50 protein-coding genes (1 of these 50 running past the window's edge) are annotated in these 57,671 nt (G+C 37.6%); 28 read left to right on the forward strand and 22 right to left on the reverse strand.

Going from position 1 to position 57,671, the window contains the following annotated elements; translation table 11 throughout:
- The first annotated feature begins 235 nt into the window (after positions 1–235).
- From D0T60_RS09215 to D0T60_RS09250, 8 genes are all read left to right on the forward strand, one after another.
- The gene (locus D0T60_RS09215) at positions 236–469 is read left to right on the forward strand and encodes an XRE family transcriptional regulator (RefSeq protein ID WP_163217889.1); all 234 of its coding nucleotides are present in this window, start codon (positions 236–238) and stop codon (positions 467–469) included.
- A 211-nt stretch (positions 470–680) separates the two neighbouring features.
- The gene (locus D0T60_RS09220; RefSeq protein WP_239059531.1) at positions 681–968 is read left to right on the forward strand and encodes a hypothetical protein; all 288 of its coding nucleotides are present in this window, start codon (positions 681–683) and stop codon (positions 966–968) included.
- Positions 969–1,094: 126 nt separating this feature from the next.
- Positions 1,095–2,294 (forward strand): hypothetical protein, encoded by a 1,200-nt coding sequence (locus tag D0T60_RS09225; protein ID WP_163217890.1) that lies wholly within the window; start codon positions 1,095–1,097, stop codon positions 2,292–2,294.
- Between the two features lie 12 nt (positions 2,295–2,306).
- Positions 2,307–3,695: a lipopolysaccharide assembly protein LapB gene (locus tag D0T60_RS09230; protein WP_163217891.1), complete on the forward strand. Its 1,389-nt coding sequence runs from the start codon at positions 2,307–2,309 to the stop codon at positions 3,693–3,695.
- 113 nt (positions 3,696–3,808) lie between these two features.
- On the forward strand, positions 3,809–4,618 hold the full coding sequence (locus D0T60_RS09235) for a hypothetical protein (protein ID WP_163217892.1): 810 nt from the start codon (positions 3,809–3,811) through the stop codon (positions 4,616–4,618).
- Positions 4,599–5,807: an Mbeg1-like protein gene (locus D0T60_RS09240; RefSeq protein ID WP_163217893.1), complete on the forward strand. Its 1,209-nt coding sequence runs from the start codon at positions 4,599–4,601 to the stop codon at positions 5,805–5,807. Before D0T60_RS09235 ends, D0T60_RS09240 begins: the two co-directional genes overlap by 20 nt.
- Entirely contained in the window at positions 5,807–6,937 is a 1,131-nt protein-coding gene (locus tag D0T60_RS09245; protein ID WP_163217894.1) for a C39 family peptidase, read from the forward strand. The genes D0T60_RS09240 and D0T60_RS09245 overlap by 1 nt, the downstream gene beginning before the upstream one ends.
- Positions 6,938–6,943: 6 nt before the next feature.
- Complete coding sequence (locus D0T60_RS09250; RefSeq protein ID WP_163217895.1) at positions 6,944–7,549, forward strand: hypothetical protein; 606 nt, start codon at positions 6,944–6,946, stop codon at positions 7,547–7,549.
- 481 nt (positions 7,550–8,030) lie between these two features.
- On the opposite strand, the gene tnpA is transcribed toward D0T60_RS09250, so the two are convergent.
- Positions 8,031–8,483: an IS200/IS605 family transposase gene (tnpA, locus tag D0T60_RS09255; RefSeq protein WP_163217896.1), complete on the reverse strand. Its 453-nt coding sequence runs from the start codon at positions 8,481–8,483 to the stop codon at positions 8,031–8,033.
- A gap of 62 nt (positions 8,484–8,545) precedes the next feature.
- Here tnpA and D0T60_RS09260 point away from each other — a divergent pair, with 62 nt between their 5' ends.
- The 3 genes from D0T60_RS09260 to D0T60_RS09270 all read left to right on the forward strand — a co-directional run bounded on the left by D0T60_RS09260 (position 8,546) and on the right by D0T60_RS09270 (position 10,495).
- Entirely contained in the window at positions 8,546–9,127 is a 582-nt protein-coding gene (locus D0T60_RS09260; protein WP_163217897.1) for a glucosaminidase domain-containing protein, read from the forward strand.
- A 167-nt stretch (positions 9,128–9,294) separates the two neighbouring features.
- Positions 9,295–10,206 (forward strand): IS982 family transposase, encoded by a 912-nt coding sequence (locus tag D0T60_RS09265; RefSeq protein ID WP_163217898.1) that lies wholly within the window; start codon positions 9,295–9,297, stop codon positions 10,204–10,206.
- Between the two features lie 124 nt (positions 10,207–10,330).
- Positions 10,331–10,495, forward strand: a complete 165-nt coding sequence (locus D0T60_RS09270; protein WP_163217899.1) for a hypothetical protein — start codon at positions 10,331–10,333, stop codon at positions 10,493–10,495.
- Positions 10,496–10,523: 28 nt separating this feature from the next.
- Here the strand turns inward: D0T60_RS09270 and D0T60_RS09275 are convergent, their stop codons facing one another.
- Positions 10,524–12,545 (reverse strand): helix-hairpin-helix domain-containing protein, encoded by a 2,022-nt coding sequence (locus D0T60_RS09275; protein ID WP_163217900.1) that lies wholly within the window; start codon positions 12,543–12,545, stop codon positions 10,524–10,526.
- Between the two features lie 126 nt (positions 12,546–12,671).
- On the opposite strand from D0T60_RS09275, the gene D0T60_RS09280 reads away from it, so the two are divergent.
- On the forward strand, positions 12,672–13,274 hold the full coding sequence (locus tag D0T60_RS09280; protein WP_163217901.1) for a DUF4294 domain-containing protein: 603 nt from the start codon (positions 12,672–12,674) through the stop codon (positions 13,272–13,274).
- A gap of 6 nt (positions 13,275–13,280) precedes the next feature.
- Here the strand turns inward: D0T60_RS09280 and D0T60_RS09285 are convergent, their stop codons facing one another.
- Positions 13,281–13,817, reverse strand: a complete 537-nt coding sequence (locus D0T60_RS09285; RefSeq protein ID WP_163217902.1) for an RNA methyltransferase — start codon at positions 13,815–13,817, stop codon at positions 13,281–13,283.
- Between the two features lie 464 nt (positions 13,818–14,281).
- Between D0T60_RS09285 and nadA the strand changes: the two genes are divergently transcribed.
- Complete coding sequence (gene nadA / locus D0T60_RS09290; RefSeq protein ID WP_163217903.1) at positions 14,282–15,274, forward strand: quinolinate synthase NadA; 993 nt, start codon at positions 14,282–14,284, stop codon at positions 15,272–15,274.
- Between the two features lie 109 nt (positions 15,275–15,383).
- Positions 15,384–15,812: a hypothetical protein gene (locus tag D0T60_RS09295; protein ID WP_163217904.1), complete on the forward strand. Its 429-nt coding sequence runs from the start codon at positions 15,384–15,386 to the stop codon at positions 15,810–15,812.
- A gap of 74 nt (positions 15,813–15,886) precedes the next feature.
- On the opposite strand, the gene D0T60_RS09300 is transcribed toward D0T60_RS09295, so the two are convergent.
- The 5 genes from D0T60_RS09300 to D0T60_RS09320 form a co-directional block, all read right to left on the reverse strand.
- A complete protein-coding gene (locus tag D0T60_RS09300; RefSeq protein WP_163217905.1) occupies positions 15,887–16,222 on the reverse strand; it encodes a TM2 domain-containing protein in 336 nt (111 codons plus the stop codon).
- Positions 16,223–16,230: 8 nt separating this feature from the next.
- Entirely contained in the window at positions 16,231–16,806 is a 576-nt protein-coding gene (locus tag D0T60_RS09305) for a non-canonical purine NTP diphosphatase (RefSeq protein ID WP_163217906.1), read from the reverse strand.
- A gap of 141 nt (positions 16,807–16,947) precedes the next feature.
- Positions 16,948–17,838, reverse strand: coding sequence for a YitT family protein (locus D0T60_RS09310; protein WP_163217907.1), 891 nt, complete (start codon positions 17,836–17,838; stop codon positions 16,948–16,950).
- Between the two features lie 8 nt (positions 17,839–17,846).
- Positions 17,847–20,681, reverse strand: a complete 2,835-nt coding sequence (leuS, locus tag D0T60_RS09315) for a leucine--tRNA ligase (RefSeq protein WP_163217966.1) — start codon at positions 20,679–20,681, stop codon at positions 17,847–17,849.
- A gap of 533 nt (positions 20,682–21,214) precedes the next feature.
- Positions 21,215–22,270, reverse strand: coding sequence for an ATP/GTP-binding protein (locus tag D0T60_RS09320; RefSeq protein ID WP_163217908.1), 1,056 nt, complete (start codon positions 22,268–22,270; stop codon positions 21,215–21,217).
- Between the two features lie 382 nt (positions 22,271–22,652).
- On the opposite strand from D0T60_RS09320, the gene mutS reads away from it, so the two are divergent.
- On the forward strand, positions 22,653–25,274 hold the full coding sequence (mutS, locus tag D0T60_RS09325; RefSeq protein ID WP_203558311.1) for a DNA mismatch repair protein MutS: 2,622 nt from the start codon (positions 22,653–22,655) through the stop codon (positions 25,272–25,274).
- A 138-nt stretch (positions 25,275–25,412) separates the two neighbouring features.
- Positions 25,413–25,787 (forward strand): endonuclease domain-containing protein, encoded by a 375-nt coding sequence (locus tag D0T60_RS09330; protein ID WP_163217909.1) that lies wholly within the window; start codon positions 25,413–25,415, stop codon positions 25,785–25,787.
- A 165-nt stretch (positions 25,788–25,952) separates the two neighbouring features.
- On the opposite strand, the gene lgt is transcribed toward D0T60_RS09330, so the two are convergent.
- Together lgt and ychF are read right to left on the reverse strand one after the other, a co-directional pair.
- Positions 25,953–26,798, reverse strand: a complete 846-nt coding sequence (lgt, locus tag D0T60_RS09335) for a prolipoprotein diacylglyceryl transferase (RefSeq protein WP_163217910.1) — start codon at positions 26,796–26,798, stop codon at positions 25,953–25,955.
- Positions 26,799–26,932: 134 nt separating this feature from the next.
- A complete protein-coding gene (gene ychF / locus D0T60_RS09340) occupies positions 26,933–28,036 on the reverse strand; it encodes a redox-regulated ATPase YchF (RefSeq protein WP_163217911.1) in 1,104 nt (367 codons plus the stop codon).
- Positions 28,037–28,399: 363 nt separating this feature from the next.
- On the opposite strand from ychF, the gene D0T60_RS09345 reads away from it, so the two are divergent.
- Complete coding sequence (locus D0T60_RS09345; protein ID WP_163217912.1) at positions 28,400–28,906, forward strand: RNA polymerase sigma factor; 507 nt, start codon at positions 28,400–28,402, stop codon at positions 28,904–28,906.
- Between the two features lie 177 nt (positions 28,907–29,083).
- Here the strand turns inward: D0T60_RS09345 and polA are convergent, their stop codons facing one another.
- Positions 29,084–31,882 carry a DNA polymerase I gene (gene polA, locus D0T60_RS09350; protein ID WP_163217913.1) on the reverse strand — a complete coding sequence of 933 codons (2,799 nt, stop codon included), beginning with the start codon at positions 31,880–31,882 and terminating at the stop codon, positions 29,084–29,086.
- An 84-nt stretch (positions 31,883–31,966) separates the two neighbouring features.
- Between polA and D0T60_RS09355 the strand changes: the two genes are divergently transcribed.
- Positions 31,967–32,941, forward strand: a complete 975-nt coding sequence (locus D0T60_RS09355) for a polyprenyl synthetase family protein (RefSeq protein WP_163217914.1) — start codon at positions 31,967–31,969, stop codon at positions 32,939–32,941.
- 149 nt (positions 32,942–33,090) lie between these two features.
- Here D0T60_RS09355 and deoC read toward each other — a convergent pair whose 3' ends face one another.
- From deoC to mnmG, 6 genes are all read right to left on the reverse strand, one after another.
- Complete coding sequence (deoC, locus tag D0T60_RS09360) at positions 33,091–33,993, reverse strand: deoxyribose-phosphate aldolase (protein ID WP_163217915.1); 903 nt, start codon at positions 33,991–33,993, stop codon at positions 33,091–33,093.
- The gene (locus tag D0T60_RS09365; RefSeq protein ID WP_163217916.1) at positions 33,980–34,318 is read right to left on the reverse strand and encodes a nucleotide pyrophosphohydrolase; all 339 of its coding nucleotides are present in this window, start codon (positions 34,316–34,318) and stop codon (positions 33,980–33,982) included. The genes deoC and D0T60_RS09365 overlap by 14 nt, the downstream gene beginning before the upstream one ends.
- Positions 34,319–34,320: 2 nt before the next feature.
- Positions 34,321–34,773, reverse strand: coding sequence for a D-aminoacyl-tRNA deacylase (gene dtd / locus D0T60_RS09370; RefSeq protein ID WP_163217917.1), 453 nt, complete (start codon positions 34,771–34,773; stop codon positions 34,321–34,323).
- A gap of 91 nt (positions 34,774–34,864) precedes the next feature.
- A complete protein-coding gene (uvrC, locus tag D0T60_RS09375) occupies positions 34,865–36,676 on the reverse strand; it encodes an excinuclease ABC subunit UvrC (RefSeq protein WP_163217918.1) in 1,812 nt (603 codons plus the stop codon).
- Between the two features lie 86 nt (positions 36,677–36,762).
- Positions 36,763–37,293 (reverse strand): adenine phosphoribosyltransferase, encoded by a 531-nt coding sequence (locus D0T60_RS09380; protein ID WP_163217919.1) that lies wholly within the window; start codon positions 37,291–37,293, stop codon positions 36,763–36,765.
- 50 nt (positions 37,294–37,343) lie between these two features.
- Entirely contained in the window at positions 37,344–39,218 is a 1,875-nt protein-coding gene (gene mnmG, locus D0T60_RS09385) for a tRNA uridine-5-carboxymethylaminomethyl(34) synthesis enzyme MnmG (RefSeq protein WP_163217920.1), read from the reverse strand.
- Positions 39,219–39,411: 193 nt separating this feature from the next.
- On the opposite strand from mnmG, the gene D0T60_RS09390 reads away from it, so the two are divergent.
- Positions 39,412–41,085 (forward strand): tetratricopeptide repeat protein, encoded by a 1,674-nt coding sequence (locus D0T60_RS09390; protein WP_163217921.1) that lies wholly within the window; start codon positions 39,412–39,414, stop codon positions 41,083–41,085.
- 133 nt (positions 41,086–41,218) lie between these two features.
- The gene (locus D0T60_RS09395) at positions 41,219–41,581 is read left to right on the forward strand and encodes a DUF3244 domain-containing protein (protein WP_163217922.1); all 363 of its coding nucleotides are present in this window, start codon (positions 41,219–41,221) and stop codon (positions 41,579–41,581) included.
- A 1,112-nt stretch (positions 41,582–42,693) separates the two neighbouring features.
- Here the strand turns inward: D0T60_RS09395 and ybeY are convergent.
- Together ybeY and D0T60_RS09405 are read right to left on the reverse strand one after the other, a co-directional pair.
- Positions 42,694–43,122 (reverse strand): rRNA maturation RNase YbeY, encoded by a 429-nt coding sequence (gene ybeY, locus D0T60_RS09400; RefSeq protein ID WP_163217923.1) that lies wholly within the window; start codon positions 43,120–43,122, stop codon positions 42,694–42,696.
- A gap of 5 nt (positions 43,123–43,127) precedes the next feature.
- The gene (locus tag D0T60_RS09405; RefSeq protein WP_163217924.1) at positions 43,128–44,360 is read right to left on the reverse strand and encodes a nucleoside recognition domain-containing protein; all 1,233 of its coding nucleotides are present in this window, start codon (positions 44,358–44,360) and stop codon (positions 43,128–43,130) included.
- A 121-nt stretch (positions 44,361–44,481) separates the two neighbouring features.
- Here D0T60_RS09405 and ruvB point away from each other — a divergent pair, with 121 nt between their 5' ends.
- The 3 genes from ruvB to D0T60_RS09420 are packed head-to-tail and all read left to right on the forward strand — an operon-like array spanning position 44,482 to position 49,189.
- Entirely contained in the window at positions 44,482–45,510 is a 1,029-nt protein-coding gene (ruvB, locus tag D0T60_RS09410; RefSeq protein WP_163217925.1) for a Holliday junction branch migration DNA helicase RuvB, read from the forward strand.
- A gap of 14 nt (positions 45,511–45,524) precedes the next feature.
- Positions 45,525–47,024: a lipopolysaccharide biosynthesis protein gene (locus D0T60_RS09415; RefSeq protein ID WP_163217926.1), complete on the forward strand. Its 1,500-nt coding sequence runs from the start codon at positions 45,525–45,527 to the stop codon at positions 47,022–47,024.
- 29 nt (positions 47,025–47,053) lie between these two features.
- The gene (locus tag D0T60_RS09420; protein ID WP_163217927.1) at positions 47,054–49,189 is read left to right on the forward strand and encodes a S46 family peptidase; all 2,136 of its coding nucleotides are present in this window, start codon (positions 47,054–47,056) and stop codon (positions 49,187–49,189) included.
- A gap of 139 nt (positions 49,190–49,328) precedes the next feature.
- Here D0T60_RS09420 and D0T60_RS09425 read toward each other — a convergent pair whose 3' ends face one another.
- The gene (locus tag D0T60_RS09425) at positions 49,329–49,856 is read right to left on the reverse strand and encodes a hypothetical protein (RefSeq protein ID WP_163217928.1); all 528 of its coding nucleotides are present in this window, start codon (positions 49,854–49,856) and stop codon (positions 49,329–49,331) included.
- Positions 49,857–50,030: 174 nt separating this feature from the next.
- Positions 50,031–51,302: a DUF2851 family protein gene (locus D0T60_RS09430; RefSeq protein WP_163217929.1), complete on the reverse strand. Its 1,272-nt coding sequence runs from the start codon at positions 51,300–51,302 to the stop codon at positions 50,031–50,033.
- 152 nt (positions 51,303–51,454) lie between these two features.
- Between D0T60_RS09430 and dapB the strand changes: the two genes are divergently transcribed.
- The 4 genes from dapB to D0T60_RS09450 are packed head-to-tail and all read left to right on the forward strand — an operon-like array spanning position 51,455 to position 55,223.
- A complete protein-coding gene (gene dapB, locus D0T60_RS09435; RefSeq protein WP_163217930.1) occupies positions 51,455–52,180 on the forward strand; it encodes a 4-hydroxy-tetrahydrodipicolinate reductase in 726 nt (241 codons plus the stop codon).
- A 23-nt stretch (positions 52,181–52,203) separates the two neighbouring features.
- A complete protein-coding gene (locus D0T60_RS09440) occupies positions 52,204–53,616 on the forward strand; it encodes a S26 family signal peptidase (protein ID WP_163217968.1) in 1,413 nt (470 codons plus the stop codon).
- A gap of 32 nt (positions 53,617–53,648) precedes the next feature.
- On the forward strand, positions 53,649–54,581 hold the full coding sequence (gene lepB / locus D0T60_RS09445) for a signal peptidase I (protein WP_163217931.1): 933 nt from the start codon (positions 53,649–53,651) through the stop codon (positions 54,579–54,581).
- Between the two features lie 3 nt (positions 54,582–54,584).
- Complete coding sequence (locus D0T60_RS09450) at positions 54,585–55,223, forward strand: WbqC family protein (RefSeq protein ID WP_163217932.1); 639 nt, start codon at positions 54,585–54,587, stop codon at positions 55,221–55,223.
- A gap of 97 nt (positions 55,224–55,320) precedes the next feature.
- On the opposite strand, the gene D0T60_RS09455 is transcribed toward D0T60_RS09450, so the two are convergent.
- The gene (locus D0T60_RS09455) at positions 55,321–56,829 is read right to left on the reverse strand and encodes a GH3 auxin-responsive promoter family protein (protein ID WP_163217933.1); all 1,509 of its coding nucleotides are present in this window, start codon (positions 56,827–56,829) and stop codon (positions 55,321–55,323) included.
- A 120-nt stretch (positions 56,830–56,949) separates the two neighbouring features.
- Between D0T60_RS09455 and D0T60_RS09460 the strand changes: the two genes are divergently transcribed.
- Positions 56,950–57,671, forward strand: the 5' portion of a protein-coding gene (locus D0T60_RS09460) for an ATP-dependent 6-phosphofructokinase (protein ID WP_163217934.1). 289 nt of this gene lie beyond the right edge of the window; only the first 722 of its 1,011 coding nucleotides appear in the window; the start codon lies at positions 56,950–56,952; its stop codon lies beyond the right edge, outside the window.

Raw genomic sequence — 57,671 nt, forward strand, 5'->3', positions numbered from 1 at the left:
GGAATTGGACCAACAGTATTTAAAATGGCTAAGTATTGGTCGGTCTCTCCTACGTATGGTAAGGAATTGATGGATTTGATTGTTGAGTTGGAGGAATGGGGGTATTGATGAAGTTGGGTTAATTTGTGGATATTTTAGCGACAAAGTGTAGATAAAACGGAAACAATTAAATTCTATAATAAATAACTAAAAAGGTATGTTTGTAAAGTGAAAAACACATTATCCAACCAGAAAAATGGATAAAGAAATACATATAGGAGAATTGATTAAAATTAAAATGAAAGAAGAAGGACGAAGTGTTTCATGGTTAGCTTCAAAAATGCATTGCGACCGGACAAACGTTTATAAAATCTTCCAGAAAGCAAGTATCGACTCTGCTCAACTTTTAAGAATATCTTGTCTGTTAGGTTGTGATTTCTTTTCTAATTATTCTAATATTTTAAATAGAAATAAAGGAAATGGGGGGTAGATGTTTTTTAAATATGCTTGCAATCATTTAATTAATGCGAATCAGTAGTTGAAATCACTTTCTGATTCAGTTAGTTAAAATATTGTTATTCAGTTAATTATCTTATTAAAAAAGTCATATTTCCTTGAAAATCAGCATATTAGAAGAATAAAATTGCTCATTTTTCTAATTATGATTCCCAAGGAGAAAGAATTAAAACTTATAAATATATATGTATATCTGCGATGTTTATGAGTCTTCACTGAAGTTCTATTGCCAGAGATTCAGTAATAATGCAAATCCGACCTTTACGGACCAAGAGTTGCTTACTGCCTATCTGTTTTGCAGAACCTATCAGCGATATTTCACTATTAAAGAGATACATACATTCACTAAGGAATATTTGCTTTCATGGTTTCCTAAATTACCTTCTTATCAGACCTTCAATTATCAATTGAACCTGATGAGTGAAGCTATTTCAACTGGATTAATGAGAAAACAAATATTCAAAGAACGATGAAAGTCAGATCAACATCTGGATTGTTAATACATACAATGGGGAAAATAATCATCGCATTTATCTAATTTTTTAAAACAACAGAATCAGAATTCAACTATTGATTCACATTATTAATAAATTAAAATTATGAAGAAAGCATTTTTCTTTTTTATTACATGCTTTCATTGTATTTTAGGGATGACTCAAAATACAATGAAAATTAACAATTTGGATGAGATTAAAGGAATTTGGAAGTCTGATTTGACTGAAATGAATTCAGAAAAACCTTATTGGGTTTTCAAATTAACATCGGATGCGGCTGTAAACAAATACAATTTAATAATTGATAAGAATAGCTTCTATTATGATAAAAATTTCTATGAAAAAATCACCAAAGTATTTATAAAGAATGATTCTATCGAATTCTCATTTATAGAAGTCGACCAATCTTCCGGTAACGATATAGTGAATTATCTTAATTCTATAGTTGAAGAGTATCATTTAATCAATCCGAATGTTAAATTAGGCAATTTTATATTACAACGCCTCAATGAGAAACATTCATCTCTCCGTAATTTAAAAGTTCATCACTTTATCTTATCCCCTGATAAAAAACAATTTGAAGGTAGATATATATTTTCCGACATATCTTTTGATAGAGATAAATATATTCTTAACAAAGAAGAAAATTATTCGAGTTTATTTGAAAAAGGAGGAATATATATGGGGGATATTCTATCAACGTTTGGTATAATGTTCGGTGCGAGAACAGGCGATTTTTCTCCTATTGAAGACCATGTTATTATTGATAATCCATCAATTGGATTCAGCGTATTCGGAGAATATACAAGAGCGATAAAAGATATTGAGAATGATGTATGCAATATTCGTTTAAGATTTATTGGTCAACCAAGTTTAAGGTATTATCATTATACTTCTGACAATATTTATAGTCAGTACTCAGATGTAGAATCAAAAAGTGGACATTATTTTGGATTGGGATTACAAGCTGGGGCAGGCATTGTATTTTATAAAAATAGGATCGCTTTATCGATGGATGTTCTTCCGGTAGGTTTTTCATTACATAATATGAAAATAAATGAAAAATATGAAGGAGAATCCGCCGGATTTAAAAGTAAGTTACCACTGGGTTATTTAGGAAGTGCAAGTGCTGGACTTTATTTTAGAACGGGTTCCAGTTGGCTCGGTTTTTCTGTAGACTATGAGATTAATACTTTTAGTATTGAGCCATATGGGATTTTCAAAGAGGTCGAAGATATAAAGAAGAGCTATGGGGCTAAATATTCAGGATTAGCATTTAGTCTTTCATGGAGAAAACATTTTTAATATAATAAAAATATGAAACAAATTGCCATAATCATTTTGAGTCTAATTTACTCTACAATTGTTTTTTCTCAAGATGTTACGATTCCTTTTCAAAATAGACAACAAGAAATCGATAGATATTGGGCTGAAGCTAATATTGCTTATAGGGAGGGTAAAAAAGAAGAGGCTACAAAATTATTAGAAAAAATAGTAGATATTTCTCCATTTTTCAATGCTTATCAGGCATTAGGAGAAATATATAAAGAATTGGAAGATATAGATAAGATTTCAGATATAATAAGCAGGCACAAAACAACTATCCAGAATAATCCGAATAGTGTAGACATCATAAAAATACGTCAAGAATTAATCCAATTAGAGAAGTATTACAATCAATTAAAAAAGAAAAAAGATTTTATTGATTTATTGCAGGGGATATGGGTCTCAGAATCTAAAACGAAAGCTTATTCTTCTCCAAACTGGATTTTTGAAATATCAAAGAAATACAATGAAAGTGAGATTGTTCCCTATAAATTTCAAATAGATAAACGAAGTCCTGGCATTCAAGAGCTCCTATCATTTTCTAGTGGAGATAGCATTTGCTTTGTTCGAAATATTCAAATGTATGAAGATGGCTTAATAAAAATGGTTTTTACCAGTCGAAGGTTACAAGTTCCCCCGATAATGTTAGTCGAGTTGGGTATGAAAGTTACAGAAGAAGCTCACGACCAAATGACTCGGTACATATACTTAAATGAGTTTAGCCCACTTAAAGAAACATCATATTTGGTTGCGAATACCATTATTCGAAATCTGATTCTTGGAGAATTACAACAGCAGCAAGCAAAAAATAAAGTTTCTGTAATTGAATTAGAGTTGAGACCTCAAGAAAAAGGGAAATTAACAGGAACTATAAAAGAAATGAAAATGATAGGACAGTATACAGGACAAGTAGATACCATATTGAATACAACACAGCTCATTGAGTTGCTTCGTTTGCCAGAAGATGGTGCATCGGCTATATTTTGTGAAAGTTCATCCGGATTAGTAACAATATCTTCCGGAATGTTAAGTCGAAAAGCATTAAATGAAAATGGCTATTTGAAAGCATTAAATGGCTATAAAAATAAGAAATTTGCTAAAAATTGGGGCGGTGCATTATTGACAATTGGAGGAGCTTCTTTAGGAACTATTTTCCTTATAGATGATAATAAAGTTCCAGCATATACATGCTATGGAGTTGCGGTGGGTGGTATTATCTTGTGGAGTTCTAATATTCATAGAAAACCAATCAAGCAGTACAATGAAAGCCTATATAGTAGTATAAATGACTACTATTCAAACAAAAAGACTACAAATCTACAATGGTCTATAAAATCAGAAAGAGATTTTGTTGGAACAGGGTTAAGTGTAAATTTTTAATCATGAAATTCTTTTTTGTTTGCATATTCTTACTGTGTTATTTAACTATAAATGCTCAAGATTTTCAGTTAGATGAAAACGGTTGTGTAAGAGTCTATAACGCAGGTGTTAGCATGGCAAAACAAGCATACGACTTTGATATGTCTGTTGCAAGAAGTACAGAACAGGAAGTGCAAGCCTATAGAGATTATCAGAGGAGGGTTAAAGAGTTGGATCAAACTTACCAAAGTTGTGTAAATAAAGCCCGTCTTGCTCGCAAAAAACAGATTGAAGAAGAAAGGGTAAAAATACGAGCCGAAAGAGCAAGAATAAACCAAGCTAATAATGACCGAATAAAAAAAGAAAATGAATTAAAAAGACTCGAAGCGGCAAGGCAAAGACGTGAAGCAGCAAGACAAAGAGCAGAAGAAGCAAGGCGAAGATATGAAGAAGAACTCCGTCGACGTAGAGAAATTGCTGAACAAAATGCAAAAGACTATAATACTCGAAACAGAACAAATATTTCAAACACCTATGTTTCTTCTGTAAAACAAGGTACAGAGATAGCAAGAAATACAGTTGACGAAGTATCTGATATAACAAGTGATTTTTATCAAGGAAAAACAGGATATACGAGTGATAAAATCAATGGTATTTTTAATCAAGACATTGGTAATGAATCAAAACAAAAACAAGATGAATTTGAAAAATTAGATGAACTTTCTGATGAAGATTTAAGTACTTTAATGGCAGAAATAAAACAATTGCAAGCAGAACTTGATTCGCTCAATAAAACAAACGAAAAAATAGAGCAAGAGGCTAAGAATGAATTAGTAAAAATGAAGCAAGAAGAAGAAACATTTCAGCTTGCCTTGAAAGAAATGGATGAAAGAGATAGAGAATTAGAACAACAACTCAAAGAATTTGAAGAAAATAATAAATAAAATGAATCTGAAATTTATAATTTTAATTCTATTATGTTTTAAAATCTGTGTTGTGCATGCTCAAACAAAAGAAGAATTACTTAAAGAACGAGATCGTTTAAAGAGGGAAATTGAATTAGCAAAACAAAGTAAAATCAACTCGATAGATATTCAAAAAGACAAAACCATGATGCGTGATATGTCTATCCGGAATGATTTAATAGAAAAAATGAAAAAACTCAATGAACAATGTTCTGTTTCTATACAAGGAGGATTGGACTGTCCACCTGATATATCTCGTCAATTAGGAAAAGTCATACAAGAAATACATGTCTTAACTGAACGAATGCAAGGAAGAGAAAAATGGTTAGAGCAACTATCCGAAATGTCCCCTGAAACACTGATAGCACAAGAACAAAATCTAAAGAAAGTTTCTGAGATGGCAGGATTAGCAGAATGTGCCTATAGTAATGCTACAACAATATCTGGATATACAAATTTGAGTTTTTCAGACCCTAAATTTGCTTCAATAATATTAGATGCTAATACAAGATTGTTACAAGACAAAAAAGGGCAAGGTTTTCATTGTGAATTATTTAGTCAAGATGGAAGTGAAAAGTATGTTTTATCTTTTAGGGGCACTGAACCATCATTGGATATGAGAGATGTCATAGAAGATGTACATGGAAATTTCTCAAACACATCTCCTCAAACAAAGTTGGCTATCGAAGTAACACAAAAACTACTGGATAAAGGTATAAAGCCTGAAAATATTCAACTAACAGGGCATTCTTTAGGAGGGCGCCTTGCTGCAGAAGCTTCTATTAAGCATGGATTAGTCGCATATACCTTTAATGCAGCAGATATTTCGCGAGAAACAAGGAGTGAAATAGGAATAAATAGCAAAGGAAATATTCTTAATACTATTTCCGCAAATGACCCACTAAGTGCTTCTACTTTTGGACTTTCGAATAATGCTAGCGGCGGAACAAATAAAGGCTCTGTAAGAAGTTTAACTTCTGAGCAAGATGGGCTTAAAGACCATGTCAGAATAAGCAAAAGTAATTATTATAGTGGATATACCAATATTATAGAAGAAGCTTTTGGAAATGGGAGTTCAGAAGGACATAGTATATCCTTTTTGAAAAGCACCCTTGAACAGAGACATAATGATATTAAAGATAAAATCGAAGAAAAAAAGACTGACTAATGAAATACCTTATTATAATTATGTTCTTTTTCAGTTCTTTTAGTTTAAATGCTCAAACAAAAAAAGAACTACTGAAAGAAAAAGATAGATTGTTAGTTGAGATTAGTAAAGCAAAATGGAGAAACCTAAAATTAGAGGGTTCTATTGGCGTTTCCCCAAAAGGAATAGAAGAAATAAGAAATGTCATAAACCAAATATCTGACGAATCAATAAAAGCAGAATTCTATAGAGATTTGCAAAGAGATGTTGAATATAAAAATCAATTAGCTAATAATGCAGATAAAGAAAGTTCTTGTAATGTTACTTCTTTGTCTGAAGTCTTTGCATTCATGGGCATAGATAAAAGCCCTGACGATTTAAATAATACAATTAAAGCTCGAAATGCATTAATAGCATATAAAAATGCAAAAACAGAAACACAAAAACAAACTGTCTTAAAAGAGTTGAATAAATATCAGATATGTAACAATGAAAGTGTAGAAGATTGCTTAAAAGAACAACAACAAAATATACAAAAAGGAAAATTAAATAAATTACGTCCTAATACACGAAAAATATTAGCAGAGGAAAATGGGATTAAACAAGAATCTGTTTTTTATCCAATACAACTAGATAAAAATAACAATAAAAAGCAAATAGAGGATGAATTTCAATCAGCTAAAAAAATAGATAAACAATTAGATAAAGGAAATGCCGTAATAATATCAGTTGGAGGACATCTTGTTAGAGTTGTTGATGTAAAAAAAGATAAAAATGGAAATCCTACTGAATTTATTGTCAATGACCCTTTTGGAGAACAAATGGATTTTGTGACACGAAAAAATTATATAGAAAGAGGATATACAAAAACGTTGACTGAAGTTAATAAAATTGATTCAAAAATAAAAACTTTAGAGAAAAAGAATATAACAAAAGCAGAACAAGGTGTATTGGAAAACTTAAAAATTGAACGAAATAAATTAGCAGACAATGGTTATGGCTGTCTTGTTGGACAATCATGTGAAAGAAAAAATGATATGAATAATAAATCTCAAAAGGGAAGACTTGATAATTGGTCAATACAGGAATTAAAAGACTCAGGAATAGGAATTAGTTATTATGAAACATATTCGTCAGCACCTAAAAAATAATTAAATATGAGAACTGTTGCCATTATTACAATATTTATATTAAATCCGATAATTATATTTGCTCAATTTGATACTTATATAAAAAGCAAAATATATTCTTATCCTGTTGAATTTAAAACGTTATCTCCATTAGAATCAATCCCAATATCTACATATAATAAGATTTTTGTAAATTATCAATTTGGAGAGCAATATTATTATAATATAAAAGGAAACTATGATGATGATGATGTTGCAAGACATATTTCAGAAAAATCAGAATACACGATATTAGATAAAAATTTTAATGAAATTACGTCTGTTTATAATAATAAAATTTATCTCTTAGGAAAATTAGGTCTCTCAACAGAATATGAAACTCTTATTTTTAGAGTTGAACAATATAGAGACGAATATATATTACTAAATAATTACACAAAAACAGGCCAGCTATTATCTGCTATTTGTTTATTTTTCACAGAAAAAAATGAACAAAATATTATTTACTCATCGTTTACCGAAAAAAATGAAATAATACAAAAAACAGTATCTGAAAATGTTGATATGGAAATTATACAAAAAACATTTATTCTTGATAAAGATGGACATTTTAGAGTAACTCATTTAGAGTAAAGTTCCCAACTAATATTTTGTCTTATCCACAGGGAAAAGGGTCGAACGGTGGCTCTCCGATTGTTTCTAACAGAAACACAGGTTGCTAGGAATAAAATTTTCAGGGTGGTAAATTTCAGTTCCTTAATTACCCCCTCGTAAACATCGTATAAGTCGGACTTTCCCTTGCCATCGACCAAATTCCATAACAGGCACATGGTTTTGATATAATCCATACTAGCAAGAGCGAGGACTAAATCACGATTGTTCATCGTGTCGGACAGGTCAAAAAATACAAAGTCATATGACTCAAATTTATCACGTTGTTCCATGCAAAAAAAGTAGCAGTTCTATTAATTTTACAGAGACCTAAACGATAATACCCAAGGCAAACGCATGAAAATTCATTAATCAGGTTCTAACACTACTGTCCACTAAAAAAATGGACGATTAAAAAATGAATAACCCCGGGGCAGAGCCCCGAGGTATCAAGTTGACACATTCAATCGAACAATGATAGTTGACCATCATGAATTTTCTTGTACTCTTTTTCTTTACCCTGATTCGATACATATTGCTGTATAACATCCCTACTACTATAAAGACCAACAGTATTGGCATAATAACCACTTGTCCATAAATTACCACCCCATAATTGTTTCTTTATGGAAGGGTATTGACGAAATAATTCCTTTGCGGTTAGACTTTTTAGTTTCATTGTTATTTCGGAAACAGAATAAGAGGGAATACTTTGAACCAGAAAATGAACATGATCACTTTCATACCCTATTTCTAAAAAGTTTATTTCATAGCGATCTGAGAGATCTAGGCAAATCGCTTTCAAAGATGAACCGATAGCCTCAGTTATCAACGGACGACGATATTTGATAGGTAAAACAATGTGATACAACAACAAGGTCTTACTGTGTCTTTTATAGATATGTTCATCTGCCATATCTACAAACTTAAGAATTTTATTTTAGAAACCTAAGGTTTCTGTAGGACACAGGAATTCTATTGATTAAAACAACTTCTTTGCTGATTGTTGCTTGTTTCATTTGTATTCTGGCATCTTCTGCCAATTATTACGACCGCCCCATAGTAGGAAATCCTACTGCTTCTGCTACAAAAGTTAAATACTGGGCACGCCAAAAAGGAGCAGCGAAAATTGCTATCTACTTAGTTGATATCTACTGGGATAAGTCCATACAACTGGGTATTAACCCTGTGATTGCCTATTGTCAATTCATAAAAGAAACCGGATACGGAAAATTCAACGGCATTGTTGACAAGGCAAGCAATAATCCCTGTGGTATTAAAAAAAAGAACAGAACCGGAGATCATCCTGATGATCATGCAAGATTTGATTCGTGGGAAGATGGAATAAGTGCTCATTTAGATCATTTAGCCTTATATATAGGATTGGAAGGATATCCGAAAAAATACACATTAGACCCAAGACATGATACATGGCTACTGGGAATTGGACCAACAGTATTTAAAATGGCTAAGTATTGGTCGGTCTCTCCTACGTATGGTAAGGAATTGATGGATTTGATTGTTGAGTTGGAGGAATGGNAGAACCGGAGATCATCCTGATGATCATGCAAGATTTGATTCGTGGGAAGATGGAATAAGTGCTCATTTAGATCATTTAGCCTTATAACCTGAGTTCGGGATAAGAAAAGTTTAAAAAGAATGGGTAATCTCCGTTTTATTTATTATCTTTATGGTTGACAATCAATCAGTTAACAAATAAACACGATATGATTACCCAGGACAAATTTATAGAAATTTATTGTATTGCCGACGATTTTTGCAAAGAATTTGATCAAGAGATTCAAAAACACCAATTGCCTTCTACTTCCGAGCATAGAAAGCGCAATCGCCCCTCTCGGCTTTCCGATAGTGAGATGATAACCATTTTAATCGGTTTTCACTTTGGTACCTTTCGTAATTTTAAACATTACTATCTATTCTATGTCCGTTCGCATCTAAAGGCTGATTTTCCCGATTTGCTTTCTTATAACCGATTTATCGAATTGGAAAGTCGGTTATTTGTTCCATTTGCCCTCTTCCTTAAGTTGGTCTGCTTTGGTGAATGTACAGGTATTACTTATGTGGACTCTACCAAAGTTTCCGTCTGCCATAACAAACGCATAAAGAACAACAAAGTATTCAAAGGACTTGCAGAAGTAGGCAAGAGTACAATGGGGTGGTATTTCGGATTCAAACTTCATTTAATTTGCAATGAGAAAGGGGAATTATTGAATTTTTGTTTGACCAAAGCAAATATAGATGACCGCAATCAAGGCGTTTGGGAATCCTTGAGTAAGGATTTGTTTGGGAAATTATATGGTGACAAGGGATATATATCAGCTACTCTTTTTGAATCACTGTTTTGTGATGGGGTACATTTGGTGACAGGCATTCGTAGCAACATGAAAAATAAATTAATGTCCTTTAGGGATAAGGTATTGCTTAGAAAACGCTCGGTAATTGAAACGATTAATGATGAATTGAAGAATATCTGTCATTTGGAGCATTCAAGACATAGAGGTACAGCCAATTTTTTGATCAATATACTTGCTACATTGGCCGCTTACAGCTTCTTTCCAAAGAAGCCATCTATAAACTTTGAAAGGGAGCAAACAAAACAACTAACCTTATTTGGATAGTACTTCTTTTTTTACAAAAACAAAAATACTCAATTGAAAAATCCAATGTGAGCACGATAACTATGCCTTGTGATGTATTGAAGAGGAAGAGAAAATTATCCCGAATTCAGGTTTATATATAGGATTGGAAGGATATCCGAAAAAATACACATTAGACCCAAGACATGATACATGGCTACTGGGAATTGGACCAACAGTATTTAAAATGGCTAAGTATTGGTCGGTCTCTCCTACGTATGGTAAGGAATTGATGGATTTGATTGTTGAGTTGGAGGAATGGTGGTATTGATGAGGTTATGCAAGTGCAGGCTCCCCCTTTAAAACTTCACCTTCACCTGCACTTGCAAATCTTGCTTTCTATTGCTATAAATCAAATCATTGCCCGAACCTATTTCCTCTCTATCATAATAAGTAGTTTGTCCATACTTTGCCATGACCATCCAGTTTTTATGAATATCCCAGCGAACGTGCATTGCCAAGCGATTTCCTATACCATAAAAGGAAGGAGAATAGAAAGAATTAAGCATTCCTTTCTCGTAGGAATAAACGCGCGAAGCATAGTCGTCCGTATGAAAATAACTTCCCTGAAGTTCTAACTTTAAAGGTACTTTCTTAAAAGCATAGCCCACTGATTGCACAAACTGAAAACCATCACTCACCTTAGCCGGCTTGGGGTAAATGGCATTATAGTCGAATGTAAAGCGAAGAGTTAATTGATCGACAGGCACATAATTCAATCTATAGCGCCACTTATGATGATATATGGGTTGTACACTTTTTGTTTTATCAGTATTGGTATAGTTTTTCTCTTTTTGCTTATACTGATAACGAAGAAACATATTCAGGTTCTTACAAGGAGAATAGGTGCTTTGTACAATTCCATCAAAACCCGAAGAAGGTTTATCTATCAGGTATTTAAGCCACGGAAAACGGAAATAGTCAGCAGATAGAAAAAACTTCCAATGCCGGATAGGCGAAGCTTCAACAGCCAGATAATAACCACTTTCATTCTGCACATAACCGCCCTCGGAAAAAGAGCGAGCGAAGAATGCCCAATAATCTCGCGAATAATAACGCTGTACAAACATAAACTGATAAGAAGAAACAGGACTGTATGAAACGGTATTCAACGTAGCCATTCCCCCACCCTTGCCAATGGCAGTTTCGCCAATAAAAGTAAATCTATTCCAACGATATTTATAATCTATACCCAGATTATGAAAGTTATTACCACGAAGATTATACTTAGAATATTCGCGTACCTGCGGATAATAAGGTTTATCGAAGAAATAGTAAATGCCTGTTGCACCCACCTTTAAGCCATTCTTATGATAAGAAACATTTCCACCTGTTGCTTGCAAAGTAAGTACTCCTCTCCTATCTGCTTCTTTCTGTGTGCGATGCTGCCCGGTTTTATTTATAGAAGTAATGCTCTCATCTTTAGTAATACCATCTAACGAGCGATGAGAATAAAAGCCGGAAAAAGTAAACTCATTCCACTGAACAGTAGTAGCCAACCCACGAAAGTAATTATATTCATCGGTTGAAGAATGTTTCTTCACCTGGCTATTTCTTGAAGTAATGGTAGATAAGGCAGAGGTTTTTCCCATTATAAAATCATTACTCAACACTAATCCTTGTCCGAAACTAAGACGGTAATTGCCGACAGCCAATGCTTTAAGCTTTCCTATATTCCGAAGAAAGAAATAAAAAGAATAAAAGTCATATCCTTTTGTGTTGTGCAATGCACCGAAAGGTTCGCCGGCATCTTTCTCGGCTGTAAATCCGGTATATAGATGATCTTTGTATCGAAAGCTATAACGCAATGAGTTGTATATAGCTGGTCCTAAATATTCTTTTCTATACCCTTTGCGCTCATAAAAAGGAATATCAAACCGGGTAAGTACTTCATTCTTTCCATACCTGAGTATTTGTTTTAACGAAGGAATGGCTTCTTTCGTTTTTACCGGCTCTGCATATACAAAGGGAGTTAAATACTGAATCGTTTGCCTATCCATATCTTCCACCATTTGTAGCTCATAGATAGTCTGCATCTGCCCATGAATATACAAATAGGCTAATATATTCTCTATCTGAATATCGGTAAGAAAAGAAAATTGTTCTAATTGTTCTTTGGTTACTGTGTTTATATTCAAGGGTTCTTGTATGCGTTCGGTAAGTTCTTCGATAATGTTATTTATATTAATATCTTGATCTTCGCTTGCTACGGATAGTTGTTCAATAACCTCTTCCCACTGGCAGGAAAGTGTATTTTGAGCAAACAGTTCAGATAAAGAAAGAGTAAATATAAAGAGTATAAAAAGCACGAATGCTTTCATTATATGCATACTTGTTTGTGTTTTTAAATTAAAAAATAGAATCGAAGGTAACTTAAATTCATTAACACAACAAGGAAAAAAGTAGAGAAAGAAATATAGTTTAAATTAAACTCTTATTTTTGTATTATGAATTGGCGCCTTAACTTATTAATTATTAGCGTGTTTGTATTTACAGGAATATCTTTCTGTAAAGCACAAGAAGTTAAACAAGAAAAGGTTTTCCTTACTCGCCATTGCATATACGAAGGCGATACTATTCCGTGGGTTCAACTACCCACTGTTTATATATTCAAGCCATTGGTATTTAAAAACAGCCGACAAGAAAAAGAATACAATCGCTTAGTACGTAATGTTAAGAAAACACTTCCATTATCCAAAGAAATCTATAAGGCAGTGATAGAAACCTACGAATATATGCAAACCTTACCCAACGAAAAGGCAAAGAATAAGCATATCAAAAATGTAGAGAAAGGATTGAAAGAACAATATACTCCGATAATGAAGAAACTCACTTTCTCGCAAGGAAAACTTCTTATCAAATTAATAGACAGACAATGCAACCAATCTTCTTACGAGTTAGTGAAAGCCTTTATGGGTCCATTCAAAGCCGGTTTCTATCAAACTTTTGCAGGACTATTTGGAGCCAGCCTTAAAAAAGAATACGACCCTACGGGAGAAGATAAAATGGTAGAAAGAATCATATTAATGGTAGAGAGTGGACAAATTTAATAACTCTCAACTCTCCATTTTCAACTTATTAAAGAGATCCCAGATTACAACGCCTGCCGTTACCGAAACATTTAAAGAGTGCTTAGTGCCATATTGAGGAATTTCAATGCAACCATCGGAATGGTTAATAACCTCTTGCTTTACTCCTTTTACTTCATTGCCTAATACAACGGCGTACTTTTTTGATTTATCAAGTGTCAATTCATTGAGCATAGTACTCCCTTCGGCCTGCTCGACGGAATAGACAATATATCCCTCCTTTTTCAAGTTATCAACAGTTTCAACAGTATCTTCTACATACTTCCAATCTACCGAATATTCGGCTCCCAAAGCCGTTTTGTGCATCTCAGGGTGAGGGGGAGTGGCAGTTATTCCACACAAATACACACATTCAATACGGAAAGCATCTGAGGTACGAAACACAGAACCGATGTTGTGTAGGCTTCGAATATCATCTAACACCACTACCAATGGTAATTTCTTCACTTCTTTAAACTCTTCGGTACTGATTCTATTCAGTTCTGTGATCTTCAGTTTACGCATATTCATATTCTTTTCTGCAAAAGTATAAGTTTAAATACAGACTGTGAAAAAAACTGTTGAAAACCTCTCGTAACCTGTGTATAAAAGCTAATAAGTTTTTGCCGTTATAGTATTGCAATATTAGTAACTTATTATAAAGCGATAAGAATACGAACAATCAAAATAAGTTAGCAGTAATTTTCAGATGCTGTTTAAACAGATATTTCAGCCTAATAATACCATCATTCTTACATAAAGTTTTTAACTTTGCGGTTTATCAACAGGGTGTTAATAGTGTAATGTAAATTGCTTATTATCAGTAAATACATACTAAATAGGCTTGTTAATATCATCCTAATAGGCATTTGTTTAGAGTTAATAACTTCATAAGCAAGAAAAAGAAGAAGAAATAACTAACAGTATTAACAGGCTATTATAATCATCATATATTTTTTAAAATTGAACTAAAGAATAATATATTAATAATGAAAAAGGAGAAGTGGTTAATAAGTGGTTTTGCCGATGAGCCCATCGATGCAAATATCGACTTAAAGAAGGCTATTAATGATCTGAAGAAAGAGAAGAATGCAGTGATTATGGCTCACTACTACCAAGTAGGAGAAATACAGGATATTGCCGATTACGTAGGCGATAGTCTGGCATTAGCTCAATGGGCAGCCAAAACAGAAGCAGACATCATTGTATTATGTGGTGTTCACTTCATGGGAGAAACTGCCAAGATTCTCTCTCCGAACAAGAAAGTGTTGGTTCCCGACTTAAACGCAGGCTGTTCATTGGCCGATAGTTGCCCGGCTGATAAGTTTGCTCAATATGTCAAAGAACACCCCGGACACACGGTTATTTCGTACGTAAACACCACAGCTGCGGTGAAAGCAGTAACGGATGTAGTGGTTACCTCTACCAATGCCAAGCAAATAGTGGATAGCTTCCCCAAAGATGAGAAAATAATATTTGGTCCCGATAGAAATTTAGGGAATTATATTAACTCAATTACCAACCGGAATATGTTGCTTTGGGATGGTGCCTGCCATGTGCATGAACAGTTCTCTGTGGAAAAGATTGTGGAGCTGAAAGCTAAATATCCGAATGCAGCCGTATTGGCACACCCTGAATGTAAAAGCACTATCTTGGTTTTGGCAGATTATGTAGGTTCTACAGCTGCATTGCTGAAGTATTCGGCCAATAGTGATAAGGATACGTTTATTGTAGCTACCGAATCGGGTATTCTTCATGAGATGCAAAAGAAATCGCCACAGAAGACGTTTATTCCTGCTCCTCCCAATGATAGTACGTGTGCTTGCAATGAGTGTAACTTTATGCGCTTAAATACAATGGAGAAGCTTTATAATTGCTTGAAATATGAATTCCCCGAGATAGAGGTAGATCCGGAGATTGCGAAAGAGGCAGTAAAGCCTATTAAGAAGATGCTGGAGATATCGGAGGAGTTGGGGTTATAGGGTTTAAAATAAAAGTTAATAAATTATTAAATTAAGCTTTATTTTAATAATATGTATATATATTAGCAGCGACAAATAATTATTTAACTAAAAACAAAAGACAACTGCTATGGCTAGATTGAAAGAATTTACCTTGATGGAAGGTGAAACGATTCTTGCGGAGATTGAAGGTGACGCGTATAATGATTCACCAAATCCTATAGTACAATTAATTACTGCTTTTTTAAAGGTTTTCTGGTTGATACTTGGTATTAAGTTGCGTACTTATATTATTGCAACTAATCTTCGTATTGTTCAAGTTGATAAGAAAACTATTTTCTGGGGAATGTTGCCAGGAGATACTTGTGTTATAACATTAAATAAAGCTTCTATTCAGTCTGTTGGATATGCAATGGCTACCAGCTTCTTTATATTTAGAAAGTTTTATTTTTTGATGGCCAATATGAGCGGATTGATTCGTATCACTTACAAAGGCAATGAAAAACAACTTATTGAAGCATGCAATCAGATAGATAAAATTGTATGTGAAGTTAAATAATAACATTAGCTTAAAAATAAAAAGCCAACTTTAATAGTTGGCTTTTTTATTTTTATAAATGAAACTTAAGCATATTACGCATACAATATGAAATGCATGAACTTATTGAAATTATAAGTTCTGGCACGTTCTTCAGCCGAAAAAATATCAAGAAACCACCAAACAAAGAAGCCATTTAATGTAATCACTTTCAGAACTGCCAAAGCATAGTCTTCCAATAGAAATCTCTCCAATCCAAGGAAGATTGCTATTAAAAAAACACCAAAGGGTTTCTGAAATTCAATACCTTCTATGAGATACCATTTACTATCATCAAGCTTTTCTAATTCTTCTCTGATAACTTTCATATCCTGATGATTGAAGTTTTTTACATTCAATTTAATGAACGTGTCTATTTTGCTTTTTTCCATACTAAGTATTATAAAGAATTAAAGAATTTATTTAATTTCTTCACCGCCAATGCCCGATGACTAATATCATTCTTTATATCATTTCCCAGTTCTGCAAAGGTTTTATCATATCCGTCGGGCATAAAGATGGGGTCGTAACCGAAACCGGCCTCTCCCCTCTTCTCTTCAATGATCTTTCCGCGAATAATACCTTCGAACAGATATTCCTTTCCATCTAAAATAAGCGAGATGGCTGTGCGAAATTGAGCTTTACGGTTTTCTTTTCCTTGTAGTTTATCCAATACTTTCAGCATATTGGCCTGTGCGCTTTTATCTTCGCCTGCATAGCGAGCCGAGTAAACTCCCGGCTCATTATTCAGTGCTTCTATTTCAAGACCGGTATCGTCGGCAAAAGCATCTAATCCGTAGTTATTATAGATGTATTGAGCTTTAAGTAAAGCGTTGCCTTCCAACGTATCGGCTGTTTCGGGGATATCTACATCGCAGTTTATGTCTTTTAAACTTAAGAGTTCGATGCTATCGCCTAAAATAGCAGCAACTTCTTCTAACTTATGCTGATTGTTAGTAGCGAAAACCAGTTTCATATTAGTTACGAGTTACGGGTTACAAAGTTACGAGTTACGGGTTATACAAAGTTACGAGTTACGGGTTACAAAGTTACGAGTGGTATAGATATTCTTGTGACTCGTAACTTGTAACTCGTAACTCGTAACTAATTACCAAATTTATTTCACTTTTATTCGGTCGAACCCTTCGCCATACACTCCAATTACGGAGCTTTGGGAAACAAAGGCATTCGGATCTATATCTTTCACCAAGCGGAAGATACCTACCGACTGGCTTTTCTTGGCCATTACAACCAATACTTTTGTATCGTTTTTGCTATACCATCCCTGTCCGTTGAGTACGGTTACTCCACGATGGGTTTCGGACAATATACGATCGGCTATTTTATCATAATCTTTAGAGAAGATGAAAAACTGAACAGACTGCCGGGCACTGTTAATTACAGTATCGAGCACAAAGCTGATTACAAATAGAGTTACAAAACCGAATACAACTCGTTTCCAGTCTTCGAAGATGAAGTAACAGGAAGATATAATCACGATGTCGCAATAAAGAATCATTCTTCCAAAGGTTACATCGCGGTATTTGTTGACTACAGCAGCAATGATATCGGTTCCTCCGGTGCTTCCGTTGTTGATGAAAACGATACCAAGCCCCAATCCACATAAGGCAGCTCCCAGTACACAAGCCATGAATTCTTGCCCCTCTCCTATTATTTTAGCATCTCCTACCAATTCCTGGAATAATCCGAGAAGGAAGGTCAACATAAAAATGGCGAAGAGAGTTTTAATGGTAAACTTCATTCCCAATATCTTGAAAGAGAAAAGAAGCAATACAGTATTAATAGTAAAGTAACTGTATTGAATAGGTATTCCTGTGGCATAGAAGATGATAGCCGCAATACCCGTTACGCCTCCTGTAGTAATTTGATAGGGAAGCAGAAACGCAGCCCAAGCCATTGAATAACAGCAAAGACCAAACGTAATAAAGACCATATCCTTGGCTTCACGAAGGATGTTAGTCTTGTTAAGTGTGTTAAGTTTGTTCATTTAGAAATTTAGATTACGATATTTACTATTTTTTTAGGGACAATAATAATCTTCTTAGCCTCTTTTCCTTCCATCCATTTGGTAGAACGTTCGTCTTTCAGTACTTCGGCTTGAATGGCATCGTTGGCAGCATCGGCAGCAAACTCCATGGTGAAACGTGCTTTACCATTAAATGAAATGGTGTAGTTAATGACATCTTCTTTCAGATAGTCTTCGTTGTATGCAGGCCATGCAGCGTCGAATACGGTACCATTGTTGTTCAATGTTTGCCAAAGTTCTTCGCAAATATGGGGTGCGAATGGAGAAAGAATGATGATCAGTTGGTTTAATATTTCTTTTTTACTGCACTTTAAAGAAGATAATTCGTTTACACAAATCATGAAAGCACTAACCGAAGTGTTGAATGAGAATGTTTCAATATCTCCGGTTACCTTCTTGATAAGTTTATGCAGCGATTTCAATTCTTCTTTGGTGGCCGGTTCGTTGGTTACGGCATATTCTCCGTTGCGGTTGTAGAACAACGACCAGAATTTACGGATGAAACGATATACACCGTCTATACCATTCGTATCCCAAGGTTTTGACTGTTCCAAAGGACCTAAGAACATTTCGTACATACGCAGTGTATCGGCTCCGTATTTATCTACAATAACATCGGGATTTACTACGTTGAACATAGATTTACTCATCTTCTCTACCGCCCATCCGCAGATGTATTTGCCATCATCTTCTAAAATGAACTCTGCATTGGCATTGTCGGGACGCCAGGCTTTGAAGGCTTCCAAATCTAATGCATCATTCGATACAATGTTTACATCTACGTGTAAGGGAGTAACATCGTATTGATCTTTCTTATTCAGCGATACATACGTATTGGTATTTTTAATGCGATACACGAAATTACTGCGTCCTTGAATCATCCCCTGGTTAATAAGCTTTTGGAAAGGTTCTTGTTTAACGCATACACCCATATCAAATAAGAATTTGTTCCAGAAGCGAGAGTAAATCAAGTGTCCGGTGGCATGCTCGGTTCCACCTACATATAAATCAACGTTCTGCCAATAATTGATAACATCCGGAGCCACCAGATAGTCATTATCTTTGGGGTCCATATAGCGCAGGTAATAGGCTGATGAACCGGCAAACCCGGGCATCGTATTCAATTCCAATGGGAATATGGTGATATTATCTATAAGAGTGTTTGATACTACTTTCTTGTTTACACTATCCCACGCCCAGTTGGTGGCATTGCCCAATGGTGGTTCTCCTGTTTCGGTGGGCAGATATTTATCTACTTCGGGAAGTTCCAACGGCAGGCAATCTTCGTCAATCATGTACGGCATATTGTTTTTGTAATATACCGGGAATGGTTCTCCCCAATAACGTTGACGCGAGAATATAGCATCGCGCAAGCGATAGTTTACTTTTACTTTACCCAATCCGCTTTCGGCAATGTATTCTTTTGTTTTCAGGATGGCTTCTTTTACGGTCAGTCCATTCAATACCAATCCGTCTTCGGAAGTTCCCGGGCGTGGAGAGTTCATCATGATCCCCTCTTTGGCATCGAAACTTTCTTCGGATACGTCGCATCCTTCAATCAACGGACGGATTTCCAGATTGAAGTGTTTGGCAAAAGCATAGTCGCGGCTGTCATGAGCCGGTACAGCCATGATGGCTCCCGTGCCGTATCCTGCCAATACATAATCGCTGATCCAAACGGGAATTGCCTCGTTGGTAAGCGGATTGATGGCATAACTTCCCGAGAATACTCCGCTTACGCTGCGGTCGGCAATACGTTCGCGTTCGGTGCGTTTCTTGGTGCGTTCCAGATAAGCATTTACTTCTTCTTTTTGCTCGGCAGTAGTGAGTTGGCATACCAATTCGCTTTCGGGAGCTAACACCATAAAGGTTACCCCGAATACAGTATCGGCACGAGTAGTAAATATAGTAAATTCAATATCCGAATCCTTTACTTTGAATTGCATTTCGGCACCTTCGCTCCTACCGATCCAGTTGCGCTGTGTTTCTTTCAGCGAATCGGTCCAATCAACAGAATTTAGTCCGTCCAACAAGCGTTGCGAGTAAGCAGAAACGCGCAAACACCATTGGCGCATTACTTTTTGGATAACGGGAAATCCGCCACGTTCAGACAAACCGTCTATTACTTCATCGTTTGCCAATACGGTTCCTAAACCTTCGCACCAGTTTACCATCGTATTTCCTAAGTAAGCCATACGGTAGTTCATCAGCACTTCTTGTTTTCGTTGCTCATCGAATGCCTTCCATTCTTCGGCAGTAAAGCTTATATCTTCGCTGCAAGCAATGTTCATGCCTTCGGTTCCTACTTGGGCAAATGCTTCTATCAGCTCGTCGATAGGGCGTGCCTGTTGTTCATCTTTGCAATAATAGCTATTAAACATTTTTACAAATGCCCATTGTGTCCATTTATAATAAACGGGGTCGCAGGTTCGTATCTCTCTGTCCCAATCGAACGAGAAGCCTATTTTATCTAATTGTTCGCGGTATCTTTTGATGTTTTCTTCGGTAGTAACCGCCGGATGTTGTCCGGTTTGTATGGCATATTGTTCGGCCGGCAAACCGTAGGCATCATATCCCATAGGATTCAATACATTAAATCCTTGAAGTCGTTTGAAGCGTGCATAGATGTCCGAAGCAATGTATCCCAGTGGGTGTCCTACGTGTAGTCCTGCTCCCGATGGGTAAGGAAACATATTTAGTACATAGTATTTCTGCTTCGAAGTGTCTTCCGTTACTTGGTAGGTTTTATCTTCCTTCCATTTCTGTTGCCACTTTTTTTCGATTTCTTTGAAATTGTATTCCATAGTTGGTATCTTATTTTTTATATTATTATTAACGAAATGAGGGAATATTTCTTTAGCTGTTTCATGAGATATTACATTATAATGTTTAATATCAAACAAATCGGCATAAGCTTTAAATTTATTTTTATAAGCGTCGTTAAGTACCGATAAATAGCTTTTTTGTGAATCTGCAATATGAATAACTGATATAAAAATAAGCTTATTTTCCTTATTTATACAGTTTTTTGTTGCTTCATCAATAAGCTTTCCTTTGGGTGTTTTTAATATTACCGCATTTACTCTTTGTAAGCTATCTATTGATTTTTTTACTAAATTATCTATTCTTTCTTCTACAGTCTTTTTATTGAATTCATTTTCTTTGGTATAATCTTTTAGTTCTATCAAGTAGAAAATATTCTTTTCTTTGTCTAACCAACAAGCATCCATTTCCTTGAAGAAATCTCCTGAGAGATTACAAAAAGAATCGCAATCCTGAAATCTAAACCAGTCTTTGGTAGGGAAATTCAGCGTTATTTCACTTTCTGTAAACCCGTTCATTGCAATCCTAAGTTCAATTTTATTTCCTCATCGTACATTTTAAGTGTTTCTTCTACAATGGAGTTTTGAGGGAATATTTCTTTAAGATTATAGAAACTGCTTTTAATATCTTCTTCTTCTTTTTCGAGCGAACAGCAGAGTATATCTTGTTTTTCTCTTTGTGCAATGATATAGAGTTGTTTTAATACAAAATAATTATGAGTGGTTAGAAATAGTTGTATACCTGATTTTGTGAGAACAGATAATAAGTTGATCATTTCTCTGATGGCTCCCGGATGTAAGCAGGTTTCGGGTTCATCCATAAATAATACGGTGTTTTCTGTTAATTGCTTATTTTTTAACAAAGTAGTGAGTATACCAATTCGTTTGATACCCTCTGCTGTTAATTGCATAGAAAACTCTGTATTGCTTTTTTTGAAAATAAACCGATCGGTAGAATCAACTTGCATTAATTCTCCATCAAATAATTTAATAAGTATTTGTTTGGCATCTTCCAGATTTTCAGCTAATTGATCTTTAGAAGTAGGAACATCCAAAGAGTTTATTAAATCCATATATGTTTCATCAAAACCCGGGTAATGATGAATATTGCTGATTGCTTTTATAGCATTGAATGCAGTTAATACTTCTTTGGCAGGAATAAACAAATAGTTTTTATTATTACTTAGTGGTATGTTATATTGAATATTCTGTATTTCGGTTTTAGTAGTTTCTCCAAATGAAAAATCTACGCTGACGTTGTTTTCAAAAAATATGCTGGTTGTTAATTTATCGTTACTTTCTTTTTTTACCAAATCTCCCAATCCCGACTTTCGCGGTTGGAAAACATTATAAAACTTTTCGGATAGAATTCTTTTATAGTTAATGTTTTTGTTATGTTGCTCTTTGCTTATAAATAACTCGTTTGCTTTTCCGGTGGCATATAATAATTTCAATAGTCCTGTTTTGCAAGTATCATTTTTACCTACAATAACTGTTATTTTAGGAAAAGGAATAGGATTTTCAAAAGATGAAAATCCCATAAAGTTATGTATCATAGCTTTTTGTATCATAGCCGCTTTTTCTATCAAAGAAATAATTTGAGTACAAAGATAATCAAAGAATGATTCACTAACATCGAAAATCAATTGATTCCGAAAGAAAAAAGAATATTTGCGAAAGTATAGAAACAAAGGGTATTATCAAATTATCATTTTGATAATTAAAGAGCGGTAGTTTTCGTGATTTCGGAGGTAGGAGAGGGGGAGGTAAAATGCTACCGGCACTTGATTAAAATGCCGGTAGCATTTGAAGCAAATGCCGGTAGCATTTAGGTTGAATGGTGGTAGCATTTTATAGATATAAAAATGATATTTTATCTTTCCCAATCTTAGCCATAACCAAAATGCTTTCAAATTTATTATCTTTGCACCCCTAATCAAACTAAAAAATCCGATGTCAGTAGATAACGATATTGTTCTTACCCCAATGATGAAACAGTTTCTCGACTTAAAAGCCGAACACCCCGATGCTGTTATGCTGTTTCGTTGTGGAGACTTTTACGAAACTTATTCTACTGACGCCATTATAGCTTCCGAAATACTTGGTATAACGTTAACAAAGCGTGCCAATGGGAAGGAGAAAACTATAGAGATGGCAGGATTCCCTCATCATGCACTCGATACTTACTTGCCTAAACTGGTTCGTGCCGGAAAGCGAGTGGCTATTTGCGATCAGTTGGAAGATCCGAAGGCTACCAAGAAGCTGGTAAAACGTGGTATCACGGAGTTGGTTACGCCGGGTGTATCTATCAATGATAACATACTTAATTATAAAGAGAATAATTTCGTAGCTGCTGTTCACTTCGGAAAGGGTAGCTGTGGTGTTGCCTTTTTGGATATTTCGACCGGAGAGTTTCTTACTGCCGAAGGACCTTTTGATTATATAGATAAATTACTGAATAACTTTGGTCCGAAAGAAGTGCTTTTCGAGCGCGGTAAACGTGGTATGTTCGAGGGTAACTTCGGGAGCAAATTCTTTACATTCGAACTGGAAGACTGGGTGTTTACCGATAGCAGTGCTCGCGAGAAGTTGCTCAAGCATTTCGAAACCAAGAACCTGAAAGGCTTTGGAGTAGAACACCTGAAGAACGGAATCATAGCTTCCGGAGCTATCTTGCAATACCTAACCATCACTCAGCATACACAAATAGGTCATATCACTGCTTTATCTCGTATCGAAGAAGATAAGTATGTGCGTCTCGATAAGTTTACCGTGCGTAGCTTAGAACTGATTTCTACGATGAACGATGGCGGTACAAGTCTGCTCAATGTAATCGACCGAACTATCAGCCCAATGGGAGCCCGTATGCTAAAGCGTTGGCTGGTTTTTCCTTTGAAAGATGAAAAACCCATCAACGATCGGTTGAATGTGGTAGAATACTTCTTCCGCAAACCGGAGTTTAAAGAACTGATCGAAGAGCAACTTCATTTGATAGGCGATCTGGAACGTATTATTTCCAAAGTAGCCGTAGGACGTGTATCGCCGCGAGAAGTAGTGCAACTTAAAGTAGCCTTGCAGGCCATTGAACCAATAAAGAATGCTTGTTTGACTGCCGACAATGCCAGTTTGAATAGGATAGGAGAGCAGCTTAACCTTTGCTTGTCTATTCGCGAAAAGATAGCGAAAGAAGTCAATAACGATCCTCCTTTGTTAATCAATAAAGGAGGGGTGATTCGCGAAGGGGTTAACCAGGAATTGGACGAGCTTCGTCAGATTGCTTATTCCGGAAAAGATTACCTCTTGAAAATACAGCAACGCGAGAGTGAGGCTACCGGTATTCCAAGCTTGAAGATTGGCTTTAATAACGTCTTCGGTTATTATATTGAGGTGCGCAACATTCACAAAGACAAAGTGCCCCAAGAGTGGATACGCAAACAGACATTGGTAAATGCCGAACGCTACATCACACAGGAGCTAAAGGAATACGAAGAGAAGATTCTGGGTGCGGAAGATAAGATCCTTTCGCTTGAAAGCAAATTGTACAACGATCTGGTGCTTTCTTTAGTAGAGTACATACCTGCCATTCAGATAAATGCCACTCAGATAGCCCGTTTAGACTGTCTGCACGCATTGGCCAATGTGGCTCGTGAGAATAATTACATTCGTCCCGTTATATCCGAAGATGATGTGCTCGACATCCGTCAGGGCAGACATCCGGTGATTGAAAAACAGTTGCCGGTAGGAGAGAAGTATATCGCCAACGATGTGATGCTTGACACTAATTCTCAGCAAATTATCATTATTACCGGACCCAATATGGCTGGTAAGTCGGCTCTTTTGCGCCAGACGGCTTTAATAACCCTGCTTGCACAAATCGGTTCGTTTGTGCCTGCCGAGAGTGCTCATATAGGCATGGTCGATAAGATATTTACCCGTGTAGGTGCCAGCGATAATATATCGGTAGGAGAGTCTACCTTCATGGTGGAGATGAATGAGGCATCGGATATCCTTAACAATGTATCTTCTCGTAGCTTAATATTGTTTGATGAGTTAGGGCGAGGTACTTCTACATACGACGGTATTTCCATTGCCTGGGCCATTGTGGAGTATATACATGAGCATCCTAAAGCAAAAGCCCGTACCTTATTCGCTACCCATTATCATGAGTTAAATGAAATGGAGAAATCTTTTAAACGGATTAAGAACTATAACGTAACCGTTAAGGAAGTAGATAATAAAGTGATTTTCCTGCGCAAATTAGAACGGGGTGGGAGTGAGCACTCCTTTGGTATTCATGTAGCTAAGATGGCAGGTATGCCCAAAAGTATCGTAAAAAGGGCGAATGATATACTTGGTCAGTTAGAGTCCGATAACCGCAAACAAGGAATAGCAGGTAAGCCACTGGCTGCCGTAAGCGAGCATAGAGAGGGTATGCAACTGAACTTCTTTCAATTAGATGATCCTATATTAAGCCAGATACGCGATGAGATACTTACGCTGGATGTCAATAACTTAACTCCTATCGAAGCTTTAAATAAGCTGAATGATATAAAGAAGATAGTGAAAGGGAAGTAATTTTCTTAGTGGAGAGTGGGGGAGTTGAGAGTGGAAAATTACGATGTCGCATAAAATTCTAATGCTGCACAGACTCCTCCCCTGCAAGGGGGAGGTGCCCAAAGGGCGGAGGGGGTGATAGCATAATATAAACTTTATATGGGTGAACTAATAAACAAACCAGACCAAAAACAATTTCGTCAAAAGCTACGTCGCCAAGCCACTCCTGCAGAAAATATGCTTTGGAAGTTATTAAAGAATAAACAAGTAGGTGGTTTGAAATTTCGTCGCCAACATGGAGTTGGCCCCTTTATTCTTGATTTTTATTGCCCGGAAATTCGTTTAGCTATTGAATTGGATGGTGAACCTCACAATAAACAAGAAGAATATGATGATATACGGAGTGAGTATTTATATAGAGAAGCTAAAATAACAGTTCTTAGATTTGAGAATCGAATGGCTTTTATTAATCCTTCGAGTATTATTGATGGTATTTTAGAGTTTAAGGAGAAGAATAGGGGAAGTGTTGATTGATTCTACCCCCTCCGCCCTTTGGGCACCTCCCCCTTGCAGGGGAGGAGTCCATGCGGTATTAGAACCTATATAGCATTAGATCCATATAATGTTGAAGAATTAGCTTTTGGATGCCGCAGGAATCCCTCCCCTATAAAGGGGAGGTGCCCAACAGGCAGAGAGGCCTTACCTCTTAATCGGCGGATTCATCTTATCCAACTTCTTTCCCAGCAATATACTTGCTACACCTATAATAATAAATGGTATGCTTAACCATTGTCCCATGTTCAAGGTCATCCCTTCTTCAAAAGAAACTTGGTTTTCTTTGATAATTTCTATAAAGAAACGGAAGGTGAATATAAGCGTCAGGCAGAGTCCGAAGAAGAACCCACGATGTAGCTTCTTATTATAGTTCTTATATAGATATATCATTACCAGGAAGAAGATGAAGTAAGCTATGGCTTCATATAGCTGTGCCGGATGCCGTGGAAGCATATCTTCTTTCTCGAAGATAAATGCCCAGGGAACATCGGTAACATTACCAATAATTTCGGAATTCATCAGGTTGGCCAAGCGGATGAAGCAAGCGGTGAGAGGAGTGGCTACGGCTATCATATCCACCACATCCATATAATTCATCTTTACTTTGCGTGTATAAAGCCAAAGGGCAATAATCAATCCTAATGTACCCCCATGACTGGCTAAGCCGGCATATCCTGTGAATCTCCAGGCTCCGTTTACCTTTTGTATGGGGAGAATCATCTCTACCAAATGATTTAAGTAGTATTCCGGTTGATAAAATAAGCAATGCCCCAAGCGTGCACCGATTAATATACCAAAGAAACAATAAAAGAAAAGCGGATCGAATTTCTTTTCATCAATCTTTTTATCCCGATACTGGTATCGTACAATGAAATAAGCAAGCGCTATTCCTACACACCATAACAGACCATAATACCTGATTGCAATTCCAAATATAGAGAAAAGCGTTTCGTCAGGGTTCCAGTTTACATACATGAGAAAGTGGTTCATATCTATTTCTTCTTTGGTTTATATTCGGTTTTATTTCTTATAATATATATAGCAACCATTTAATACTGTTACACGTGGAACTTATTGTTAGGAGTTAAACCTAAATACTGACTCCCGGTTACTAACATACAGTTTTATACATTAAAGCGGAAATGCATAATATCTCCGTCTTCTACAATGTATTCTTTACCTTCTACACTTAGTTTACCGGCTTCTTTTACTGCGGCTTCCGAACCGTATTGAATAAAATCATTGTATTTAATTACTTCTGCGCGGATAAATCCTTTTTCGAAGTCGGTATGTATTACTCCGGCACATTGAGGGGCTTTGCTACCTTTAAGATAAGTCCAGGCACGAACTTCCTGTACGCCTGCGGTGAAGTAAGTTTCCAGATTAAGAAGTTTATAAGCAGATTTGATAAGACGTGATACGCCCGATTCTTCCAAACCAACCTCCTGAAGAAACATCTGACGGTCTTCGTAAGTTTCCAACTCGGCAATGTCTGCTTCTGTTTTGGCGGCTACAATAAGTATTTCGGCATTTTCTTCTTTTACTGCCTCGCGTACCATTTCTACGTATTTATTTCCGTTTACGGCACTTGCTTCATCTACGTTGCATACATAAAGCACCGGTTTGCTGGTTAAGAGGAATAGCTCGCGTGCTGCTTTCTGTTCGTCTTTGCTATCAAACTGAACGGTACGGGCTGCTTTTCCCATATCTAATGCCTCTTTGTACTTCACGAGTACGTCGTAAATAAGCTTAGCATTCTTGTCGCCACCTGTTTGTGCCTGCTTTTGCACCTTCTGGATACGGGTTTCGATGGTTTCCAAGTCTTTTAGCTGTAGTTCGTAGTCGATGATTTCTTTATCACGTATCGGGTTTACGCTACCATCTACATGTGTAATGTTATCATCGTCGAAACACCGCAAAACGTGTAAGATGGCATCCGTTTCGCGAATATTGGCAAGAAATTTATTACCCAGTCCTTCGCCTTTGCTTGCTCCTTTTACTAACCCGGCGATGTCTACAATCTCTACAGTAGTAGGCAGAATGCGTTGAGGTTTAACAAATTCGGCTAATTTATTTAAACGTTCATCGGGAACGGTTATTACACCCACATTAGGTTCGATAGTACAGAAGGGGAAGTTTGCCGATTGTGCTTTTGCATTAGACAAACAGTTGAAAAGAGTCGATTTTCCTACATTAGGCAATCCGACAATACCACATTGTAAAGCCATTATTTATAGTTTTCTTAAAATTTTCTGGCTGCAAAGATAGATATTATTATAAGAATGATGAAATAAACCTTCTTGCTATCAGATAATTCATTTCTTTTTATGAAGAATTTCGGTTTTTGTCTTTGCTTATTCTTTTCGATTTGTACTGTTTAAAAGAATAGTGTACCTTTTCTAAAAAATAGAAGCCATGAAATATTTTAGTAGGGTGTAAAATACCACCCAATATCTATCAGAAACCACCCGAAAACTATCACTTGTTAGTTTTCACCCTATAAAGTGACGGAAACTGTCCTATTCATCGTTGAGATATGCCCTATGTTTGTAGTATCGAAACAACGAAAAACAATTTAAAAATATAAAGTTATGAAGAGCAGTTTAGATTTTCAAAAAGACTTGGTAAGCGTACAAAATGATTTATTCCGTTTTGCAATTAAATTGACTGCTAACCGCGAAGAAGCTAACGACCTGTTGCAAGAAACTTCTTTAAAAGCATTAGATAATGAAGATAAGTATACGCCCGATACCAACTTTAAGGGTTGGATGTATACCATCATGCGCAATATATTTATCAACAACTACCGTAAAGTAGTTCGCGAACAGACTTATGTAGACCAAACCGACAATCTTTACCACCTTAATCTTCCTCAGAACTCCGGTTTCGAAAGTACAGAGGGTGCTTATGATTTGAAGGAAATGCGTCGTATTGTTAACTCTTTGCCTCGCGAATACCGTCAGCCTTTCTCCATGCACGTGGCCGGATTCAAATATCGCGAGATTGCCGAGAAACTCGATCTGCCTTTGGGAACTGTAAAGAGCCGTATTTTCTTTACTCGCCAGAAGTTGCAGGAGGATTTGAAAGATTTCAGATAATTAGATGGATTAGTAATAAATAGGATGTTTTTTAACCTAAACTTTAATTTAAAACTGACTGTGATAGTTTGTTAATGTAGAAAAGTTTGTTTGTTGATAGAGAGCGAGTAGGGGAGCCTGCTCGCTCTTTTTCAATATACTCTCATAAAGTAGAATCTGGTAACTACTAAATAACCATTAATGTGCTTCCAGCCAGTTATTTCCCCATCCGCAATCTGCTTTCAGAGGTACATGCATGGCGTAAGCTCTTTCCATTTCTTCAATAACGATTTGTTCGATGTATCCTTTTTCTTCTGCAGGTACACTAAAGTTTAGTTCGTCATGTACCTGAAGAATCATTTTGGCTTTTACCTGTTCTTTTTGGAAACGTTCATAGATACGAATCATGGCTACTTTAATAATATCGGCAGCGCTTCCCTGAATGGGAGCATTGATAGCATTTCGCTCGGCGTATCCTCTTACAACGGCGTTTCTGGAATTAATATCGGGTAAGAAGCGTTTGCGGTGGAATACGGTTTCAACATATCCTTTTTCTTGGGCTACTTTGATGCTGTGATCCATATACGCTTTTACTTGAGGGTAGGTTTCGAAGTAACCATCAATTAACTCTTTGGCTTCTTTTCTTTCTACATTCATTCGGTCGGCCAGTCCAAAAACAGAGATACCATAAATAATACCGAAATTAGCTGTTTTGGCTTTTCGGCGCATATCTGATGTCACCTCTTTAATGTCTATTTTGTATATTTTGGCAGCGGTTGCCGCGTGAATATCGTATCCACTCAAGAAAGCATCGATCATGTTTTTATCTTCGCTTAAGTGGGCCATAATACGAAGCTCTATTTGAGAATAGTCTGCCGAAAAGAATAAACATCCGTCGTCCGGAATAAAGGCCTTGCGAATCTCTTTTCCATCCTCATCCCGAATAGGTATGTTTTGTAAGTTTGGATTACTGGAACTTAACCTCCCGGTAGCTGTAACTGTTTGGTTGAAAGATGTATGAACTTTTCCTGTTTTGGGGTTGATAAGCTGCGGCAGTGCATCTATATAAGTGCTGAGCAACTTTTTTAATCCTCTGTGTTCCAGTATCTTTCCTATGATATCGTGTTTTCCTCTTAAACTTTCAAGAACTTCTTCGGAAGTAGTATATTGCCCCGTCTTTGTTTTTTTGGCTTTCTCTACAATTTTAAGTTTATCGAATAAAATTTCGCCTACTTGTTTGGGCGATGAAATATTAAACTCTTCTCCGGCAAGCTTATAGATTTCTTTTTCTATTTCCTGAAGTCTTTGGGTGAAATGTTTGGAAGAAGTTTTTAGTGCATCGGTATCTAAGCGTACTCCGTTACTTTCTATTTCAACAAGTACGGGCACGAGTGGCATCTCTATTTCGTAGAATAATTTTTCCGCATCGTTTTTCTTTAATTCTTCCTCCAGAATATTTTTAAGTTTGAGTGTTATGTCTGCATCTTCGCAAGCATATAAATAAATATCCTGGGGTGGGAGGTCGCGCATGTTTTTCTGGTTCTTACCTCTGGCTCCAATTAATTCTTCGATATGTATGGTTTGATAGTTTAGATATACTTCGGCTAAGTAATCCATGTTATGTCGGAGTTCCGGTTGAATAACATAGTGAGCTACCATCGTATCGAATAATTTTCCTTTTACTTGGATGCCATAATTACGCAGTACCAATAAATCGTATTTTATGTTTTGGCCAACTTTAAGCGATTTCTCATTTTCGAAGACCGGGCGGAACTCATTTACTATTTTTAATGCTTCTTCTCTTTCGGGAGGTATCGGAATATAGAATGCTTGGTTTTCGGCAAAACTAAAGCTCATTCCTACCAATTCGCTGTCCATTGGGTCGATTCCGGTGGTTTCCGTGTCTAGAGCAAGAATTTCCGTTGTAAGCAACTTTTTAATAATTTCGCTTCTTTTCTCTTGATTATCAATGAGTTGATAGTCGTAGTTCGAGGAACTTAAGCGCGTCAGATTTTGATATTTTTCTTCTTCCGGCTCTTCGGTCGTAAAATCCGCAAATAAATCGCCTTGAAAAAGGGAGTTTTGACTTTCTTTGGAAACTTTCTTTGTTGACTTAGTTTCTTTTTTGAAGATCCGGTCGATGAGGGTGCGGAACTCAAGTTCTTCGAAAATTTTCCGAAGAGTTTCTTCGTTTGCTTTTTCGCGAACAAGTGAATCCATATCAAGTTCAATCGGAACATCAATTTTAATAGTAGCAAGCATTTTAGAGAAAAGAATCATTTCTCTATTTTCTTCTACTTTAGTTTTTAATGCTCCTTTCAGTTGATCGGTATGGTTGAGCAAATTTTCGATGCTCCCAAATTCGGCAATTAATTTTTGGGCGGTTTTCTCTCCAACGCCCGGGCAACCCGGTATGTTATCCGAAGAGTCGCCCATCAATCCGAGCATGTCGATAATTTGAATAGGGGAGTCTATTCCGAATTTGGCTTTTACCTGTTCAATTCCCATTACTTCGAATTCTTTATCACCATATTTAGGGCGATAAATTAACGCATATTCATTAACTAACTGCCCGTAATCTTTATCGGGTGTCATCATATATGTCGTTATTTTTTGTTTACTTGCTTCGGTGGCGAGGGTGCCGATAACATCATCGGCTTCGTAGCCAGGCACTTCTAAAATGGGTATGTTATAGGCACGTATAATCTCTTTAATAATGGGAACGGACAGGCGAATAGCTTCTGGAGTTTCTTCGCGTTGTGCTTTATACTGTTCGTACATTTCATGGCGAAAAGTGGGTCCGGAAGGGTCGAAGGCTACTCCAATATGGGTAGGATTCTCTTTTTTTAGTATATCTTCTAAGGTATTAACGAACCCTAAGATAGCTGAGGTGTTAAACCCTTTGGAGTTGATTCGAGGATTCTTGATGAAGGCGTAGTAAGCTCTGTAAATAAGTGCATAAGCATCTAAGAGAAAAAGCTTATTGTCTTTGTCCATAATTCTTCTTTTTTTATTGTAAAAGTACAAAAAAATGCCGTATTAATCGTTTTATTATTACTTTTGTACTCGATTAATCAATAGATGGAACGTTTATCTATAATAAAGGCCCCGATTGCTCATGAACTGTCTTCTTTCAAGGAGATTTTTGATAGTTCGCTGACTGGTTCCAATCCCTTGTTGAATGAAGTAATTACACATATTCGGCAGCGGAATGGAAAGATGATGCGTCCTGTTTTAGTGATGCTTATAGCCAGAGTTTTTGGTGAGGTAACACTTTCTACGTTGCATGCTGCTGTGGCATTAGAGCTTCTTCATACAGCCAGTTTGGTACACGATGATGTAGTAGATGAGAGCACACAGCGAAGAGGTCAACTTTCTGTAAATGCTATTTTTAATAATAAAGTAGCTGTATTGGTGGGCGATTTTCTGTTAGCTACTTGTTTGGTTCAGGCCGGAAAAACCGAAAATACAGAGATTATAAATGTTATTTCTTCCTTGGGGCGCGATCTTTCTGAGGGAGAGCTTCTGCAGTTATCTAATGTAAGTAACCCCGAATTTTCAGAAGAGATTTATTTTGACGTAATACGTAAGAAAACGGCTGCCTTATTTGCTGCATGTACAGAGTCGGCTGCTCTTTCTGTTGGCGCAAATCAGGAACAGCGTGAAGTAGCCCGTTTATTTGGCGAATATATTGGTATTTGCTTTCAGATTAAGGATGATATATTCGATTATTTTGATGATAAGAATATAGGTAAGCCTACCGGAAATGATATGATGGAAGGTAAATTGACGCTTCCTGTGCTTTATGCATTGAATTCTACCAATGAAAAGTGGGCGAAAAAGATTGCTTTTGATGTGAAGAGCGGGTCTGCTTCGGCACAGGAAATAGCCCGTTTAGTAGCATTTACCAAGCAGAGTGGGGGCATTGAATATGCCGATAAAATGATGAAGGAATATCAAGATAAAGCACTTTCATTATTGGAAAATGTATCCGATTCGGACATTAAAACTTCTCTTACTACTTACCTGGAGTATCTGGTAGATCGAAAGAAATAATAGTATTTTAATAAGCTGTATAAGAGTTTTGTTACGGCCGCTGAAAGATATTGGCACGGCCGCTGTAACATTTTCTCGCGGCCGTGAGAATTTGTACTCATGCCCGCGAGAAGTGATACTCAAGCCCGTAAGAATATAATAGAACTTTATTAGAAGAATTTAATATCCTCTCCAACAATCTCCGATAGAAGCAAATTGGCCAATCTGCTTGTTCCTAAGCGGAATAGTTCATTCGTTAGCCATTCTTCGCCTAAAACTTCTTTTACAATGGTGTAATATACCAATGCATCATTAACAGTATTAATGCCTCCGGCAGGCTTAAATCCTATCTTGTTTCCTGTTAGATTGTAGTATTCTTTAATGGCTTCGCACATTACATAAGCGGCTTCCGGTGTAGCAGCCGGTTGCATTTTTCCGGTGGAAGTTTTGATGAAATCGGCTCCTGCATACATGGATAGGATAGAGGCTTTTTTGATGTAGGAAGCGCTTTTCAAAGCTCCGGTTTCAAGAATTACTTTGAGGTGACGACCTTTACAGGTATCTTTTATTTCCTGAATCTCTTCGCACATACCTTCATAATCTTCGCTCAGGAACTTTCCGACGTGTATTACTATGTCTATTTCTTCGGCACCTTCCATAACCGCCATAGCAGTTTCGGCTATTTTTACTTCAATAAAGGTTTGAGAAGAAGGGAAACCACCTGATACACAGGCTATTTTTACGTTTTCTACTTCTAAAGTATCACTTACTACTTGTGCAAAATTGGGATATACGCAAATAGCGGCTACGTTTTTAAGATCGGGGTATTCATTCTCGAATCTGTTAACGTTTTCGGTAAATTTCATTACACTTTCGTCGCTATCGGTAGTGTTTAAAGTAGTCAGATCAATACAGTTGAAGAGAAGTTTTTTCACTTCCGGAGTATTGTTTTCCTGCACCTTATTGGCTATGATGTTGGCTACTGTTTCTTGTATTTTAGCGTCGTCGAGCTCTGTATTATATTTATTCAGAGTGATTTCGTACTTCGATAAATTAGCGTCATTCTGTTCCATGATTGCTTAATTTGGGGTTATTTATATGTCTTTGATTATCTCTTTTTGTTTTCTTTTCGAGGTTTTGGATGAAGGATTGTGTAAGATCCACTCCGGTTTGGTTGGCAATGCAGAGTAGCACCCACAGTACATCTGTCAGCTCGTCGGCAAGGTTGAGTTCTTCTCCTTCTTTGGTAGATTGATCGCCATATTGACGGGCCATAATACGCGCTAATTCGCCAACTTCTTCTGTTAAGATAGTCATATTGGTGAGTTCGCTGAAATAACGTACGCCATGCGTTTTAATCCAGCTATCAACTTGTTTTTGTGCTTCTTCGAGAGTCATAATTATTCTTTTGCTTGAGTGTCCATGCAAATGGTTACAGGGCCATCATTGAGTAATTCTACTTTCATATCGGCTCCAAATTCTCCGGTTCCTACTGCTTTTCCTAATGCATGACTTACTTCTTTACAGAATTCTTCATAGATAGGAATGGCAACATCCGGTTTGGAAGCTTTAATATAAGAGGGTCGATTTCCTTTTTTGGTAGATGCATGCAGGGTGAACTGACTGATTATCAGTATTTCTCCATCTACCTCCAGAACCGATTTATTCATGACACCATTCTCATCATCAAAGATGCGAAGGTTGACGATTTTCTTGGTTAGCCATTCAATATCTTCCTTATTATCAGCATCTTCAATGCCTACCAGGATGAGTAAACCTTGCTTGATGGCCGACTTACATTTTCCTTCTATGGTAACAGATGCGTGTGTTACACGTTGTATAACTGCTCTCATTTATTATTTAGTTGAAATAAGTGATAAAGTTACAAATAAAAACAGTTTCTCGCAAGGTGTATTCCGGGGTGGGATAGAGGTTAATGGTTTCTTATAAGCCATCTTTTATTATTTTAGCTTTAGCTGCCCCTATCACTGTAGCTAATTCTTCTTCGGTAGCTTCTCGTATGCGTTTTAGGCTCTTAAAATGTCGTAATAGCTCGGTTTTGGTTTTCTCTCCGATACCTTTTATTTCGTCTAAGGCAGAAGCTACTTGTCTTTTGCTCCGCTTGTCTCTATGGAAAGTAATGGCAAAACGATGCACTTCATCCTGTATTTGTTCCATGAGTCGGAATAAGGGACTTCCTTGTTTTAGGCCAATTGTTTGCGGAGGGAAGCCATAAAGTAGCTCGGAAGTGCGGTGTCTTTTGTCTTTTGCGAGTCCGGCAATGGGTATATCTAATTTTAGCTCCTCCAAAACCTGTCTTACAGACTCCATTTGCCCTTTTCCTCCGTCGGTGATAATTAGGTCGGGTAGGGGTGTTTCTTCCTCTATGGCGCGCGAATAACGCCTTTTGACAACCTCTCTCATGGAGGCATAATCATCGGCTCCTTCTACCGTTTTTATGATGTACTTGCGATAGTCGCTTTTAGAAGGTTTGGCTTTCTTAAATACTACACAAGCTGCAACGGCATCTGCTCCCTGAATGTTAGAGTTATCGAAGCATTCGATTTGATAAGGCATTTTAGGAAGGTGTAATTCTTGCTGTATTTCTTTCATTAACCGTATGCTGCGTTGTTCCGGATTTAGCTTTTCCGATTGCTTCATTCGGTCGGCTTTATACTGCTTTACGTTTAATAAGGAAAGATCTAACAACTTCTTTTTATCTCCTCGCTGGGGGATGGTAAAGGTTACTTCATTGAGTTCTATATCCATAAGGAAAGGAACTATAATCTCTTTAGAGAGGCTCTTATACCTTTCTCTCATTTCGATGATGCCTAATGAGAGTAATTCCTCCTTGGTTTCATTCAATTTTTTCTTGTATTCGAATGTAAATGCCTGATTTATAGAACCATTCGTGATGTGCAGGTAGTTGATAAACGCTGAATTCTCATCTTCTTCGATAGAAAACACGTCTATATTGTGTAATATAGAGCTTACAACCTCCGATTTAGCTCGGTAGTTCTCTATTAATAGGAACTTTTCTTTCACTTTTTGGGCTTCTTCGAACTTCATTTCAGAGGCCAGCTTTTGCATCTCTTCTTGTAGGTGCTTGCTTATTTCTTGTGTATTTCCTTTCAGTATTTCTTTTATTTCGGCTATGTTTTTCTGGTAATCTTCGTGGCTTTGCAAGCCAACGCAAGGCCCGGCACAATTCTTAATATGATATTCCAGGCACACATTAAATTTGCCTGCATGAATGTTTTCGGGTGAGAGATTAAAGTTGCAGGTTCGGAGAGGGTAGAGGTGTTTAATCAACTCCAATATTGCCATCATGGATGGGTAATGACTGTATGGACCAAAATACAGGGAACCATTTCTTATAATCTTTCGCGTCTTAAATATCCGGGGGAAATATTCGTTTTGTACGCAGATAGAAGGGTATGTTTTATCGTCCTTTAGCAATACATTATATCGGGGCTTGTATTGTTTAATTAAGCTGTTTTCGAGCAATAAAGCGTCTTGTTCTGAGTTAACTACAATGTATCGAATATCTGCTATTTTGCTGACGAGTACCCTGGTTTTACCCGGTTCGTGTTCTTTGCTGAAGTACGGATAAACTCTTCGTTTTAAATTCTTGGCTTTGCCCACATAGATAACGGTACTCTCTGAATTCAGGTATTGGTAAATGCCTGGCTTCTCGGGGAGGTTAGAGACAATTCCTTTTAAGTATTCGCTTGTATTTAGTTCTTGAGAGTTCATCCTTTATGTGCGTTTATAAGATGTTTCTATTATCAGGGCAGACACAAGGTCTGCCCTACATCATGCGGAAAATGATTTGCCAGACTTTAAATCGATAAAATAGTTTCAACCTCTGTGTCTTTATCAAAGATATCTATTCCGTGCAGCTCTTTCAACTCAATAATGAAGTTTACATAAACCTTTTTAGGGCTTAACTTTCTAACAAGGTTGCAGGCTGCTTTCATGGTTCCTCCGGTTGCCAGCAGATCGTCATGTAGTACCACCACATCATTTTCGTTTAAAGCATCCTTGTGTATTTGAATGGCATCTGTTCCGTACTCTTTGCTGTAGCTTTCTTCTATTACTTCTGCCGGAAGCTTACCAGGTTTGCGAATAGGGATGAATCCCGCGTTTAATCTCGTTGCTAAAATAGGGCCCATTATGAATCCTCTTGATTCTATTCCTATCACCTTGGTGATTCCTTTATCTTTGTACATTTCGTACATCATATCCGATAGAAGTTGGAGGCATTCGGGGTCTTTAAAAAGTGTTGTTACATCTTTAAATTGCACACCGGGAATAGGGAAGTCAGGGATGTTTCTAAGGCTCCTGATAAGCTTTTCTTTGTTTTTATCCATTCTTTTAGGTTTCTATATAAAAGTAATTGTTTCACGTGAAACATGCGTTTTTATCGGCCGCATAAAACCAGCAGAACATTAATGTCGCTGGGAGAAACTCCCGGTATTCTACTGGCTTGCGCTATGGTTTCGGGATCGATCTTTATTAGCTTTTGTCTGGCTTCTGTGGAGAGAGACTGCAAACTATTGTAGTCGAACTTTCCTTTGATCTTGATACTTTCCAAACGCGCTAATTTATCGGCAATCATTTTCTCTCTGTCGATGTAGCCTTGATACTTGATTTGTATTTCTGCTGCTTCGATGATTTCTTCTTTTCGCTCAGAGATTTTATCGAGTTCGCGTTTAAACGCCGGAATATGTTCCGCAATGTTTTCGATGGTTATTTGAGGGCGATTGATTAAATCGATCAATTTGCATCCTTGCTTTAATGGGGTAGTGCCTAATGTTTCTAATGCATCATTTATTAATGCAGCTTTAATAGAATAGTTTTTGGTGAAGTCGATGATATGATTGATTGCTTCCTTTTTTGTTTTCAATAAATTGTATCGATCTTCTTTGGCTAATCCTAATTGATATGCCTTTTCTGTTAGGCGCACATCGGCATCATCTTGGCGAAGCAAGATTCTGTATTCGGCTCGGGAAGTAAACATGCGATAAGGTTCATCAACTCCTTTTGTTACCAAGTCATCGATAAGTACACCTATATAAGCTTCATCGCGACCGAGTGTAAATGGAGTTCCTCCATGACAGTTAATGTGTGCATTAATACCAGCAATGAGTCCTTGCCCTCCGGCTTCTTCATATCCGGTAGTTCCGTTTACTTGTCCGGCAAAGAATAGATTTTTGATAACCTTCGATTCCAACGAATGTTTTAATTGGGTAGGGTCGAAGAAATCGTATTCTATGGCATATCCCGGGCGATAGATAACCAAATCTCTAAATGCAGGAACTTTCTTCAATGCAGCAATTTGAATGTCGAGTGGGAGAGAGGAAGAGAATCCATTTAAATAAAGTTCTTGCGTAGTTTCTCCTTCGGGCTCCAAGAATAATTGATGCTGAATCTTCTCGGGGAAAGTAACTATTTTAGTTTCAATACTGGGGCAATAACGCGGGCCAATACTTTGAATTTGTCCGTTGTAAAGGGGCGAATCCGGCAATCCTTTTTCTAATATGGCATGTACTTCTTCGTTGGTATAGCAAGTCCAGCATTGCAATTGTTTGAGCTGGCGAGAACCTGTATTCATAAACGAGAACTTATGAAAATCGGATTCGCCATATTGAAGTTCCATCAAGCTATAATCTACGCTTCTTCCATCAATACGTACAGGAGTACCGGTTTTCATACGGTCATATTGAACCCCATGTTTTGCGATGGATTCGGTTAACTTGTAAGATGCGGGTTCTGCCATTCTTCCTCCGGGGATTTGAACCTTCCCTACATGCATCAATCCATTTAAGAAAGTGCCGGCTGTTAAAACAATGGTTTTGGCATGGAAGGTAACATCCAGTTGAGTTCTTAAACCGATAACCTCTCCATTTTCAACAAGTATTTCTTCTACGGTATCTTGCCAAATATGCAGGTTGTTTGTATTTTCCAGAACCTCTCGCCAAGCCCATATAAATTTATTGCGGTCGCATTGGGCTCTCGGGCTCCACATAGCCGGACCTTTGGAGCGATTTAATATTCGGAATTGAATAGCTGTTTGGTCGGTAATTAACCCCATGTAGCCACCCAAAGCATCAATTTCGCGAACAATTTGTCCTTTCGCGATGCCTCCGACAGCAGGGTTACAGCTCATTTGCCCCATTTTATTCATGTCCATTGTAATAAGACATGTTTTCGATCCTAAATTGGCAGCGGCAGCAGCAGCCTCACAGCCAGCATGACCGGCGCCAATAACAATCACATCGTAGTTAAAATCCATAAAATCCTTTCTAAATATGTAGTATGCAAAGTTACGTGTTTATTTTCTTTCTGCCATATAATATGCGAAAAGCGTAATTGTATCTAATTGTTAAACAGTGGTTAAGAATGGTTGTAGGGGGTGTTTTCGTTAATTCATTCTTGTATGAATATTCAAGAAAACATCTATTTTTGTGGAAAAGGGAAAATAAAATATGAGGCATAGACATTGGCTGCTATTGATTGTTGCATTGTTGGGATTGACGTCGTGTGTGTATAAGTCGGCTCCTTTTCCGTTTATGACGAAAGTTGACTCTCTGTTGGAAGTTAAACCGGATAGCGCATTATCGCTATTGGAATCTTTAACGGATGTTGAATCTATGAGTTCCTCACAGCAAGCTGAATATGCGTTGCTTTTAACCAAGGCAATGGATAAAAATATGCTTCCTTTTGTAAATGATTCATTGATAAAAACAGCAGTGGATTATTACCAAAAAAGTTCTGATGAGTATATAAAAGCAGATGCCTATTATTACCAGGGCAGAGTTTACCGACAATTGGGAGACGATAAATTTGCAGTAGAATCTTTTCTGGCCGCATTAGATGCTCTTGGCGAGAATACCGAAACCAAACTGAATGTGATTATAAATGCCAATCTGGCTTCTTGTTATACCAATCAGGGGTTGTATGCTCGTGCGATGGAAAGGTATAGAAAAGCATATTCTATTGGATTAAAAATTGCCGATAAAGAGAATTATGCTTTTCTATTAAGAGACATAGGTAATACATTCTTGTTTTTAGAGGAACCGGATAGTGCATTGAATTATTATCAGCAAGGGTTGGCAGTGGCTTATAGCGCAAATGATTCTCTTTGGACCTCTACCATTCTTTTTGATATAGCCCATTTTTATAATGAAAGGGCCATTTTTGATAAAGCGAATGAATATGTTTCTCAAGCTATTTATTTCAATCCGGAATCGGAAGATCTATCTTCCTATTATTTCCTGAAGGGCAGTGTTTTTCTGAGCCTTGAAAGAAATGATTCGGCCGATTATTATATCAAGAAAAGTTTAGAGAATGCCAATATGTATATAAAAGCAGCTTCTAACCTGACTTTATATAATTTGTCTAAAACCTCCGGCAGATATGGTGATGCAGTTAATCATATTGATGAGTATATTCTGTACATAGATTCTATTCAGTATTTTAATCAGCGAGAAGAGATTGCAAAGCTGATGAATGATTATGCTTTGGAGTCTCATAAGAAAGAAGTTACAGTTAAGCAGCAGCGTTTCATGCTTTATTTGGTTATTGCATTTTTAATGTTGATTACTTTGGCTGTTTATATATTCTTCTATTTAGATAGGCGGAAAAAGAAAGAATTAATAGGTCTGCAAGAGGAGTTGATGCAGAATCGTTCGAAACTGATGCAGTATCAGAATGTGCTTGCCAATTCGAAATCTGAGTTCGAAAAAGAAAGACAGGAAAATGAATCGGCTCAACGATTGCTCGAAGCCAGGCAGAAAGAACTATGTATGCGTCTGTTTCAAACAAAAGCTGTTTATAGGATTATACAAGATTTCGAGGCATCTCGCAAGCAAAAAAAGGTGCCTAAAGAATTGACAGAACAAGATGCCGCCAAGATACAGCAAGCTATTGAAGAAATATACATTGATTTTATACAACAATATCAATATAACTTTCCTCAACTGTCTGAGGGAGACGTTTATTGCTGTGCTTTAGCTTATATGGAATTCTCTAATCCTTTGATTGCTTATCTTATGAGAGTCGACCCAAATGTTGTGACTCAACGCAGGTACAGAATTAAAGGAAAGCTCGATGAACAAAGCTTTAATTCCATTTTTGGTGCTTCTTCGGGAGGGAAATAATCATTTGTTATGTTTTTAATGAAATAGAAGTGTAACTATCTGATTATCAGTAATAAAAAAGTTCCTTATGTTATTGGGAAACGCTTATTTGTTAGCTACCTTTGCATCCAAACCACTAAAATTATTAAGCGTTATGAAAACGAAATTATTATTAGCTTCTTTCTTTAGCTTCGTATTTATGGCAAGTGCCAATGCAATTACAATTAGAGAGCTTATTCTAAAAACTAAACCGGATCGCACTCCAACAATGAACGAAGTTCCTGTTCCGGACGTAAATGTTATCGGGAATGCTGTAGTTGTAGATTTTGCCGAGGAAACAAAAGATGTCTTTATCTTGGTTACTGATGATGAAACAGGACAGGTTCTTCATCAGGAAGTTCTTTCAGTTGATAAGAATACCACTCTATATATTGATTTAGATACTTCATTATCAACAAAATACAATGTAGATGTAGAAACAGATTTTGATAGCGTTTACAGTCAGTTTTCTCTTTGATTAAATTAAATAAGATTAGTGGTTGTTTATTTAGAATGTGATTGGATTTCAATTTGCTATAACAACATAACAACTTGAAGATGTAAAAATAGGTTTTAAGCTTCTTTTAATCCAAACCTTTTATGAATAATTTAGCCGGTTTCTTTTGCGCAAATTGAGTAACATTGAAATCCAATTAACATTCTGAACGATAACAGCCAAACTAAAGAACAGAGCGAACGGAAGATATAGACAGGTCTTTCGTTCGCTTTTTTATTGGCCATAAAATACTCGTTTTCATCGGCGTTTCCTGTTTAGGGTGGGAGATATGGCGGGTGTTTTCCCTGCTTGTTATTATTTTCAGAAAATAAAATTGTAAGTTGTTGATTATCAGTAAGCAAAAACTTCTATTTGTTATTTAATCGAGTTCTTTTGTTGCTTATCTTTGCATTAAACAATAAGGAAAAGCAATACTCCCGAAAGGTATACTTTGTGAGGAGTTTGAAATTAAGTAGTGCAATAGTGGTTGTTTTTTAGAGTGGAATTGAATTTCGGATTTGCTATATATGCAACAACTAAAAAGAACATAAAAATAGGTTTTAAGCTTCTTTTTAACCCGAACCTACCTGTGAATGAATTAGATATGTCTCTCTCTTAATAGCTGTATCTGAAGTTCAATTCACATTCTAAAAAACGTCAATTATACAGCGAAAGCGAATCGCTGATTATTTTCTTTCTTTACATTTGCATTAGCCAGCCTTTTTTCGAGAAAAAAGGGATTAATTTTTATAAAAGGCCTTCTCTCCGCGAGGAGAGAGGTCTTGATGTTTTAATGAAAAAGTTTGAAAAGTTTTTCTCCATCCGGGTGTAGAATGCGTCTCCACCCGGATGGAGAAGTCGCTTACACCCAGGTGGATAAGCCCTCTACACCCGGGTGGAGAAAGAAAGATGAAACTGTATCTGAATTCAGGACAATATACCACTTACCAAGTGTGACACTTGTGACACTTCGGTGATGCTTTTCCGAAAAGTATCACCCACTATTTAGTTCTGTAAATCAACCTGTTAGAACGCCGTGTGACACTTGTGACACTTTTTGATCGAAGAAATCGATCTGAGCAGAGAGAGTTTGCTTAAATTCTTGAGTTTTCAAGCATTAAAAGTGCTTTATTCTCCGCTTCTTCCATGATTTCTCTTTCTCCGGGTCCTTTATCATCTATTCCACATAAATGCAGAATGCCATGAATTATAACCCGATGCAATTCCTGTTCATAAGGAACATCGAATTGCTCTGCATTTGTTTTTACGGTATCCAGGCTTATAAATAAGTCGCCGGATATTTTGTTTCCCTCTGTATAATCAAAAGTGATGATATCCGTATAGTAATCATGCTGTAAGTAGGCGATGTTTACCTCCAGTATTTTTTCATCGGAACAGAAGATATAAGCGATTTCACCGACTTTCTTACTGTATGTAGCGGCTACTTCCTTAATCCAGCTTGTTACTTCCTTTTTAAGGATTTGAGGCATCTTTACCCCATCTGTTTGATACGTTATTGGCATATATATTAAAAGAAAAATAGATAACTAAATAAAATAGCGGCAATAATCCCGGAGAAATCGGCAATCAGTCCACAGCTAACAGCATTTCGTGTTTTACTGATTCCTACACTACCAAAGTATACAGCCAGAATATAAAAGGTAGTATCCGAAGCACCCCTTACCACGCTGGCGGTTCGGCCTACAAATGAATCGGCTCCATACTCTTTCATGGCATCTATCATTAACCCGTTGGCACCGCTGCCACTAAGAGATTTCATAAGTGCAGTAGGGAGTGCTCCTACAAAGCTGGTATCTATACCAAAAAAGCCAAAGAATGCGCCGATTCCATCGACTATAATATTCATAGCACCGGAAGTACGAAATACAGCAATCCCTACCAGGAAGGCAACTAAATAGGGGATAATTCTTACAGCAGTAGTAAAACCATCTTTAGCACCTTCTACAAAAGAATCGAATACATTGATCTTTTTTCGCAACCCACTGACGATAAAGCAGATGATGACCGAAAACAACAATACGTTGGCTACCAGTGTAGAGTAGATATTAACCTTTTCCTGCGGCATGGTAACAAATAAATAGATGATGCCTGCAAAGAAAATACTTAGCCCCGTAAGAAATACTAAAGTGCCTTTGGTGAAGATATTTATCTTCTGAGAAATGCTTACCACAGTAATCCCTACAAATGTAGAAACAAAGGTGCTTAATAATATGGGAATAAATATATCGGTAGGTTGGGCAGCTCCCATCTGTGCCCTGTAAACCATGATGGTAATTGGTATTAACATGAGTCCGGAGGTGTTCATCACCAGAAACATAATCATGGAGTTGGAAGCAGTATCTTTTTTAGGATTGAGTTCCTGAAGCTCTTTCATGGCTTTTAGTCCTAAAGGTGTTGCCGCATTATCGAGTCCCAGCATATTAGCCGAAATATTCATGAACATAGATCCCATGGCCGGGTGTCCTTTCGGTATCTCAGGGAATAATTTGCAAAGAACCGGACTCAACCAGCGAGAAAGGTTACTTATTAAGCCGCTGTTCTCGCCAATCTTCATAATACCTAACCAGAGAGAAAGTATGCCTGTAAGTCCCAAAGAGATTTCGAAAGCCGTTTTAGAAGAGCTAAATGTGGAGTTTACTATTTCAGTAAAGATGTCGGTATCGCCCCAAAAGACCAGACGAACGACTGCAACAATAAATGCTATAATGAAAAATCCAATCCAAATATAATTCAGGACCATAATGTATGTGGCTTATAATTATCGCAAAAATAGGAAATATGTTTTATTTTCTTCTTAAAATAAACGGCTATCTCTGTTATCTTTTATACTTTTGCTCTTTAAACAAGGAGAGATACCCTGAATGGAAGAAGATTTTGATATACGAAACCATCGGTTGAACAATAACGAACGCGAATTTGAGAATGCTTTACGTCCACTTAGCTTTGATGATTTTAGTGGGCAGGATAAGGTAGTTGATAATTTGAGAATCTTTGTAAAAGCAGCTCGCTTACGTGGCGAAGCGCTCGACCATGTTTTGCTTCACGGACCTCCGGGATTGGGAAAAACCACCCTCTCCAATATCATAGCCAATGAATTGAATGTAGGTTTTAAAGTAACCTCGGGGCCTGTATTGGATAAACCCGGCGACTTGGCCGGTGTACTTACCAGCCTTGAACCTAACGATGTGTTGTTTATCGACGAAATCCATCGTCTGTCGCCCGTAGTGGAAGAATACCTTTATTCTGCAATGGAAGATTATCGGATTGATATAATGATCGATAAAGGACCTTCTGCCCGAAGCATTCAGATTGATTTAAGTCCATTTACATTGGTAGGTGCTACCACTCGTAGCGGATTGCTGACAGCTCCTTTAAGAGCGCGTTTCGGAATAAACCTGCATCTGGAGTATTACGATGATGATGTATTGAGTGGAATTATAAAACGCTCATCCAGTATACTAAATGTTCCCTGTTCTTTTCAGGCAGCTGCCGAAATAGCTTCCCGGAGCCGGGGTACCCCTCGTATTGCCAATGCTTTATTGCGGCGTGTGCGCGATTTTGCGCAAGTAAAAGGCTCCGGTTCTATTGATACGGAGATTGCAAACTTCTCGCTCGAAGCATTGAATATTGATAAGTATGGACTCGATGAAATAGATAACAAGATTCTTTGTACCATTATAGATAAATTCAGGGGAGGGCCTGTGGGGCTAACCACCATTGCTACAGCCCTTGGAGAAGATGCCGGTACCATTGAAGAAGTATATGAACCTTTCCTGATTAAAGAAGGGTTTTTAAAGCGTACACCAAGAGGTCGCGAAGTAACCGAGTTAGCATACAAGCATTTAGGCAAAAGTCTGTATAACGGGCGGCAAAACACATTATTCGATTAACTAAAACTATTTCAATGTCTAATCTGAAATCGCTGGCAAAAGACACGGCAATCTATGGCATGAGCAGTATTCTGGGTAAGTTTGTAAACTACCTGCTGTTCCCTTTGTATGTAAAGGTTTTCTCTGCCGAGTCCGGCGAATACGGAATAGTAACCCATATCTATGCTTTTGTAGCTTTCCTTCAGGTATTGCTTATTTATGGGATGGAAACGGGGTTTTTTCGTTTTGCCAATAAAAAGGATGAAAACGAACAAACAGTTTATTCTTCCATCCTAATATCCGTAGGCAGTACTTCATTGCTATTTGTTTTACTTAGTTTTGCCTTTCTGAATCCTATTGCCGGCTGGTTGGGATATGAGAGCCATCCGGAATATCTGGGAATTATGGCTGTGGTGGTTGCCTTGGATGCTTTTCAGAGTATACCCTTTGCATATTTACGACATAAGAAAAGACCCCTTAAATTTGCTTTTATAAAGCTCTTTTCCATCGTTCTGGGTCTATTGCTTAACTGCTTCTTTTTACTTGGCTGTCCGTGGCTTCATACACATTATCCCGAAACGATATCCTGGTTTTACGATCCTGCCTACAAGGTAGGGTATGTGTTTATCGCCAATCTGATAACTTCCTCTTTGCAAATGTTCTTCTTTATACCGGAGCTAAAAGGATTTGCTTATAAGTTTGATAAGGCTTTAATGAAGCGTATCTTCCAATATTCCTTTCCGCTGTTAGTTTTGGGTATGGTGGGAATCTTGAATCAGACTATAGATAGAATCATTTTCCCTTTTCTGTATTCCGGAACTGCTAAAGAAGCCAACATACAATTAGGCATTTATGGAGCTGCTACAAAAATAGCCATGATTATGGCTATGTTTACTCAAGCCTTCCGGTATGCTTATGAACCTTTTGTGTTTGGAAAGAATAAAGAAGGAGACAACCGCTTGATCTATGCAAAAGCCATGAAGTTCTTTATTATTTTTGCCTTATTGGGCTTTCTGGCTGTGATGTTTTACATGGATTTGCTGAAATACATTATTGGTGACCACAAATATTGGATTGGTTTAGAGGTGGTTCCGGTGGTTATGGTAGCAGAGATATTTATGGGCATCTACTTCAACCTTTCTTTCTGGTATAAACTTATCGACGAGACTCGTTGGGGAGCCTACTTCTCTATGATTGGCTGTATAATTATCGTATCACTGAATGTTTGCTTTGTACCCATATATGGCTATTGGGCTTGTGCCTGGGCAGGGTTTACCGGATATCTGGTGATTACATTACTGTCTTACTTCATCGGACAAAAGAAGTATCCGATTGTTTACGATTTAAAAGGCATAGCCGTTTATGCCTTGTTAGCCGCTGTTTTATATGCCTTATCATTGCTGATCGTTCCCGAACATATAGTTATCAGGTTACTGTTCCGCACTTTGCTGCTCGGTGTCTTTGTGGCCTATATTGTTAAAAAAGACTTGCCAATCAATCAAATACCCATTATCAATCGTTTTGTAAGGAAGTAAAACGGTTGTACTTAATCACCTATAGAAGAATGAAAAAATTTAATGCCATTATTCTCGCCCTACTCATTTGTGTGCCCGTTTTAGCCGATGAGGGAATGTGGATGCTCGGAAACCTGAATAAGCAAACACGCAAATCCATGAAGGAACTGGGATTGAAAATACCAGCTAATAAACTGTACAACCCCGACAAGCCTTCTCTGACAGATGCCGTAGTGAGCTTTGGAGGGTTCTGCTCCGGAGTAGTGGTTTCGGAAGATGGGCTTGTATTTACCAATCACCACTGCGGATTCAGTGCCATTCAACAGCATACTACATTAGAACATGATTATTTGAAAGATGGCTTTGTGGCTCGCGATAGGAGTGAGGAACTTCCTAACCCCGAGCTTTATGTTCGGTTTTTGCTGTCAACAGAAGATGTTACTCCACGTATTTTAACCGTATTGACCGATTCTATGACCGAAGAGGAACGGCATTGGGCTACCGATTCTATCGTGGAAATTATTCAGGCAGAAGTATATGAAAGAGATTCTACGCTGATTCCTATTGTAGATGCTTACTATGCCGGTAATGAGTTCTGGCTTTCTGTTTACCGCGATTTCAACGATGTTCGCTTGGTATTTGCTCCTCCTTCTTCCATCGGTAAGCTTGGTTGGGATACGGATAACTGGATGTGGCCACGCCATACAGGAGATTTTAGCGTATTTCGCATTTATGCAAATAAGGATAATGAACCGGCTGATTATTCGCCCGATAATGTGCCTTATCAGCCTCCTTATGTGGTTCCTGTTTCTTTGGATGGATACAAAGAAGGTTCTTTCTGTATGACATTAGGTTATCCCGGCACTACGGAACGCTACCTTTCATCGTATGGTATTGAAGAAATGATGACCGGAATAAATCAAGCTATGATTGATGTACGCGGTGTAAAACAAGCCATCTGGAAGCGCGAAATGGATAAGCGGGATGATATTCGGATTAAATATGCCTCTAAATACGATGAAAGCTCTAATTATTGGAAGAACAGCATCGGAACCAATAAAGCCATACAACAACTGAAAGTATTGGAGAAGAAACGCGAAATGGAAGCAAGTTTACAGCGATGGATACAAAACACCCCTTTTGAACGGGAGAATCTTCTTCATTTGCTCACTTCTTTGGAGTTGGACTATAAGCAACGCCGCGAACCCGGTCGTGCTATGGCCTATTTCTACGAAACATTTATGTATGGCCCCGAATTAATACAGTTGGCTCTGGAAATCCTGAACTTTGATTTTGGAGCAGAAGAAAAGCAGTTGGTTGCGAGCATTCGTAAGTTACTCGACAAATATGAGAACCTGGATTTAGATATCGATAAGGAGGTGTTTCTGGCTATGCTCAGAGAGTATAAAAAGCAAGTGAGCCCGGACTATCTGCCCGAAGTATATAATCGAATAGCCGCCGATTATGGGGGAGATGATAAAGCTTTTGTTGATTCCCTTTATGCCAACACGAAATTAACTACTCCGCAGGCCTTAAGGTGGGTTGCAGAGCAGGATTCTACTTTCAACCTCTTTGAGGATCCAATGATTGCTCTAAGCCTCGATTTAATCGTGAAAGTGTTTGAAATCAATCAAACAATTACAGAAACGAATATGAGTATAGAGCGCGACGAACGTCTTTTTAATGCCGCTGTTCGTAGGATGTACGCCAATCATGATTTCTATCCGGATGCTAATTTTACCATGCGTTTAAGCTTTGGTACTGTGCGTGGATATACTCCTTTCGATGGTGCAGAATATAGCCATTTCACTACCACCCGTGGTATTTTAGAAAAGGTACGCGAACATTTCGATGATCCTGATTTTCAGGTATCTCCCGAAATTCTCTCGTTGGTTTCTTCGGGCGATTATGGGCAATATGCGAACCAAAACGGTGATATGAGTGTGTGTTTTATCTCCAACAACGATATTACGGGAGGAAACTCCGGTAGTGCCATGTTTAATGCGAAAGGAGAGTTGCTTGGCTTAGCTTTCGATGGAAACTGGGAAGCCATGAGCAGCGACATTATTTTCGAACCTGATTTACAGCGCTGTATTGGGGTAGATGTGCGCTATATGCTGTTTATTATGGAAAAGTTCGGCAAAGTCGATCATTTGATAAAGGAGCTTATCGTTGGAAAGAAGTAGTGATATAATAGGGGAGAAATTCCCCTGTTCTTTTTTTGTCATCCTGACATAGGAAGTTTCTTTGCATGGTGTGTAGAAGTTTCGTGAGAAGACTCTTCACTATGTTCAGAATGACAATATCCCCTTTAAAAAAGAATCATTATTTAACTCTCTTAAAAACACTTGTAATTTTTTCTCTAAAAGCATCAGGGGCGCTATTATAGCTCGTATAGTAAAATATAAGTGTGTCTGGATCTTCTTCTTCGATTCTGATTCTTTCGACTTTTCCTCCTCCGGTTATCTCCAGAATGTTATCTTTCTCTTCATGAATCCAAGCGAATGAGAAGATACGATCGCCCGGAAAACGATATGGAATAGTGCCTACAAGACGGTTATTAATGTATGTACCTTCCGTATTGGTGATAAACTCAATAAAATATTGTCCGTCTTCCATTTCCTGGTCTCTATTAAACTCGTAAATATCCTTTTCGGTATATACATCGTTGTTATAGACATCTGTCCAGCTTTCTTCAACGGTAGTCCATCCTTCCGACTTGACGCGTTCCCATTTACCTACAAAAGGGTGAATAACTTCGATGGGTTCTTTATCTGATGATTTGCACGAAACGATTGTTCCGCCACATACAGCCACTATCCATAGGATGGCTAATAATCTGAAAGTTTTCATTTTTTTCTATATATATAGTTTTATCGTTAAAGTGCGTGCTATACTTGGCTTTTGGTTTTTTACCAAGAGTATTCTTTGCTTTAATGGCATAAAGTTAGAAAAAGAGTTTTTTATTTCCTTGTTTTGATTGATATTTTAGAATTATTAACGCTAAAAAACCACAAAAACGTTTCACTACTTAATCTTTCTTAGGTACTCATACCCAAACCGGCAATACAAACACTTCTTTTTATCGCAGTACTCTTTTTGTAATTGTATCAAAGCCTGCGAATCCGCAGCCGTATTTACCGGTAGGCCTGCTCCATCCCACATACGGGTAATGTAATTTTTTTCTGCTTTTACCTCTTCAAGAAAAGAGGTTGCTTTATCGCAAAGCTGCTCATCTCCTTTGTACAGTCCGTATGCATAAAGAAAGGGAACTACTGTATTAATCACGATCAAATCGAGTGAACCTTTTCCCAAAGTTTTGTCTTTTCCGGGAGACTTCTTACCGAAAATATATCGTTCTTTCCAATAAAGCGAGGTTTGTACGGAAAGAATTTGCCGAATCTCCGATACTGTTTTAGCATCCACAATCTGCGAGAATAATCCTCTTTCTCTTCCATAAAGGTATGCCAGTTGAGCAATACGAATATGAGGGAAATTACCGGGACGCATCCGAAGAAAACGCCATAAAGTAGCATCCATTTGCTTTAATTCAAACTTATGTTTCAAGAAACGATATTCCTTTTGAAGCTCGGCGTAATAAGCATCTTCTTTTAAATCTTCATCAAGCAAACCGGCTTGTCCGAAGAAAAAGGCTTCTATTTGTATGGCATTGTCCCGATGCTTATCTATGGCACGGAAAGAGAGTAAATTAGCCCAAGTTTCGAAAGCGTCTCCATTCACTCCAAAACCAAAATTACGAGCCAGTGTAATAAAGAAAGTGTCTTCCCAATGGTTATCCAGTTTTTTGAGTCGCTCTTTGATAACAGCAGTCTTCTGCTCAAATCGCTCGGCTTGCAAGGCCGAGAACCAGGAGTGAACAGTTAGTTTAGGCAAAGAGGGCAATATGGAATAGCAGGGAGGGCGCATATCTGCCTGTCTTAATTCATCGTATCGCAAACGAATATGCTCGGGACACTCTAATTTCAGTTGAGGAATGGCAACTCCATCGGAACGGCGTACGTCTTCATTCACTTCACTGGCAATGTGAAGTATGACTGAATCATACGCTTTATCTGTATGGTGGTTATGCTTGTACCAATCCGATGAAATGGAATGAATTTCTACATTTCCTACCCAAAGGGTTCCATCTATTTTAATCTTGGCATTAAAGAAATCCGGACCGGCATGCATGTTTGATAAGCCGGGGTCAATAACTTCTACAGATGCTCCTGTAGAGGTTCGTAGTTCTGTCAAGGGAAATATTTTGTATTTCCATACATAATGCAATAGTTGCTCCATTTATCTTTCTATCATGAATGTTAGTGGGTTGCTTTATTAAAATTTTGTGTAGCAACACATTTAAATAAATGTTCTATAGAGTAAATATAATACAAAAATAGCAACTAAACCTTCAAATTCCTTATCTTTGCGACATTTAATTACTTAATAATATGAAGATTGCGCTAATTGGATATGGGAAAATGGGCAAAGAGATCGAGAAACTTGCTCTTAGCCGAGGACATGAAATTGTTTCTATCATCGACATTAATAACCAGGAAGATTTTGAATCTGAAGCATTTCGCTCGGCAGATGTAGCCATCGAATTCACCAATCCCAAGGTTGCCTATAATAACTACCTTAAAACATTCAAAGCCGGCGTAAAACTGGTGTCCGGAAGCACCGGATGGATGGCCGAACATGGCGAAGAAATCAAGGAGATGTGCAAAACCGGTGGTAAAACACTGTTTTGGGCTTCTAACTTTAGTCTTGGCGTAGCTATATTTTCAGCAGTAAACAAATACCTGGCTAACATCATGAATCAATTTCCGGCTTATGATGTTTCTATGAGCGAAACGCATCACATCCATAAAATGGATGCTCCCAGTGGAACGGCTATTACTCTGGCCGAAGGATTGCTGGAAAATATTGATAGAAAGACATCCTGGATAGAAGGAAAAGCAGAAAACACTGCGCAAATTCCTATAGAATCAATTCGTGAAGGAGAAGTTTTTGGCATACACACCATTCGTTATGAATCTGATGCAGACGTTATCTCCATCACTCATGATGCTAAAAACCGCGGTGGATTTGTGTTGGGAGCTGTACTTGCCGCTGAATATACTGCCAATCATGAAGGTTTTCTGGGAATACAAGACTTGTTTCCATTTTTAAAGTAACATAAAGAATGAAAGAAAGTAATATAAAAAAAGCTACGCGTCGTCAGTGGATTACCTGTGCCATTGTATTGGCTCTTTACCTATTGTTCTTATTGTGGGTAAAAAGCTGGTTAGGGCTTATTCTTATACCCTTAATTTTTGATGTTTATATCACCAAGAAAGTGCCTTGGACATTTTGGAAGAAATCAAAGAATGCTACCGTTCGTAGTGTGATGAGTTGGGTGGATGCCATCGTATTCTCTTTGATTGCTGTTTACTTTGTAAATATCTACTTGTTTCAGAACTATCAGATTCCTTCCTCTTCGTTAGAGAAGTCATTGTTGGTAGGCGACTTTTTGTATGTAAGCAAAGTAAGCTATGGCCCCAGAGTGCCCAATACTCCTCTTTCTATGCCTTTGACACAACATACATTGCCTATATTCAATACAAAATCTTATATTGAAACACCGCAATGGCCATACAAGCGCGTAGCCGGATTCGGGAAGGTAAAGCATCAGGATATTGTAGTATTTAATTTTCCTGCCGGAGATACTATTGCCTTAAATGCCCAACTGCCGGAGTTTTATTCAGTGGCACTCGGAGTGGGACTTGATGGCAAGTATCTCGATACTTCCAAGTTGACTCCTGAAGAGCAAAATTCAGTTTATGAAGCTGTTTACAACAAAGGGAGAAGTATTATAAAAGCTAATCCCAAAGTATATGGGGATATTATTTATCGCCCGGTAGACAGACGCGAGAATTACGTAAAACGCTGCATAGCTCTTCCGGGAGATTCATTGCAAATCATTAACCGCGACATCTATCTGAATGGAGTAAAACAAGAAGAACCGGAAGGCGTGGAGTTTATATATATCGTGGGAGGAACAGGCAAAACAATTCCTGAGGAATTCTTCCGGGAACTGGGTCTTAGCAACGAAGATACTCAAGGTTACAGCCCGGGCAGTACGGAATTTGTGTTACCTTTAACCAAAAAGGCAAAGGAAAAGCTGTTGGCTCGCAAAGATCTTGTAACAAGTATAAGAAACTATAATATGCCTGCAGGTGGACTTTATCCGCTTAACCTGCATACCAACTGGAGCGTAGATAATTATGGTCCTCTATGGATACCCGCCAAAGGAGCTACCATTGAGCTGACTCCGGAAAATCTTGCATACTACGAGCGCTGTATTGTAGCTTACGAAGGAAACAAGCTGGAAAGAAAAGAAGATGGTGTATACATAAACGGACAAAAAACAAGTTCTTACACTTTCCAAATGGATTACTATTGGATGATGGGTGATAATCGTCATAATTCGGCCGATTCACGTTCTTGGGGATTTGTTCCGGAAGATCATGTGGTAGGAAAACCCATTCTGGTGTGGTTGTCTTTAGATAAAGATCGTGGTTGGTTCAGCGGAAAAATCCGATGGAACCGTATATTCAAAATGGTACATTAAATGAATAGGTTCCTTACCCATAAGCAGTATATATGAGAAAAGGAAAGAAATGGATTGTCATATTTATCGGAGCAGTAATTCTTGTATTATTGCTCCGCGGTTTTCTATTTACTTCTTATATCATACCTTCTTCCGGTATGGAAAACAGCTTGTTTCAAGGAGATCGTATTCTGGTTAATAAATGGAGCTACGGATTACGATTACCGCTAATGTCTCTCTTCTCCTATCATCGATGGCAGTATAAAAACCCGCAATCGGGAGATATTATTGTGTTTAATAACCCTGCTTCGGAAGAGCCTGCCATTGATCAGCGAAATATTTATATAGGCCGATGCATTGGTATTCCCGGAGATACTTTGCTCATTGATTCTTTATTTGCTACGCAATCTCACCGGGAAAAAGCCGGGCCGGATCGAAAACGGCTTTATAGTTACCCTCTAAATAAACAGCATTCAACGGATTCTCTTCTAAAAGCGCTTGCCATTACTAATAGTGAAATAATGGGCTATAATGACAGTTGCTTAATCCGGAGCTTTAGTCATTACGAATCTTATCTGATTACTCAGGCGCTGACTACAGATAATTGGATACATCCTCTGGCTAAATCATCACCGGAAGATGCAAAATCCATTATTATTCCCGGTAAAGGAAGTAGTATAAAAGTCCGCCCTTGGAATATTACCTTGCTCCGAAATACCATTCGATTACATGAAAATAAAGAAGCTTTGGTAAAAAATGATAGTCTATATATAGAAGGAAAAGCGGTTGACTCCTATACTTTTTCTAAAGATTATTACTGGATGGCATCCAATAACTCTGTAAACTTCACAGATTCCCGTTTATTTGGTTTTGTGCCTCACGATCACCTTGTTGGTAAGGCAACTGTTGTTTGGTTCTCCAAAGAGGGATATTCGGGTTTATTTCAAGGCTATCGGTGGGGGCGCTTCTTTACCCGCGTTAAATAATATATGATGGAACAACGCATTGTTTATCTCAGCTCTGCCTATTTGGCTCCTATATCTTGGTTCAGTAAGCTTTTAACTTATGATAAAGTTATTATCGAACAGTATGACCATTATATAAAGCAGACTTACCGCAACAGGTGTAATATCGCTGGCCCCGGTGGCGTATTGCCCCTTTCTATTCCTACAGTGAAGCCTGTGTCTTTAAAATGTTCGATGAAAGATATCGAAATATCCGATCATGGAAATTGGCGCCATTTACATTGGAATGCCATTGAGTCTGCTTATAACAGCACTCCCTTTTTCGAATACTATAAAGATGATTTTCGACCTTTCTATGAGAAGAAATATCATTATCTGCTCGATTTTAATGAAGAACTTTGTCGACTTATCTGCGAACTAATTGATATAACACCTCATATAGAGCGAAGCATCGAATACAAGACAACATTCGATTCGAACGAATATGATTACAGGGAGATCATTCACCCCAAAAAGGATTTTAGAGAGGCAGATCCCTCTTTCATGCCCCGCCCTTATTATCAGGTATTTGAGAGCAAACATGGTTTCCTTCCTAATCTCAGCATTATTGATTTGCTGTTTAATATGGGGCCGGAGAGCTTGCTTGTTTTAGTGAAAAGATAAAAGATAAGAGTGAAAAGTAAAGGGGAGAAGTTAATAGTAACGCATACTTTTATCTTCCCGGTTTTACTTTTCACTCTTATCTTTCCACTATTAACTTTTACGCGTTCAGCGTAATCATTTCCTCTATATGATCACGTGTATTGCTTAATCGGGGAACTTTATGTTGTCCGCCAAGCTTTCCTTTCTCTTTCAGCCAATCATGGAAGAGATTCTTGCGTGCTACAATAAGCTCCAATGGTTGTAGCGCAATATCTTTCCAACGTTTTGCTTCATAATCGGAATTTACAGCCTTGAGTGTATCATCTAATATTTGAGCGAAACGTTCTACGGAGTTGGGCATCTTTGAAAATTCAATGAGCCATTGATGGCGGCATTTAGCATTTGCATCCATAAATACCGGGGCAGCAGAGTATTCTAACACCTGAGCACCTGTCTCAGCACACGCCTTGGCTAATCCTTTTTCTGCATTATCAATAATAATTTCTTCGCCAAAAGCATTAATAAAGTGCTTGGTGCGTCCGGTGATAATTATTTTGTAAGGGTTCTTACTTGTAAACTTTACGGTATCTCCAATCATGTAGCGCCAAAGACCACAGCAGGTTGAAATAACCATGGCATAGTTTTTATTCAACTCCACTTCTGTTAAGCCGTAGACGCGGGGATTTTCGCTGTCTACATCTTCCAAAGGTATGAACTCATAGAAAATGCCATAATCAATCATCAGCAGCATAGCCGGGTCCGACAGATCATTCTGAGTGGCAAAATATCCTTCAGAGGCATTGTAGGTTTCTACATAATGCATCTTCGAAGAGCGAATAAGTTGCTTGTATTGTTCGCGGTAAGGAGTAAAGCTCACCCCGCCATGAAAAAACACTTCCAGGTTTGGCCACACTTCTTCCAGCGTCTTTTTTCCGGTCTTCTCCAATACGCGTTTAATCACTACTAAAAGCCAGGAAGGAACACCTGAAATGCTGGTTACATTTGCTTTTACTGTATTGTTTGCAATGGCTTCTATCTTTGATTCCCATTCATCCATCAGAGCCACTTCTTTACTTGGCACACGAATGAGGTTAACTGCCGGACTGATATTCTTTATCAGAATAGCCGATAAATCGCCAACAAAAGCATGTTTGGAGTTTAAGTTAGGGCTAAGACTTCCTCCCAAAATAAGTCCTTTTCCGGAGAAAAAGCGACTCTTGGGATTTATATGAAGATAAAGCGCCACTGCATCCGTACCTCCTTTATAATGAATTTCTTTAAGCGCTTCTTTGCTGACCGGGAGGAACTTACTTTTATCGCTTGTAGTTCCGGAGGATTTAGCAAACCATTTGATTTCAGAAGGCCAAATCAAATTCTTTTCACCTGCACGAAGTCTTTCAACGTAAGGCTTAACATCATCATAAGTCTGTATAGGGAGTCTTTTACGAAATTCATCATACGTACGAATAGATTTATAATCGTATTTCTTCCCCCATTCTGTATTTTCTGCTTTCCGTAGGAGTTTGTTCAATACCTTGTGTTGTATCTCTTCAGCTTGTGTAGCATAGAGCTCTATTTCCTTCACACGCTGTTCAAAGACCTTGCCTACAATTTTGGTAATATTCATTTCAATTATCAAAAAATGTTTGAAAGCGCAAAAGTAAGCTTATTTATCATTTTTTTCTATCTTTACGAAAGAAATAATGAAAGAAAAAGCCTTTTTTTAGGATTCATAACCACAATTTATATGAAGATAGGTATATTAACATCAGGAGGAGATTGTCCGGGAATTAACGCAACAATTCGCGGAGTATGCAAAACAGCCATCAATCACTACGGAATGGAAGTCGTGGGAATCCATAGCGGTTTCCAGGGTTTATTGGAAAAAGATGTAGAAATACTGACCGAGAGTAGCTTGTCGGGGCTTTTAAATCAGGGAGGGACCATTCTGGGCACCTCCAGAGAAAAACCTTTCAAGAAGAAGAATCTGGCAACAGGAATAAATAAACCGGCCATTATAGCGGAGCATATTAAGGAATTAGGTTTAGAGTGCGTTGTATGTATTGGCGGTAATGGTACACAGAAAACAGCAGCAAAATTTGCCGATATGGGGGTTAATATCGTTTCTGTGCCCAAAACTATTGATAATGATATCTGGGGTACCGATTTCTCATTTGGCTTTGATACGGCCGTTAGTATTGCTACAGATGCCATAGACCGCCTTCACTCTACAGCAAGTTCGCACAAACGTGTGATGGTTATTGAGGTTATGGGGCATAAAGCCGGTTGGATTGCTTTATATTCGGGCATGGCCGGAGGGGGAGATGTTATTCTTCTTCCTGAAATACCTTATGATATTAAGCGTATTGGAGAAACTATTATTAACCGCGTAAAAAAAGGAAAGCCTTACTCCATAGTAGTCGTTGCAGAAGGAATTATGACAGATGGTAAGAGGCGGGTAGCCGAATA

The sequence above is a fragment of the Bacteroides sp. 224 genome (assembly GCF_010500995.1).
Lineage (GTDB): Bacteria > Bacteroidota > Bacteroidia > Bacteroidales > Bacteroidaceae > Bacteroides.

Coding starts and splice junctions, on each gene's coding strand:
- dtd (WP_163217917.1), bottom strand. CDS start 34,773: ATGAGAGCAGTTATACAACGTGTAACACACGCATCTGTTACCATAGAA.
- D0T60_RS09215 (WP_163217889.1), top strand. CDS start 236: ATGGATAAAGAAATACATATAGGAGAATTGATTAAAATTAAAATGAAA.
- nadA (WP_163217903.1), top strand. CDS start 14,282: ATGAAAAAGGAGAAGTGGTTAATAAGTGGTTTTGCCGATGAGCCCATC.
- D0T60_RS09265 (WP_163217898.1), top strand. CDS start 9,295: ATGATTACCCAGGACAAATTTATAGAAATTTATTGTATTGCCGACGAT.
- D0T60_RS09330 (WP_163217909.1), top strand. CDS start 25,413: ATGGGTGAACTAATAAACAAACCAGACCAAAAACAATTTCGTCAAAAG.
- ychF (WP_163217911.1), bottom strand. CDS start 28,036: ATGGCTTTACAATGTGGTATTGTCGGATTGCCTAATGTAGGAAAATCG.
- D0T60_RS09405 (WP_163217924.1), bottom strand. CDS start 44,360: ATGGTCCTGAATTATATTTGGATTGGATTTTTCATTATAGCATTTATT.
- D0T60_RS09250 (WP_163217895.1), top strand. CDS start 6,944: ATGAGAACTGTTGCCATTATTACAATATTTATATTAAATCCGATAATT.
- D0T60_RS09300 (WP_163217905.1), bottom strand. CDS start 16,222: ATGGAAAAAAGCAAAATAGACACGTTCATTAAATTGAATGTAAAAAAC.
- D0T60_RS09235 (WP_163217892.1), top strand. CDS start 3,809: ATGGCAAAACAAGCATACGACTTTGATATGTCTGTTGCAAGAAGTACA.
- D0T60_RS09365 (WP_163217916.1), bottom strand. CDS start 34,318: ATGACTCTCGAAGAAGCACAAAAACAAGTTGATAGCTGGATTAAAACG.
- D0T60_RS09220 (WP_239059531.1), top strand. CDS start 681: ATGTATATCTGCGATGTTTATGAGTCTTCACTGAAGTTCTATTGCCAG.
- lepB (WP_163217931.1), top strand. CDS start 53,649: ATGAGAAAAGGAAAGAAATGGATTGTCATATTTATCGGAGCAGTAATT.
- ruvB (WP_163217925.1), top strand. CDS start 44,482: ATGGAAGAAGATTTTGATATACGAAACCATCGGTTGAACAATAACGAA.
- ybeY (WP_163217923.1), bottom strand. CDS start 43,122: ATGCCAATAACGTATCAAACAGATGGGGTAAAGATGCCTCAAATCCTT.
- D0T60_RS09310 (WP_163217907.1), bottom strand. CDS start 17,838: ATGAACAAACTTAACACACTTAACAAGACTAACATCCTTCGTGAAGCC.
- D0T60_RS09430 (WP_163217929.1), bottom strand. CDS start 51,302: ATGGAGCAACTATTGCATTATGTATGGAAATACAAAATATTTCCCTTG.
- D0T60_RS09275 (WP_163217900.1), bottom strand. CDS start 12,545: ATGAAAGCATTCGTGCTTTTTATACTCTTTATATTTACTCTTTCTTTA.
- D0T60_RS09425 (WP_163217928.1), bottom strand. CDS start 49,856: ATGAAAACTTTCAGATTATTAGCCATCCTATGGATAGTGGCTGTATGT.
- D0T60_RS09380 (WP_163217919.1), bottom strand. CDS start 37,293: ATGGATAAAAACAAAGAAAAGCTTATCAGGAGCCTTAGAAACATCCCT.
- polA (WP_163217913.1), bottom strand. CDS start 31,882: ATGGACAAAGACAATAAGCTTTTTCTCTTAGATGCTTATGCACTTATT.
- D0T60_RS09345 (WP_163217912.1), top strand. CDS start 28,400: ATGAAGAGCAGTTTAGATTTTCAAAAAGACTTGGTAAGCGTACAAAAT.
- D0T60_RS09390 (WP_163217921.1), top strand. CDS start 39,412: ATGAGGCATAGACATTGGCTGCTATTGATTGTTGCATTGTTGGGATTG.
- leuS (WP_163217966.1), bottom strand. CDS start 20,681: ATGGAATACAATTTCAAAGAAATCGAAAAAAAGTGGCAACAGAAATGG.
- D0T60_RS09320 (WP_163217908.1), bottom strand. CDS start 22,270: ATGATACAAAAAGCTATGATACATAACTTTATGGGATTTTCATCTTTT.
- D0T60_RS09280 (WP_163217901.1), top strand. CDS start 12,672: ATGAATTGGCGCCTTAACTTATTAATTATTAGCGTGTTTGTATTTACA.
- tnpA (WP_163217896.1), bottom strand. CDS start 8,483: ATGGCAGATGAACATATCTATAAAAGACACAGTAAGACCTTGTTGTTG.
- mnmG (WP_163217920.1), bottom strand. CDS start 39,218: ATGGATTTTAACTACGATGTGATTGTTATTGGCGCCGGTCATGCTGGC.
- D0T60_RS09420 (WP_163217927.1), top strand. CDS start 47,054: ATGAAAAAATTTAATGCCATTATTCTCGCCCTACTCATTTGTGTGCCC.
- D0T60_RS09450 (WP_163217932.1), top strand. CDS start 54,585: ATGATGGAACAACGCATTGTTTATCTCAGCTCTGCCTATTTGGCTCCT.
- dapB (WP_163217930.1), top strand. CDS start 51,455: ATGAAGATTGCGCTAATTGGATATGGGAAAATGGGCAAAGAGATCGAG.
- D0T60_RS09295 (WP_163217904.1), top strand. CDS start 15,384: ATGGCTAGATTGAAAGAATTTACCTTGATGGAAGGTGAAACGATTCTT.
- D0T60_RS09230 (WP_163217891.1), top strand. CDS start 2,307: ATGAAACAAATTGCCATAATCATTTTGAGTCTAATTTACTCTACAATT.
- D0T60_RS09285 (WP_163217902.1), bottom strand. CDS start 13,817: ATGCGTAAACTGAAGATCACAGAACTGAATAGAATCAGTACCGAAGAG.
- D0T60_RS09225 (WP_163217890.1), top strand. CDS start 1,095: ATGAAGAAAGCATTTTTCTTTTTTATTACATGCTTTCATTGTATTTTA.
- D0T60_RS09415 (WP_163217926.1), top strand. CDS start 45,525: ATGTCTAATCTGAAATCGCTGGCAAAAGACACGGCAATCTATGGCATG.
- D0T60_RS09455 (WP_163217933.1), bottom strand. CDS start 56,829: ATGAATATTACCAAAATTGTAGGCAAGGTCTTTGAACAGCGTGTGAAG.
- uvrC (WP_163217918.1), bottom strand. CDS start 36,676: ATGAACTCTCAAGAACTAAATACAAGCGAATACTTAAAAGGAATTGTC.
- D0T60_RS09355 (WP_163217914.1), top strand. CDS start 31,967: ATGGAACGTTTATCTATAATAAAGGCCCCGATTGCTCATGAACTGTCT.
- D0T60_RS09245 (WP_163217894.1), top strand. CDS start 5,807: ATGAAATACCTTATTATAATTATGTTCTTTTTCAGTTCTTTTAGTTTA.
- lgt (WP_163217910.1), bottom strand. CDS start 26,798: ATGAACCACTTTCTCATGTATGTAAACTGGAACCCTGACGAAACGCTT.
- mutS (WP_203558311.1), top strand. CDS start 22,653: ATGTCAGTAGATAACGATATTGTTCTTACCCCAATGATGAAACAGTTT.
- D0T60_RS09395 (WP_163217922.1), top strand. CDS start 41,219: ATGAAAACGAAATTATTATTAGCTTCTTTCTTTAGCTTCGTATTTATG.
- D0T60_RS09305 (WP_163217906.1), bottom strand. CDS start 16,806: ATGAAACTGGTTTTCGCTACTAACAATCAGCATAAGTTAGAAGAAGTT.
- deoC (WP_163217915.1), bottom strand. CDS start 33,993: ATGGAACAGAATGACGCTAATTTATCGAAGTACGAAATCACTCTGAAT.